This window comes from Carboxylicivirga sediminis (genome assembly GCF_018156225.1).
Classification (GTDB): Bacteria; Bacteroidota; Bacteroidia; order Bacteroidales; family Marinilabiliaceae; genus Carboxylicivirga; species Carboxylicivirga sediminis.
Genome location: NZ_JAGTAR010000008.1, coordinates 115,343 through 159,683 on the forward strand (window position 1 = coordinate 115,343; position 44,341 = coordinate 159,683).

The 44,341-nt window shown below is 41.0% G+C and carries 36 protein-coding genes and 1 riboswitch (1 of these 37 only partly in view); of the genes, 20 read left to right on the top strand and 16 right to left on the bottom strand.

All coding sequences use genetic code 11. The annotated features are described in order from the left end of the window. The 6 genes from KDU71_RS07140 to KDU71_RS07165 form a co-directional block, all read left to right on the top strand. Nucleotides 1-1,467, top strand: partial view of a SusC/RagA family TonB-linked outer membrane protein gene (locus tag KDU71_RS07140; RefSeq protein WP_212189234.1) — the end only. Its footprint begins 1,734 nt before the window's first position; the window shows 1,467 of its 3,201 coding nt (coding positions 1,735-3,201); its start codon lies off the left edge, out of view; it ends in the stop codon at nt 1,465-1,467. A gap of 12 nt (nt 1,468-1,479) precedes the next feature. Then, on the top strand, nt 1,480-2,997 hold the full coding sequence (locus KDU71_RS07145; RefSeq protein ID WP_212189235.1) for a SusD/RagB family nutrient-binding outer membrane lipoprotein: 1,518 nt from the start codon (nt 1,480-1,482) through the stop codon (nt 2,995-2,997). Between the two features lie 23 nt (nt 2,998-3,020). After that, complete coding sequence (locus tag KDU71_RS07150; RefSeq protein WP_212189236.1) at nt 3,021-4,097, top strand: hypothetical protein; 1,077 nt, start codon at nt 3,021-3,023, stop codon at nt 4,095-4,097. A gap of 451 nt (nt 4,098-4,548) precedes the next feature. Next, nucleotides 4,549-7,719, top strand: a complete 3,171-nt coding sequence (locus tag KDU71_RS07155; protein ID WP_212189237.1) for a SusC/RagA family TonB-linked outer membrane protein — start codon at nt 4,549-4,551, stop codon at nt 7,717-7,719. An 11-nt stretch (nt 7,720-7,730) separates the two neighbouring features. Next, a complete protein-coding gene (locus tag KDU71_RS07160; RefSeq protein ID WP_212189238.1) occupies nt 7,731-9,314 on the top strand; it encodes a RagB/SusD family nutrient uptake outer membrane protein in 1,584 nt (527 codons plus the stop codon). A gap of 49 nt (nt 9,315-9,363) precedes the next feature. Then, on the top strand, nt 9,364-10,146 hold the full coding sequence (locus KDU71_RS07165) for a hypothetical protein (RefSeq protein ID WP_212189239.1): 783 nt from the start codon (nt 9,364-9,366) through the stop codon (nt 10,144-10,146). 643 nt (nt 10,147-10,789) lie between these two features. Here the strand turns inward: KDU71_RS07165 and cobU are convergent. The 4 genes from cobU to cobT all read right to left on the bottom strand — a co-directional run bounded on the left by cobU (nt 10,790) and on the right by cobT (nt 13,890). After that, nucleotides 10,790-11,299, bottom strand: a complete 510-nt coding sequence (gene cobU, locus KDU71_RS07170) for a bifunctional adenosylcobinamide kinase/adenosylcobinamide-phosphate guanylyltransferase (protein ID WP_212189240.1) — start codon at nt 11,297-11,299, stop codon at nt 10,790-10,792. Between the two features lie 107 nt (nt 11,300-11,406). Then, nucleotides 11,407-11,979, bottom strand: coding sequence for an alpha-ribazole phosphatase (cobC, locus tag KDU71_RS07175; protein ID WP_212189241.1), 573 nt, complete (start codon nt 11,977-11,979; stop codon nt 11,407-11,409). A 6-nt stretch (nt 11,980-11,985) separates the two neighbouring features. Further along, a complete protein-coding gene (locus KDU71_RS07180) occupies nt 11,986-12,777 on the bottom strand; it encodes an adenosylcobinamide-GDP ribazoletransferase (protein WP_212189242.1) in 792 nt (263 codons plus the stop codon). A 75-nt stretch (nt 12,778-12,852) separates the two neighbouring features. After that, nucleotides 12,853-13,890 (bottom strand): nicotinate-nucleotide--dimethylbenzimidazole phosphoribosyltransferase, encoded by a 1,038-nt coding sequence (gene cobT, locus KDU71_RS07185; protein WP_212189243.1) that lies wholly within the window; start codon nt 13,888-13,890, stop codon nt 12,853-12,855. 84 nt (nt 13,891-13,974) lie between these two features. Beyond that, nucleotides 13,975-14,174: riboswitch (cobalamin riboswitch) on the bottom strand. Nucleotides 14,175-14,473: 299 nt separating this feature from the next. Between cobT and KDU71_RS07190 the strand changes: the two genes are divergently transcribed. Then, the gene (locus KDU71_RS07190; RefSeq protein ID WP_212189244.1) at nt 14,474-15,271 is read left to right on the top strand and encodes a class I SAM-dependent methyltransferase; all 798 of its coding nucleotides are present in this window, start codon (nt 14,474-14,476) and stop codon (nt 15,269-15,271) included. Between the two features lie 54 nt (nt 15,272-15,325). Next, a complete protein-coding gene (locus KDU71_RS07195) occupies nt 15,326-16,504 on the top strand; it encodes an outer membrane protein assembly factor BamB family protein (protein WP_212189245.1) in 1,179 nt (392 codons plus the stop codon). A gap of 125 nt (nt 16,505-16,629) precedes the next feature. On the opposite strand, the gene KDU71_RS07200 is transcribed toward KDU71_RS07195, so the two are convergent. The 5 genes from KDU71_RS07200 to KDU71_RS07220 form a co-directional block, all read right to left on the bottom strand. After that, the gene (locus tag KDU71_RS07200) at nt 16,630-17,382 is read right to left on the bottom strand and encodes a hypothetical protein (RefSeq protein ID WP_212189246.1); all 753 of its coding nucleotides are present in this window, start codon (nt 17,380-17,382) and stop codon (nt 16,630-16,632) included. A 23-nt stretch (nt 17,383-17,405) separates the two neighbouring features. Then, a complete protein-coding gene (locus KDU71_RS07205; RefSeq protein ID WP_212189247.1) occupies nt 17,406-18,107 on the bottom strand; it encodes a YkgJ family cysteine cluster protein in 702 nt (233 codons plus the stop codon). Nucleotides 18,108-18,198: 91 nt separating this feature from the next. Then, nucleotides 18,199-18,747, bottom strand: a complete 549-nt coding sequence (locus KDU71_RS07210; protein WP_212189248.1) for a DUF4136 domain-containing protein — start codon at nt 18,745-18,747, stop codon at nt 18,199-18,201. Nucleotides 18,748-18,892: 145 nt separating this feature from the next. Beyond that, nucleotides 18,893-20,197, bottom strand: coding sequence for a M18 family aminopeptidase (locus tag KDU71_RS07215; RefSeq protein ID WP_212189249.1), 1,305 nt, complete (start codon nt 20,195-20,197; stop codon nt 18,893-18,895). 155 nt (nt 20,198-20,352) lie between these two features. Further along, nucleotides 20,353-20,544 carry a cold-shock protein gene (locus KDU71_RS07220; RefSeq protein ID WP_212189250.1) on the bottom strand — a complete coding sequence of 64 codons (192 nt, stop codon included), beginning with the start codon at nt 20,542-20,544 and terminating at the stop codon, nt 20,353-20,355. A 292-nt stretch (nt 20,545-20,836) separates the two neighbouring features. Between KDU71_RS07220 and KDU71_RS07225 the strand changes: the two genes are divergently transcribed. The 7 genes from KDU71_RS07225 to KDU71_RS07255 all read left to right on the top strand — a co-directional run bounded on the left by KDU71_RS07225 (nt 20,837) and on the right by KDU71_RS07255 (nt 33,244). Further along, entirely contained in the window at nt 20,837-23,188 is a 2,352-nt protein-coding gene (locus KDU71_RS07225) for a type IA DNA topoisomerase (RefSeq protein ID WP_212189251.1), read from the top strand. A 109-nt stretch (nt 23,189-23,297) separates the two neighbouring features. Beyond that, nucleotides 23,298-24,773: an arylsulfatase gene (locus KDU71_RS07230; RefSeq protein ID WP_212189252.1), complete on the top strand. Its 1,476-nt coding sequence runs from the start codon at nt 23,298-23,300 to the stop codon at nt 24,771-24,773. A gap of 153 nt (nt 24,774-24,926) precedes the next feature. Continuing rightward, entirely contained in the window at nt 24,927-27,293 is a 2,367-nt protein-coding gene (locus KDU71_RS07235) for a LysM peptidoglycan-binding domain-containing protein (RefSeq protein ID WP_212189253.1), read from the top strand. Between the two features lie 91 nt (nt 27,294-27,384). Next, nucleotides 27,385-29,334 carry an ABC-F family ATP-binding cassette domain-containing protein gene (locus KDU71_RS07240; RefSeq protein ID WP_212189254.1) on the top strand — a complete coding sequence of 650 codons (1,950 nt, stop codon included), beginning with the start codon at nt 27,385-27,387 and terminating at the stop codon, nt 29,332-29,334. 1 nt (nt 29,335) lies between these two features. Continuing rightward, nucleotides 29,336-30,082 carry a 23S rRNA (guanosine(2251)-2'-O)-methyltransferase RlmB gene (gene rlmB / locus KDU71_RS07245; RefSeq protein WP_212189255.1) on the top strand — a complete coding sequence of 249 codons (747 nt, stop codon included), beginning with the start codon at nt 29,336-29,338 and terminating at the stop codon, nt 30,080-30,082. A 328-nt stretch (nt 30,083-30,410) separates the two neighbouring features. Beyond that, on the top strand, nt 30,411-31,472 hold the full coding sequence (locus tag KDU71_RS07250; RefSeq protein ID WP_212189256.1) for a uroporphyrinogen decarboxylase family protein: 1,062 nt from the start codon (nt 30,411-30,413) through the stop codon (nt 31,470-31,472). A gap of 236 nt (nt 31,473-31,708) precedes the next feature. Continuing rightward, a complete protein-coding gene (locus KDU71_RS07255) occupies nt 31,709-33,244 on the top strand; it encodes a SulP family inorganic anion transporter (protein WP_212189257.1) in 1,536 nt (511 codons plus the stop codon). Nucleotides 33,245-33,436: 192 nt separating this feature from the next. Here the strand turns inward: KDU71_RS07255 and KDU71_RS07260 are convergent, their stop codons facing one another. The 6 genes from KDU71_RS07260 to KDU71_RS07285 form a co-directional block, all read right to left on the bottom strand. Continuing rightward, nucleotides 33,437-34,231, bottom strand: a complete 795-nt coding sequence (locus tag KDU71_RS07260) for a TPM domain-containing protein (RefSeq protein WP_212189258.1) — start codon at nt 34,229-34,231, stop codon at nt 33,437-33,439. Nucleotides 34,232-34,245: 14 nt separating this feature from the next. Next, nucleotides 34,246-34,680 (bottom strand): TPM domain-containing protein, encoded by a 435-nt coding sequence (locus KDU71_RS07265; protein ID WP_212189259.1) that lies wholly within the window; start codon nt 34,678-34,680, stop codon nt 34,246-34,248. Between the two features lie 11 nt (nt 34,681-34,691). Next, nucleotides 34,692-35,270: a LemA family protein gene (locus KDU71_RS07270; protein WP_212189260.1), complete on the bottom strand. Its 579-nt coding sequence runs from the start codon at nt 35,268-35,270 to the stop codon at nt 34,692-34,694. 61 nt (nt 35,271-35,331) lie between these two features. Beyond that, the gene (locus tag KDU71_RS07275; RefSeq protein ID WP_212189261.1) at nt 35,332-35,943 is read right to left on the bottom strand and encodes a fumarylacetoacetate hydrolase family protein; all 612 of its coding nucleotides are present in this window, start codon (nt 35,941-35,943) and stop codon (nt 35,332-35,334) included. Nucleotides 35,944-35,949: 6 nt separating this feature from the next. Next, entirely contained in the window at nt 35,950-36,717 is a 768-nt protein-coding gene (locus KDU71_RS07280) for a 3'-5' exonuclease (protein ID WP_212189262.1), read from the bottom strand. Nucleotides 36,718-36,778: 61 nt separating this feature from the next. Further along, nucleotides 36,779-38,332, bottom strand: a complete 1,554-nt coding sequence (locus KDU71_RS07285; protein ID WP_212189263.1) for a PD40 domain-containing protein — start codon at nt 38,330-38,332, stop codon at nt 36,779-36,781. 158 nt (nt 38,333-38,490) lie between these two features. On the opposite strand from KDU71_RS07285, the gene KDU71_RS07290 reads away from it, so the two are divergent. From KDU71_RS07290 to KDU71_RS23190, 4 genes are all read left to right on the top strand, one after another. Further along, nucleotides 38,491-39,225, top strand: a complete 735-nt coding sequence (locus KDU71_RS07290; protein ID WP_212189264.1) for a superoxide dismutase — start codon at nt 38,491-38,493, stop codon at nt 39,223-39,225. 78 nt (nt 39,226-39,303) lie between these two features. Next, nucleotides 39,304-39,900 carry a glutathione-regulated potassium-efflux system oxidoreductase KefF gene (kefF, locus tag KDU71_RS07295; RefSeq protein ID WP_212189265.1) on the top strand — a complete coding sequence of 199 codons (597 nt, stop codon included), beginning with the start codon at nt 39,304-39,306 and terminating at the stop codon, nt 39,898-39,900. A 24-nt stretch (nt 39,901-39,924) separates the two neighbouring features. Beyond that, nucleotides 39,925-41,814, top strand: coding sequence for a monovalent cation:proton antiporter-2 (CPA2) family protein (locus tag KDU71_RS07300; RefSeq protein WP_212189266.1), 1,890 nt, complete (start codon nt 39,925-39,927; stop codon nt 41,812-41,814). Between the two features lie 55 nt (nt 41,815-41,869). After that, nucleotides 41,870-41,995 (top strand): hypothetical protein, encoded by a 126-nt coding sequence (locus KDU71_RS23190; RefSeq protein WP_262898258.1) that lies wholly within the window; start codon nt 41,870-41,872, stop codon nt 41,993-41,995. Nucleotides 41,996-42,063: 68 nt separating this feature from the next. On the opposite strand, the gene KDU71_RS07305 is transcribed toward KDU71_RS23190, so the two are convergent. Further along, nucleotides 42,064-43,233, bottom strand: a complete 1,170-nt coding sequence (locus tag KDU71_RS07305) for a DUF418 domain-containing protein (RefSeq protein ID WP_212189267.1) — start codon at nt 43,231-43,233, stop codon at nt 42,064-42,066. Nucleotides 43,234-43,435: 202 nt separating this feature from the next. Between KDU71_RS07305 and KDU71_RS07310 the strand changes: the two genes are divergently transcribed. After that, nucleotides 43,436-44,224 carry a DUF4382 domain-containing protein gene (locus KDU71_RS07310; protein WP_212189268.1) on the top strand — a complete coding sequence of 263 codons (789 nt, stop codon included), beginning with the start codon at nt 43,436-43,438 and terminating at the stop codon, nt 44,222-44,224. The last annotated feature ends 117 nt before the right edge of the window (nt 44,225-44,341 follow it).

The following is a 44,341-nucleotide window of genomic DNA, read 5'->3' on the forward strand; positions in this document are numbered from 1 at the left end:
CAATCATTGATTGGTGAAACTGATGGTGGTCTTGTTATTCCTGGTCTTTATGATCTAAATAACTCAGTAAATACACCTGCTGTACGTGACTATTTGGAAAAGAAAATGGTTAACAGTTGGTTTGCATTTGCAAGTTTTGGTTGGAAGGATATGGTATACTTGGATGCTTCTATCCGTCAGGATTTTGATACATCACTACCAACAAATGATAATATTTATACTTATCCATCTGTTTCTTTGAGTTATATTTTATCTGAAAGCTTGAATTTACCTTGGTTAAACATGGCCAAAATTCGTGCTAATTACGCAGGTGTAGGTAACGGAACTGATCCATACAGAGTTAAGACGCTATTTGAGACAGGTCAGCCGTTTAATGGTTCTCCTATTTTTACTCTTCCTGCAACATTGAATAATCCTGAGCTGAAGGCCGAGAGTACTTCGGAGTATGAAATTGGTTTTGAAGCTTCTGCTTTTAATAACCGTATTTTCGTCGACTTTAGTTATTATAACCGTGCTACCAAAGACCAGATTGTTGCTTTAGAGTTAAGTACAACAACCGGTTATGGAAGTAAGTACATTAATGCTGGTAAAATTGAAAACTCAGGTGTTGAATTAGTACTTTCAGGAACTCCTTATATTACAAGTGATTTCCGTTGGGATATTGATTTTACTTTCGCTAAGAATGATAGTAAGGTACTTGAATTACCTGAAGGCATTGATAAAATACAGTTAGCGAGAGCCCCGTTTGGAGGTGCTTATGTTAATGCTTCGCAAGGAGATCCATATCAAATGCTATGGGGATATGACTTCGTATATGACGATGCCGGAAATAAGGTTATTGACGAAGGAACAGGTTTCTATGCTACATCAGGAGCTCTAACTCCTATTGGTTCTGCTTTGCCAGACTATAATATGGGTATTAGAAACAGCTTCCGTTTCAAAGATTTCGATCTAGCAGCTTTAATTGACATCCAAAAAGGTGGTAATTATTACTCATTGACTAATATGTGGGCGATGTACTCAGGTATGGATGAGAAAACTGCGGTTGCTACTGCAAATGGAAATACTATTCGTGAGGATGGTTTAGTATTAGATGGAGTAATTGCTACTTATGATGATGATGGTAATATTGTATCAACTCGTCCTAATGATGTGCATATTTCGGCACAGGATTATGGCGCGTATCATTATCATGGATTTGGAATGCCAAGTGCTACTAGCTTCTATGATGCAACTTACATTAAATTAAGAGAGGTAACATTAGGTTATACTTTACCGCAATTTACAGACGTAATTAAAAATGCCCGCGTTTCTCTTTATGGACGTAACCTGTTTGTATGGGGCCTTGACAATGACGGAATTGATCCTGAATCAACTGTAAATGGTTCTGGTAATATTCAGGGTTTAGAAGGAGGTATTATTCCTGCAACCAGAACCTTTGGATTTAACGTGCAATTAACATTCTAATTTGATTATATCATGAGAATATTTAAATATTATATACTTGTTGTAGTTATTGCTGCGTTGACTGCCTGTGAAGTCGAATATTACGACAGTCCAAATGCTGCAGCAGTAGTACCAACTCCGGGTATTATTAACCGGGTACAAAAACAGTTAATGACTGACACTCGTGATGAGTGGTTTTCAGGACGTCAGGCATTGTTGTGGGCTCAATATTGGGGACAGGTTAACTATACAGAGGAAGACCGTTTTCAATACCGTGAAACCGTTAACGAAGGTGGATGGGATGATCTTTATATGCATGCTGAGGATTTAAAAGCTATTATTGACTTAAATACAGATGAGGCTACAAAAGCTGATATGGCAGCATATGGACCAAATGTAAATCAGATTGCAGCAGCACGTATTATGTTGGCTTATGTTTTCCATCAGGCTGTTGAGGTTTGGGGTGATATTCCTTATTACTCATATGGAAGCGATGACCCAGAATTCCAAGCATTGGATTTAGTAGTTGGAGATCAAAAATACCCTGCATATGCCAGCCAGGCTAAAATTTACGCTGACCTTCTGAAAGAATTAGATGAAGCTGAAGCTCAAATTACGGGTGACTATGTTATTGATGGTGATAATTTCTTTAATGGCGATGCAGCTAAATGGAAGAAATTTGCTAACTCTTTAAGATTAAGAATAGCCAACCGCATTAAGGGAGCGAACGCTACTTTAGCTAATCAGCATATTGCTGACGCTTCTGGTAATGTAATGACAAGCAATGCTGACAATGCAGGCGTGACTTATACTGCCGACAATGATGCTAATACAGCACCTATGTATGCTGCTTTTTACATTAGTAACCGTTTAGACTTTGCACCAGCGCATACTTTTGTTGAGCTGCTGAAAGGCGAAAGAGGTCCATTTGGTTGGGACCCTCGAATTGATGCAATGGTAGCTGATAATGACGAAGGTTTTAAAATTGGTATACCTGTTGGAGCTAGCCGTGATGTAGTTGGTGATTTTGAATGGGAATCATTACCTGGTGATGGTATCCTTGACCCTAAATACACTGAACTATTTATGGAGTATTCAGAAGTATGCTTCTTGTTAAGTGAAAACAATGGTTGGGATCAAACCTGGTACGAAAAGGGTGTTGCTGCTTCAATGGAAAAATGGGGTGTTGACGCTGCTACAATTGCAAGTTATGTAGCTGGTTTACCTGCTGCTTCTGAAGAAACTGTACTAACTCAGAAGTACATAGCTTTATACATGCAACCATATGAAGCTTGGGCAGAATACCGTCGTACTGGTTATCCTAAAACTTTGGTAATGCCAGGTCAATCTTACGATGTTGTTGTTCCTCGCGCAGATGGTTCGACTACCACATTTAGTTATGAGTTTGATCCTTTAGTAGATTTAACTGATTTGCCTAACCGTATCAACTATCCATTAGTGGAGCAAAACCTAAACGGAGAGAATAATGCTGCTGCAGCCGAAGCCATTGGTGGAGATGCAATGGATACAAAATTATGGTGGCAAAAATAATTGAACCCTAATAATTAATGAATATGAAAAATATATTATTATACAGTGTATTAATCGTTTTTATTAGCGTATTTGTTGCTTGTGATGACGATGATGATACCAATTTTCTGCCTTCTACAACCGTAGGGGTAGATGTGGACGAGGTAACAATCTTCGATAGTCCGTTTACAGTTAATTTTACTACTTCAAATACAAATGTAAGTGAGCTGGTAATTAATGGTGGAGAAGTTGCTGATATGAAAGTAGCTATTTCGGATATGAAGGGAAGTAGTACTTTCGATATGACTGACTTTGGCTCAAGCTGGGCAATTGGTAAAGGCGAAAGTTTTAGTACTACAGTTGATTTTGGTTCCAGTCAGAGTGTAAGTTATTTCTCTGTGGCTGTAGTTGAAGCTTTAGCAGCAGAATTGTCAGCAGCTACTATTGCGGAATATGATTCTGCTATGAGTGAAGTTACCTTAAGCGGTGCTACTATGTTTAACGCTCTAGGAAATGTTGTGGTTGAGCGTAAGATCATAACAGAAGCAGAACCAAATCCTGCATTTGTTGAAATGGATAGTGATACTCCTGGTAATGAGTATGAATATACTGAGGAGTACTATGGAGTTGATTATAACCTGAATGACACTATTGTATACAAGATTACTGCTACTTCAGGTGCGCATGTTGAAACGACAATGATTGAATTGCCTGTTGTCTCTAAAATGTTGCCAGATGTTAGTGCTGAAGCTTTGGATGCTACTAATAGTCCTTTTGCATTTATGCCTGTTAAAGATGGTGATGATGTTGGCGTTTTAACTTTTGTTAGCCCTCGTAGTATTTCTTCTGCAGATGTTATGTTTGTTGAGATTGAAGAAGGTAATCAGGTGGAGTTATTCGCAGAATTAAACACTTTCTCAACTTTAGTAGAGATTGTTGATGCTGCTGCACTTAGTGCTACAATAACTGATGCTGCTATCGGAGAAGTTTATGCATTTATGTATGATTTCGAAGATGTGAGTTATTATGGTTATATGACTATTACCGAAATCCACTCGACCGATATAGGTGATGCAATGGATGGAATTGAATTTACATATACGCAAGATGTAAGACAGTAATGAAAAATCATAAACTTTTAAGCTGTGATGGAACGTAGATTAAAGGTTTAGTTGTGTGAGGAAGGGGTGTCAGGCGGCACCCCTTCTGATTTTTATTAGAATTACACTAGGTTTTAAAAATTTAACGAATAAATTAAAAATAGTTAAATGTTGTTATTTCATATTAAATGATTAAATTAGTATTTCGAATGTTACTGTTGAATGTTCGAAATGACGATTTTTATTTAGTCTTTTTGTTTAAATAACAATTCATACGAACAGATAAAATCGTATTAACTTAAACCAAAATCTAGTCCCAATAGATTTTAATTATTCCTTTTCTTCGAGGATATAATAAACCAAGCGTTTATAGATCATCGCTATGCTAAAGGTTTAATAGTTGTGTGAATTATAAAATATTAATTAAGCCCTAGTGGCACTAATCACAATTATTAATTAAAACCTTTAGTCTATGCAAAAATTAGCATGTCTACTGTCCGCAATTCTACTAGTCGGACTCAACGTTATGTTTGCTCAAACAACGACCATTTCAGGTAAGATAACTGATAAAGAAGATGGTCAGCCAATACCGGGTGTATCGGTTGTGGTGAAGGGCACATCCATTGGTACCGTTACTGGCTATGACGGTAATTACTCTCTAGCTGTACCCGATGATGCAGTTACGCTCATATTTTCATTTGTTGGTATGAATACGCAGGAAATACCAATTGATGGCAATACTACTATTAATGTAGAAATGGAAAGTGATGAAGTGCAGGTAGGTGAGGTGATGGTGGTGGCATATGGAACCGCCAAAAAGGAATCTTTTACCGGCTCGGCAGAAGTTGTTGGAGTTGAAAAACTGGAGAAGCGTGTGGCTTCTAATATTACGAAGGCCCTGGAGGGGCAGGTCGCAGGTGTGCAAACTACTTCCGGTTCAGGACAGCCTGGAGAAGGAGCGACTATTCGTATCAGGGGCTTTGGTTCCATTAACTCCAGTAATGCTCCTTTATATGTAGTGGATGGCGTTCCGTATGATGGAAATATGAATGCCATTAGTAACAGCGATATTGAGTCTGTTACTGTGTTGAAGGATGCCTCGGCAGGTGCTTTGTATGGTTCACGTGGTGCCAATGGTGTTGTACTAATTACCACCAAAAAAGGTAAAAGTGGCAAAACATCTGTTGAGCTTAAAGTATCCCGTGGTATTTCAAACAGGGCTATAAGGCCTTACGAAACGCTGAACGCAACTGAATACATCGAGACAGCATTTCAGGGTTACAAAAATCAGTTGATCTATCAGAAGAACATTGCACCCAATCTGGCAGGAGAACTGGCACTTACTGAAATGGTTAGTAACAATGGTATTTTTGGTTCTGACGAGCAATACAATTTCTATGATATGCCGGTGGCCAGCCTTATCGATCCTATAACAGGTAAGGTGAATCCTAATGCTAATCTGCTTTTTGAAAGTGACTGGCAGGATGAGATAACCAATGATAATGCTGTTCGTCAGGAGTACCAGATCATGATCAATGGCGGTACTGAGAATACGCAGGTGTTTTCTTCATTCGCATACCTGGAAGAAGAAGGATTATTGAAGAATACTAACTTCGAGAGATTCTCGGGCCGGGTTGGTGCTGAGTTTGAAACGAAACCCTGGTTTAATTATGGTGGTAATGTGAATTTTGCCAAAACCAAAACCGATTATCTTTCATCTACAGGTACAGCCTCTTCCAACGTGTGGTATTCGGCACAGTTTATGCCTTCGCTTTATCCGGTGTATCAGCGGGAGCGAAATGGTGATTTGATATTATCAGAAACAGGTGAGAAACAATTCGATTATGGAATGAACCGTCCGAGTGGGGCCAGTGCCAACTTTAACTCTGTGGCAACGCTTTATGAAGATGAGAGTGTTCGTGAGTTTGATAACCTGTCAGGCCGTTTTCATGTGGATCTGATTGGTGACGGTATTGGCGGTTTTGTTAAAGGTCTGAGCTTAGTCACCAACCTGGGATTCGACTATGTTAATGAAAACCGCTATTGGTATAACAATCCTGATTTTGGCGATTATGCATCTGCAAAAGGCTACTTGTTTAAGTATAATATCAGAACCTTCGCCTATACCTGGAACCAGTTGCTACGCTACACAAAAGACGTTGGCGAACATAGCTTTAATGTGCTGCTGGGACATGAGAACTATGCTTATCGATACAATTATATGCGTGGTGAAAAGTCTGGTTTCCCGTTTGCGGGTATTACTGAACTGGCGCCTGGTACCACTACTAAAGATTTGACTTCCTACGAAGACAATTATGCCATTGAATCGTACTTCATGAATATCTCCTACGATTTTAAAGATCGCTATTATTTAAGTGCCAGCTTCCGTGCTGATGCATCGTCCAGATTCCATAAGGATAACCGCTGGGGTAATTTCTGGTCACTGGGAGCATCGTGGCGTATTTCAGAAGAAGGCTTTATGGATGGCGTGGAGATGATTGATAACCTTAAGCTGAAGGCTAGTTACGGGCTTCAGGGTAATGATAATATCAATACCGTGGATGAAGATAACTACTATGCCTGGCAAACGTTATATGACTTGACCTGGCCCAATGCTACGCTGGGAGGAGCACGTTTAGCTGACCTGGGTAATGAGAATATCAAGTGGGAGGAAAACCTGAACTTTAATATTGGTGTTGAAGCTCGTATTTTTAACCGGGCCAACTTTACATTGGAATACTATAATCGTAAAACGATTGATATGCTGATGCAACGACCAATGCCGTTGTCAAGCGGGTTCCGCAACTACTGGGATAACGTAGGTGAAATGTCCAATAAAGGTATCGAATTTAGCACGGCCGTGGAAGTCATCAAGTCAAGCAACTTTGAATGGATTGCTTCAGGTAACGTTTCAACCGTGAAGAATGAGATTCTGAAACTGGATGGTGAAAAGGAACAAATTATCAGTGGTATCCGAATTAACCGCGTTGGCGAGGAGATTAACTCATTCTGGGTGGCAAAGAGTGCAGGTGTTGATCCTACCAATGGCGCTCAACTATATCATGTGTTTGAGGAAGATGAGGATGGTAATCGTATTTACTCTATTTCAGATAAGAAAAGTGACGCGGTTAATTCAAGTGTAATCAGCGGCAGTCGTATACCTGACTTTTATGGTTCCTTTGGCAGTGAATTCAGGTTCCTGCGTAATTTCGATGCGTCGTTCTTAACTACCTTCTCAGTGGGTGGTAAGGTTTACGATTACCTATACCAGGATTTATTGAACCCAATTTATGTAGGTGCCAATTACCATAAAAACATTAAAAGAGCATGGAAAGAGCCGGGTGATATTACAGATATACCACGTGTGGAAAATGGAACCGGGTTTGCACGCGCTCAAAATGATGCCGGCCTGATAGATGCATCTTATTTCGCTATTAAGAATGTGACGCTGGGCTATACATTACCACAAAATCTGGTGTCTTCTGTAGGTATTGAAAAAGTACGTTTGTATGTAACATTGGATAATATTGCCCTGTTCTCTCACCTCGATGGTTTAGATCCGCAATATAACTTTACTGGTACCACCGATTATGACTATACGCCGGTAAGTACGACCCTGTTTGGTATCGATGTTAAATTTTAAAAACTGAAAGAATGAAGAAACTTAAATATATTATACTAGTTTGTTTAGCCATCGCTATTTCTGCTTGTGAAGATAATCTGGATACATTCCCAACAGACCAGGCAGGTGGTGCAGAGTTGTTTTCTGATGTCGATAAAGCGATGAGTACCATCAATGGACTTTATCGCGCGATGTATGTTACTGAGTGGGGTACCGGATGGGAGCATGAGCAGTTCGGACATATTTCCATTGTGCACTCGGGTAACCTGATGGCGGAAGATATGGTACAGGCTGAAATGGGTAGTGGTTGGTTCTACTATGATTATATGTACCAGGTGAAATCGGATTTTACCAATACACAAGGGCGTCCGTATTCGAGCTGGAACTTCTACTATACTTTAATTACCAATGTTAATTCTATCCTGGCATCAAAGGATGAGTTGCAGGGGGCTCCAAGTAAAATTAACTCGTTAATGGGGCAGGCTTTTGCCTTAAGAGCCTTTTCATACTTTTACCTGGCCCGCTTTTATCAGCAGTCAATTGCTGTTGGAGGTGGCGATTTGCCGGGTGTGCCTATTTACACTGAGCCCACAACCATTGAGACTAAAGGTGTTGGCAGAGGTACATTAAACGATGTGTATCAGCTTATCAATGCAGACATTGACAGTGCATTGGTTCGTTTGGATCCTGAAAAAGCGCAGGAGCGTGTGCATATCTCTAACTTAGACTACTATTCGGCTAATGGCTTAAAGGCACGCATTATGCTTGAGCAGGAAAGATGGCAGGAAGCATATGATGCAGCTACTGAGGCATTAAAAGGTGGTTCATCGATGCTGGCAGCTGGCGATATCTCTGGCGGTTATGCCTTTAATGATGCCAGTAAAAATTGTGTTTTATGGGGATTTGAAGTATTAGACGACCAGGTAGCCGGTGCCGGTAGAGCCATGCTGTTTGGTCATATGGATTCCCGTTCGTCAGATTATTATGCCAGTCGTGCGCGCGTTTGCGTCAGTAACTGGCTCTATGATCAGGTGGATGTAACAGATGTTCGTAAAAGCTGGTGGTACGGACCATTGGCAGAAGAAGATGAACAAGCTACAGGTACTGAGAAGAGCTATAACCAGTTTAAATTTCAGTTTGCTAATGTTGCCACAGGTGCTGGTGACTATATTTTTATGCGTCATGAGGAAATGATGCTAATGCAGGCGGAAGCCAAATGTATGCTGGAGCAGTATGCCGAAGCCCGCACAATTCTGGAGGACCTGATGAAAGAACGCCAGGAGGGCTACGATATCAGTGGCCTAACCGATTCTAAAGCGCTTACAACCAATAGCGATAATGGCCCAACTACACCAGCATCGGGTAGCATCACTTTAATGGATGAGATTATGCTGCAACGCCGCATAGAACTATGGGGTGAGGTATCACGCATTTATGACATTAAGCGACTGGGCACTGGATTTACCCGCAATTTTGCAGGAAGCAATCATAGTGAATTAATACCTTACATTAATCCTTTAGATCCGCTTTGTCCTGATTGGGTGATGTCTATTCCGCAGGCCGAATTTGATGGCAACGATGCCTTGGATCCTAACGCAGATCAAAACCCATGGTAGGTTCATCAGATTCAATGTTTCACACAATTAAAAAACAAAATATAGACAGATGAAAAATATATTATTGATTTTAATGATTGCTGTCGTTGCATTAACGGCCTGTGACCAGGATAATGTGATGACCAAACTAGATACCGGAGGTGTTGATTATGTGGCTGTGGCGCATACGGCCATAGACGCACCTTACATGCTGAATGCTGATAATAATTATAGTATCTCATTCCCAATTCACCGTACCTATAAGAATGTAAGCGGCACGGTGGCTAACCTTGAGATGGCCAGTAATGATGACACCGGACTGTTTGTATTGGAAAGCACAACCCTGAGCTTTGCTGATGGCGAGGCAGTGGCGTATGCGGTTGTATCAGCCACTAATCCGTCGGCCATTGACCCGGCTAAAATATACACTTTCGAACTAAGTGTAACGGGCGACAACGCTTCACCACTGTATCATACGGCTGAATTTAACGGGCAGCTGGAGTTGAAGTTTACGTCGATGGGAACAGCCAGCTTTGAGAGTACATTTTTTGGAGAAGCCTGGACAGTGGAAATTTTCAAAGCAGAAGGATTGAGCATTTATAAAGCTGAAGCCTTATATGAGGATGGATATGATATTCTGATTATTGAGGATGAGGGCGCAGGCACTGTTTCTGTACCTGAGCAGAAGGCTTGGTTCCAGACTGATGTTGAACTGCCTGCTCGTATTGCGGGTAGTGGAACAGTTTCAACCAATGGCGATGGGAAAAAGGTATTTGCCATGGAGATAGAGCATTATTTACCAGAGTATGATCATACATGGGGAGTCTATGATGAGGTATTAACTATGCCATAAATGGCGATTGATACGATTGAGAAAGGGTACCTGCTTGTGCAGGTGCCTTTTTTTATAACTTTTTGTTGATGGTATGGCAGTGTCAGATGTTCCTGAAGCCTTCCTGCTGTAGGAGACCTTACCCGCTTAATCAGGCTGTCTTTCCCATGACAGGAAACACTATCGGGTGAACAAGTCAAGCTTTCCCATGGTAGGATTTAATGGTCGGCAGAAAAGTTATGCTTTCCCATGGTGGGAAAAGCTCCCGGGTGGAGCAGACAAGTCTTCCTATGGTGGGAAACGGTGTGTGGCAGAAATGTAAGACAATCCCATGGTGGGATCAGGAGCCTGACGGAAATTGCAAGCGATCCCATGGCAGTAACAGGAAAGGTTTTCATTGAGCTTTTCAAAGGGTATTCTCTATGAAGAGAGACAATTTTAATACTAACAATCTATAACTTCATCACCTCATCCCGGCCTTTCCGCTATGGCGGAATAAATCCTCCTCAAGGAGAAGGTGACTTCACAAATAAAGCAACAGTCACTAATATAGAATAATCTTGCTAAGTCAGGGCATCCTCTCCTTCAAGGAGAAGATTGAGGAGAGGTGTTTCTTACGAATTATAAGTTTGTTATGATCTTTTTTTGATTTTCAGGCACCCTCTTACTTCACCTTCACCGCAATGCCCGACACCATCAGTACTACCTCATTGGCACTTTGGGCAATGTGCTGATTCATCCAGCCTTGCAGGTCGGTAAATTTGCGTTGAATTGGGTTTTCGGGCATGCCGCCAAGGCCTATCTCATTAGTAACAAATATAAAGGTGGCATCCTGCTGAATCAGTTGGGTAAATTCACTTTTTGCTTCTTCCAGCGATTGGTCGATATGGCTGTCATTATCAAAAAAGAAGTTGGTTAACCAGAGGGTGACACAGTCTATCAAAACCACACGGCCGCTAAAATCATGCTTCGACAGGGCTTTTTCTTCCTCAATGTTGGTCCATTCAGGGCCGCGATCGTTTTGATGCCTGATGATGCGTTGCCGGTGCTCTTCGTCCCATATGCGTGACGTGGCCAGGTAAACCGGGTTGGGAGATAGCTGCAAAGCCAGCTGCTGTGCGTGGTTGCTTTTGCCCGAACGTTGGCCGCCGGTGATAAGTGTGATTTTAGCCATCTTGTTTATACCTTTTTTAAAATTAACATTTGGTATAATGCCGATATATTAATGAATAGCGTTAAGAAGTATGCGCACTTAATGCTAAGTTCATTAAATAATCGGTATTACCCTTTTATAAATTTTACTTGTTGATAATCCGGTGTGTGAATAATGATTTTCACCATGGCCCCGTAGCTCAGTTCGAGGCTAAACACCTTGCTGGCCGGTATGGACAGGAAACGCGACAGCAAGGCCCTGATGACACCGGAGTGTGTTACCACTGCTACTTTCGTGTGTTGATTGAGCAATAATTCATCCATAAAGCTATTGACGCGCATTAATAGCTGGTTGAAGTGCTCGCCATCGGGTGGTGCTTGTGTCAGAAAATTATCACCCCATTGCTTAAGCAGGTCAGCGTCTATTGATTCCCATGCCATACCTTCCCACTGGCCAAAGTTGAGCTCCATTATCCGGTGCTCAGTCAAATCTTCCTGCGAGGCAAAAAGTAGTTTGGTAAGTCTTGTGCATCTGCTTAAAGGGCTGGTGTATACAGCATCAAACAGTCCACCTGGTAACTGCTTTCTGATGGCTTCAGCTTCATCAATAAAACGGTCTGTTAAGGGCACATCCAGCTGACCGTAGCAGGTGCCTTTATCAACCCTGGGTGTTGTGTGTCTGATTAACCAAATCTCCATCATGCCTCTTTATTTAAACAGATGAAAAGTAGCCTCATTGGCCTGGAAGGTGAATATAGCCAGCAGTCCGAGGTAGATGACTATTTCGCTCACCTGCTGGATGGTGCCCAGGCAATCGCCTGTATAGCCACCAATCCATTTTTTGAAGTAATGTTCCAGCCACACCTTAGCTATAAAAGCCGGGATGAGTACCAAAAAGACCATCCAATCGGCAAATAACACCAGTGAAAGCAGGGCGATACACATGGCAATCACCAGGTCGGGGCTTTGCAGCGACTTAGTAATGGGTTTTGATTTACTCTTTTCATCGTCGCGCACATAGGCCAGCGAGTGCATGGTCCATACCGCCATCATGCGGCTGAGCATATGACCAGCTATCAGCACCTTAACCAATGCAGCAGCCGGCATTTCATTCAGCGTTGTAAATTTCAGAAGTAACAACAGCAAGATGCCAATTGCGCCATAGGCGCCCACCCGTGAATCCTTCATAATATCGAGGATTTTCTCTTTTGTCCAGCCGCCACCAAAGGCATCACACACATCAGCAACCCCATCCTCATGAAAAGCGCCGGTGAGCAGTACCGAGGTAATCATCGACAGCATCACAGCTACTGCATGCGGCAATAGCAATGATGACAGGTAGAAAACCAATCCGCTTATGCCGCCAACTACCAGACCCACAAAAGGCAGGTATCGGTTACATTTATTCAGGTTCTCCTGCGAAAATGCAACATTAAAAGGCACGGGTATGCGGGTAAAAAAGCCAAAGGCGGTCAGCAATAGGTTGAGTTGTTGTATCATGTGCTTTGGTTAATGATTAAATGTCTGGTATAGAAATAAGCTATTAGCTAATAGCCATCAGCTAATAGCTTTATTTTACTCTTTATTACTCACGCCAGCATCTTCAAAGCTGCTCATCTCATTCATAAAGCACACGGCCGATTGAACAAGCGGATAGGCTACAGCCGAGCCGGTACCTTCTCCCAATCGCAATCCCAGGTGCAGGATGGGTTCGGCCTTCAGGTGTTTAAGCATCAGTTTATGTCCCTGCTCGTTCGACTCGTGGGCAAACAGGCAATAATCCGTTACATTCGGATTGATGGCGTGCGCTGCTATTAACGCTGAGGTGGCAATAAAACCGTCAGAAAGGATGACCATGTTTAGCTCGGCAGCCTTAAGAATGGCACCGCAAATGGTGGCAATTTCATAACCGCCAAAGGTGGCCAGTATATCAAGCGGATGGCTTATTTCAGCATGAAGCTGTAGTGCCTTATCAATTACACTGGCTTTGTGTAGTATGCCCTCGGCATCAAGCCCTGTACCGGCTCCGCTGGCCTCATTCGCCGATATGCCCGTGTATTTACACAGCAAGGCAGTAGCGGCCGTGGTGTTGCCAATGCCCATCTCCCCAAAGCCAACAATATTGGTGCCTTCCAGGTGCAATTGTTCTATCACTTTAGCACCATTCGTCATGGCTGTTTGGCACTCTTCGCGAGTCATGGCTGGCTCAACTGCAAAGTTACGGGTGCCTTTTCTTACTTTAAGATCCAACAATTGCTCATTGGCTTCAAAATCAAAGTTAACGCCCGTATCGGCCACCAGCAGTTGAATATTGTTCTGGCGGCAAAACACATTGATGGCCGCTCCGCCACCTAAAAAGTTCATGACCATCTGAAAAGTCACCTCCTGTGGAAAGGGGCTCACCTTTTCCTGTGTGATGCCATGATCACCGGCACATACCAGTATGGCGGGTTTCGATAATTGTGGAGTGGTTGTTTGTTGAATCTGGCATACTTTAAAAGCAATTTTTTCAAGCATTCCCAGTGCCCCAAGTGGTTTGGTTTTGAGGTCGATTTTTTGCTGTATCGCCTTGTTTAGTTCGGTCGAAACAGCATTGATTTGTAGCTCCTGCATTGTTTAAATAATTAATTGTTCAACAAGCTTCAGGAGGATCGATGAAAGGTATCTGCATGCAGCAGATAGTTTTCACTTTACCCCGAAGTATTTCATGTTAAGGCAGGTCTTCTGGCTTACCTCGGTATGGCTGCCTTCCCATCCCAAACAGGGATAGTGGCATTTAGCAATACCTGCTTTATTCAAGCAAGAGGCTTACAGCTACGGGGATAGCTCCGGAATTTATATGGCTATAGCACCGGATTCCCATTTTAAGCATGAGCACCTTAACGACTGCAAAAGTATAAATAATCAGTTGAGAAAGTTGGAGGAAACGATGAAATCTTTAATTTTGCATCTGAATTACCAAAATAGTTGCCGGAAATCCGCCCCATACGTTATCGCACGGCTTGGGAATGACTAATCTTTTTACATATCAATCTATTCAACATGTTTTACATGTTCAGTTCACCTTATTATTTAAATTAATGGGGCAGATTGTTGTAATCAGATTATCCAAATTTTCTTTCGGATTTTACCTTTTCATACAGATTTTTATAGCCTGATTTAATGGTTTGCTCCGTGTACATTAAACGTTCACGAAATGCTAATAAATAAACTTAACCGGGAAGCGCTCAGCGACTTATTCCAGGTTATTAAATTACAATCACGTAATGCATATATATCTAAAGATAACGAAGTAAAGATAGAGCAGATTATTGCTTATCTGGAAGTGATACATGCCGAGTTGCGCCGTTTATCAAAGAAGCGGCCCGTTGTTATAATAGACAGTGGTGCCGGCAATTGCTACCTCAGCTACCTGGTCTATTATTTTTACCAACACATCGAACAACGTCCTGTTATTATTCATTGCATCGATAATAACGAGCGGTTGATGCGTCAAAACGAGGAACTGGCCAGGCGTCTAAATTTCACGAACATGCAGTTTCATGCCTGCGACATTGAAGCCTTTGAGGTAAAAGGGAGTGTTGATATGGTGTATTCGTTACATGCCTGCGACACTGCAACGGATAAAAGCATTCATCTGGGAGTGAGGAGCCAGGCTGGTATCATTCTGTCGGTATCGTGTTGTCAGCATTCGCTGTCATTGAAGTCTGATAGCCTAAAAGCCGTGTTACGCCACAAAGCTTTCAGAGATAAAACACTGATGATGGTAGCTGACTCCATGCGTGCATTGTTACTTGAGCAGCTGGGCTACAAAGTGGGTATATTCGATTTTGTATCGTCCCGCTATACCGAAAAGAATACCATGGTAAGAGCCCGGCGAACCGAGTTTCGTCAGCAGCTGAATATCGGGGAAGAATATGAAAAGTTGCAAAATGAATTCGGTATGCGCCCTTATCTTGAGACATTAGTTGAAACCGGAGAGTTGGTTGAGTAAGGGTAAAGAGGCAGTGTAACTGTCTCTTTAGTATAATCAAATTGAATATGAATTATGAAAATTATTATTGCTTTGTTCTTATCATTTATTTCACTTTATATCAGTGCACAGGATACTCTGCTGTGGCAATTTAAAGCAGAGTCGGGCATTTATTCATCCCCTGAAGTTAATGGGGATTGTATTTATTTTGGGGATAATGGCTCCAACTTTTATGCCCTTAGCAAGCAAACAGGAAAGTCTATCTGGACAGCACGCGTAAAAGGGGCAATAAAATCCAAACCATGTGTTTATAACGGACTTGTAATTATCAACGATGCCAGTGGTTCCATTCAGGCGTTTGATCGGATGAGCGGTAGCGAGGTGTGGTCATTCGCCATGGATGGTGAAAAAGCCGTGGATATGTGGGATTATTATTTGTCGTCACCGGTTATTCATAAAGGGATAGTGTACATCGGAAGTGGCGATCAGCACATTTACACGCTCAATGCAGAAAACGGTGAGTTGGTCTGGAAATACCGGACTGGTGGGGTTGTGCATGCCTCAGCGGTCATTCACGATGAAAAAGTATTGATTGGTAGTTTTGATGGCTGTTTCTATGCTATAGATGGTCATTCAGGAGAAGTAGTCTGGACCTTCAAGACCGTTGGTGACAGGTATTTTCCCAATGGAGCCATTCAAAAAGCGGCTTGTATCTATAGGGATAAAGTTATTTTCGGTAGTCGCGATTATAATGTTTACGCCCTGGATGTGATCAGTGGACGAGGCCATTGGAATTACAAAGAGCGTGGGAGCTGGGTGATTGCCACTCCCTTGCTTGTAGGTGATAATTTGTACTTCGGTACTTCGGATACGCATCGTTTCTATTGTTTCAATGCCGATAATGGTGCTGTTCAGTGGCAAAAAGATTTGAATATGCGCGTGTATGCAACTGCTGCGGCTAACAATGGTATCGTGTATTTCGGATGTTTCAATGGAAAGCTTTATGGCGTATCTGCTCAATCTGGTGAAATTGTTTTTGAGTTTCAGACCGCCGCAAGCCACCAGCACTATGCACAACTATTTAAGTCGGAAACAGAATTCGCTGATGGTGTTGAGTTGTATGGAGCCAATAGCAAAGAAGTGGAGCAGCAGATCCTTGGGTTAGGTGCTTTTCTGTCAAGTCCTTTCATTGAAAAGGATATTCTCTACATAGGAGATGCTAATGGCAACTTCTATGCGATTTCAGTAAAATAAAATTTAGGGATAGTGCAGATATGACCATTTGTTTGCAAATATTAGCACCCTATTGGTAAAAAGTTTTTGGGGCCCTTATTGAAGGTATTGTTTTGGAAACACTTCTCGAAGGGCCTTAAACAGTATTACCAGTTCTTGTCAAGTATGAATTCCTTTTTGGGATTATCTTTCTCTACTACCGATATGTGGATGTGTTTGTCAGTTAATTGCTTCTTCAGCTGTTGGTGTAGCATTTTTGAAGGCATGGCATCGGTGGAGAAGTCATTCAGATAATGATAGACTGCATGCAGGTAAACCGTATCGTTGCTGGTTTTAAAAATGTAATAATCAATCAGTGATCCCATGTTGAACTTGATATTGTCAATGGCGTCAGTCATTATTTCTGTCATCCTTTTTGAAGTAGTGCCAGATAAATGGATAGCGTTGTCTTCGGCTGTCTGGATTACTATCGACGCTTTATCTTCATAGTCCGTAATGGTGTTAATGTGCTCGTTATACCTTATCAGAAAGCCATCTTTGCAGTCGTAGGTGAAACGTTTTGAATCGTCGCGGTAAACTTTATCAACCATATGCTTGGGTGGATAGGGTTTTAGCACACGTACCGCTATTGAGTCTCCCAGCTGCAATTCCTGGCCTATCACGTAGTCAACCTTATCAAAGTAGGTGCTGTTGATGTGCTGGTAATAGTATTTAAGCGTGTATACCTCATACCTGCCACCTTTTACAGTGCTTTCGCCATACACTTTGCCGTGCTCAATGGCATTAAAAACCAATGCGAAATAATAGAGATATGTGCCGGTTACGGCTGCTATTAGTATTGTTGAAATAAGAATTGTTCGGGTAATAAATGCTTTTCGTTCTTTTTGTGGGTTATTCATCAGGGGGAGGTTTGGTTGGTAAATTAGTGCTTCTTAAAAAGTGAATGATTACTGAGATTATTTTCGTCGATTGGGTCACCATTGTTGTGCGCAATTAACAGGCCTTCTTCCATGAGGTATTCATTATTAACCATTCCGGTTGGCTTAAGGCCTTCAGTAAAGCCTTCGTTCATCATTTGTCCGGCTCTTAAAGGAAATTCGAGCAGGGCCGGGTAGTTGTTTTCATCTTCCGGGCTGTCGTGGAATCTTTTACAGCTCTCTTCAGACATAGACAGGTATATTCTACAGGCCATCGGACGGGCAGGGTAGGCACTGCAGGCGCCATCCTTAAGCAAGGGGCATGGTAACTTACTTTTGTTTAACTCATCCTGTGAAAGACGGCCTCTCTTCTGGTAATTGTCAAATGCTCTTTGCAATACGTCCTGTTGTTCGTTTTCGCTCATGTTGAGTTCTATAAACTTCCAGAGGTAATGAAACTCATGTGAAACACCAAAGATAGGCTGGTGACAGCACCAGCTGCAGCCTTTTCGGCAGTCGATGGTGATATTTTGGCGTGCTGCCTCAGTGCCAAGTGCTTCAATGAGTCCTTCGATAGCATCCTGTTCTTGCCTGGTAGCCTGCCAAAGCTTGCTGGCTGCGGGCTGATTATTTGTTGCTGCTTCAGCCAGGCGTAATCCATCCTGAAAAAATGCTTTATCTGTCTCCGAAAGTTCGTGTTTGTCCATGTCTATCTAAAATGTACAAGTGAGTATCGATGAAAGAAAAGGGTGAAAGGCCCTGTGCTGACCTGTTCACCCTTTTAGTAAGATTGTAATATTATTGCTTTGGTGCTAACGGATAAGTGACAAAAATTTTCTCAATAAGCTTCTTAACAGCTTCTTCGGTTAGTTTTTTGTCGTTTTTTGCAGCACCGGATGCACTGGCCTGCCAAATCAGTTCTTTCCTTTCGCGGTCAATAACATCAATGATTATTGTGCCTTCAGTATGTGTGTTGTACTCAACTCTGTCAACACCAGTATTAAGTCCCCAGCCATATGGATAATAGGTGCTGCCCCAGTAAAACTTATCATTCCGTTGCAACGAAGTGGTTTCTTTCGTTTTAGATTTAATCATAATTTTCACCAGTAAATCAGGGCTTTTATTCTCTGAATAACCTCGTTTTTGCATCTGCTCTTTTATAGCATCGTGCAGCCATAATTTAGTGTTCTCCTTAATGGGCATTGAACGCATGTGTTCAAGTACCATGAAGTTACTATAGCTGTCGAACTTAGCACTCGGATCGTGATCGGAATATACTTGTGCAGATTTACATGCTGACAGGAGTGTAATTGTTAAAAGTAAAATTGCTAATTGAATTAATCTCATAAGATTGAGTTTGTGGTAGTAAATAAGTCTACATTTTTAAATAATAATATTCTTTCTCTCCAAACGGAATGGTAAATGTACACTTTTTGACAAAAAAAGCAGCACCTGGAAAGTGCTGCTGTTATCTAATTAAGTTGTTGCTTAATTAGTCAAGGTTATAGAAGGTAGTGAATGCTTTGGCTACGTAGGTGTGATCTAAAGTACCACCAAGCTCTCTAACCGAGTGCATGCCTAGCATTGGGTTACCAATATCAACTGTTCGAATGTCTATTTTACCGGTAGATACATTGCCCAGTGTTGAGCCTCCAACCATATCTGAGCGGTTAACAAATTTCTGCACCGGCACATCGGCTTGTTTGCAGATTGTTTCGAATATAGCTCCACTCTCACCATCGGTGGTGTACTTTTGATTGGCATGAATTTTAATGACTGGCCCTTCATTCATCAATGGATTCAAAACAGGATCATGTTTTTCGGGATGGTTAGGATGAACAGAGTGCGCCATATCAGCCGAAATCATAAACGATTGATAAATGCACCTTTGGTATTCTTCCTGCGATTTGCCCAATTTCTCCATGATGCGTTCGATGATGTTACGTAATACAGGCGAGCCGGCTCCCTGCTTGGTCACGCTTCCCACTTCTTCATTGTCGAAAACACAAAGTATATTAGTGGCAGACGTGTTAGTTTGAGTAGTAATAGCTTTAAGTCCGGCATGCACCATAGCTAAATCATCCAACTTAGGTGAAGAGATGAATTCCTGATTTGGACCAACCAGGCAGCCCTTTTCAAACTCATAAACGAACAGGTCGAAGTCAAGTATTTCAGTCGTGTCCACCTTTAGTTCGTCAGCAATGATCTTCAACAGGTAATTGTCCTTTTCAAGGGTGTCATTAACAATACTCATCAACGGCAGCATATCAACCTGTTTGTTAAGCTCTACACCATCATTAACACTTCTGTTAAGGTGAATGGCCACACTTGGAATAACCAATAATGGTTTTCTGAAATCAATTAATTTCGATTGTGGTGCCAAAGTGTGTTGTCCTTTAAGTAAAACGCGTCCTGCCAGTGAAAGAGGTCTGTCAAGCCATGTCATCAAAATAGGACCACCATATACTTCGGTATTCAGTTTGAGGTATCTGTCATTGACCAGCATTTCGGGCTGTGGCTTAATCTTAAAGCCTGGTGAGTCGCTATGAGCACTAATCAGCCTTAATCCGCTCTCTTCAGGGGCATCGTTACCAATCTGAAAAGCAAATAGGGCCGATTCGGCTTTAGTCGTGTAGTACTTTCCACCCTTTTCAATGTTCCACTCTGAACGAATGTCGAGGTATTCAAAGCCGTTAGCCTCAAGTTCTTTAGCTGTGTTGGCAACTACATGAAAAGCAGTAGGGCTTTCATGTATGAAATCAATCAGTTCTTGAGCAAATTGAATCTCCTGTGTCATTGTATATTGTTTTATGATTTTCAAAAAAAGGCAAGATAGACAAATTGTTAATAGGAGATAATGAGAAAGGTCACTTTAGCTGGGGGTAATAAACGAAAAAAAGCTGCTTCGTATCGAAACAGCTTTTAATAATCTCATTTAAATATAAATCTAATCTATGCTAGTTTTACATTTACCGCGTTTAAACCCTTACGGCCTTCTTGAAGCTCGTAAGTTACTTCGTCATTTTCTTTGATCTCGTCGATAAGACCTGTAACGTGCACAAAATACTCTTTGTTGCTTTCTTCATCCTTAATGAATCCGTAACCTTTTGAATCATTAAAGAACTTAACTGTACCTTTATTCATTTAAAAAAAATTGTGAGGCATTGTTTGTAATAAGGAGCCTCTTGTAAATAATTGTTCAGGAACAAATGTAGGAACATTTTTCACATAAGCTCAACTTTTTTTGAGTATTTACCGAAAAAAAGGAATAAAATTCACAATAAGTTCATTTTGGAGATGTAAGTCGGTAATCTCATAGCATAAAGTATTTAGATTATCAACTAATTAAGCTAATTTGTTAATAACTCCTGCTTCTATTTTTAAAGCTATTTTTTTAGGAAATTGTATATTCGCTATCAATTTTTACCGATACCTCATGATTGTTTGTATTGCCGAGAAACCGAGTGTAGCTTTTGAGATTGCCCAAATTGTTGGTGCGAATTCAAAGCGTGATGGCTATTATGAAGGCAATAATTATCAGGTTACCTGGACATTTGGTCACTTGTGTACATTAAAAGAGCCCCATGAATATTTGTCTGAATGGAAACGATGGAGCCTTGGGTGGTTGCCGATGATTCCTTCCAGGTTTGGCATCAAGCTGATTAATGACTCCGGTATTAAGAAGCAATTTAATACTATCCGAAAACTGGTACAGAGTGCCGATGAGGTGGTTAACTGCGGTGATGCAGGCCAGGAAGGAGAACTCATTCAGCGATGGGTGTTGCACAAGGCCGGCACAAAATGCCCGATTAAGCGCTTATGGATTTCGTCCTTAACCGAAGAGGCTATCAAGGAAGGTTTTGAAAAGCTACGTTCATCAGAAGACTTCAAAAACCTGTATGCGGCTGGTAGTTCGCGTGCCATTGGCGATTGGCTGTTGGGGATCAATGCTACACGATTGTACACCCTGAAATACGGTCAACAGGGTCAGGTGCTTTCTATTGGGCGCGTGCAAACGCCTACGCTGGCATTGATTGTTGAGAGGCAGAAGGCCATCGATAATTTCAAGCCCGAACCGTTTTGGGAATTGAAAACCAAATACAAAGAGGTTGTTTTTTCGGCTACCAAAGGGCGTTTTAGTCAGAAAGAGGAAGGGAACGCTTATCTGGAAACCATCAAGACAAGTGATTTCGAAGTAAAAGATTTTTCTAAAAAGAAAGGTAAAGAGGCGCCACCTCGTTTGTTTGATCTGACGTCGTTACAGGTGGAGTGTAACAAAAAGTTTGGTTTCTCTGCCGAAGAGACTCTGAAAACCATTCAATCACTCTATGAAAAGAAGCTGACGACATATCCGCGTGTAGATACCACTTTTTTGAGTAACGATATTTATCCGAAAGTGCCCAATATATTAAAGGGTATGAAAGATCATCAGCATTTGACGGAGCCATTACTAAAGGCTAAGTTGAAGAAATCAAAAAAGGTGTTTGATGATAAAAAAGTCACCGATCACCATGCCATCATCCCAACGGGCGTGTATGCCAATAATATGAGCCGCGATGAAAAAGTTGTGTATGAGCTGGTAGCAAGGCGTTTTATCGCTGCTTTTTATCCCGATGCAACCATCTCCAATACGCAGGTAATGGGCGATGTCAATGGTGTTGAGTTTAAAGCAACCGGTAAACAATTATTAGATCCAGGCTGGCGTATTGTTTTTATGGATGGTAAGGAAGAGAAGAAGCCGGATGATATTATGCCTGAATTTCAAGTTGGTGAAAAGGGACCACACGAGCCGCTTTTGATCGAAAAAGAAACGCAAGCACCTAAACCATACACTGAGGCAACGCTTTTACGGGCCATGGAAACGGCAGGTAAGCAGGTGGATGATGAAGAGCTGCGTGATGCTATGAAGGAAAATGGTATTGGCCGGCCGTCCACGCGTGCCGCCATTATCGAAACCATTTTCCGACGTAAGTATATTACTAAAGTGCGTAAGAATTTGCATCCTACCATTACGGGTATGCAATTGATTGATACCATTAAGAATGAATTGTTGAAATCGGCCGAGTTAACCGGAATTTGGGAAAAAAAGCTGCGTGAAATTGAGAAGGGACAGTATGATGCTGGTGAGTTTATGAACGAACTGAAGCAAATGGTGTCTGACATTGTATTTCATGTGAAGCACGATCGCTCTGAGAAAAAAATTGAAGTAGTTGAAGAATCTACCGATAAAAAATCCGAAAAGTCGCCCAAGAAAGAAGAGGATAAAACATTGCTTTGTCCACAATGTAAGCAGGGAAATATGTTAAAAGGCAACTCAGCCTGGGGATGTTCCCGTTTTAAAGAAGGTTGCAAAACGCTTATCCCTTTCGAGTTTATGGGTAAAAAACTGACCGATAAACAAGTGCAGCAATTAATACAAAAAGGAAAGACGTCTATAATTAAAGGCTTTACTGAGGGTGATACCAAAGTTGACGGAGTGGTATTGTTGGATGATGCATTTACTTTACAACTTGAAAAAGCCGAGCTGGATGTGTGGACATGTCCTTTATGCAAGGCAGGAACAGTGGTGAAAGGCAAAGCTGCTTATGGTTGTAATAATTTCCGGAACGGTTGCCGATTGCGAATTCCTTTCGAATTTATGGGTAAAAAACTTACTTCTAAGCAGGTGGAAGCATTGGTGCTCAAACAAAAAACCGGCGTTATAAAAGGTTTTGTTCATCCACAATCAAACGAGGAGCTTGATGGCCGCCTTGTACTTGGTCCAGATGGCCAATTGACGATTGACTAAGTAGTCTGTAAATTCCTTCATTGTTCAATTCTCCTCAATTTTGAACATACAATTGCTTTATACATCTGCATTATATTCCATTTTTGTTTGGTAACAAAAACCATAAGATATGAAGTACATTATTTGCCTGTTGTTGTTTATTGCCATATGGCCCGTCAGAGCGCAGGAACAACCACATATTTTCCTGATACTGACCGACCAGCAAAGAGGTGATTGCCTGGGGAAAGAAAATCCACTTATTAAAACTCCACATCTTGATGCGTTGGCTAATGATGGAGCCTGGTTTTCAAATGGGTATAGTTCAGTGCCCAGTTGTACACCTGCCAGAGCCGGAATGCTGACTGGTATGTCGCCATGGCAGCATGGTATGCTAGGGTACTATAAAGTTGCTGAAAAGTATGACTATGAGATGCCTCAGATGCTCAGGGATAATGGCTACTATACCATTGGAATAGGTAAAATGCACTGGCACCCTCAACGTAACCTGCATGGTTTTCACAAAACATTGTTAGATGAAAGTGGTAGGGTGGAGTCTGAAGGTTTTGTTAGTGATTATCGTCAGTGGTTTGCAAAGAAAGCTCCCAATGTTGATCCTGACGCAACAGGTATTGGGTGGAATGAGCACAGAGCTGGAACTTATTTGTTAGCCGAAGATTTACACCCTACATACTGGACTGCTCAAGCAGCCATTGATTTTGTAGACGAATATAATAAGGATGAGCCATTGTTTATGAAGGTAAGCTTTGCCCGTCCGCACAGTCCATATGATCCACCTAAGCGTTACCTCGATATGTATGAGGGAGTCGATATACCTGAACCATATATGGGCGAATGGGCAGAGCGTTTTGCAAATTACCCTGAAAATAAAGATGCTGCTTTCGGCGATTATGGGGTTGAACATGCCATTAATTCACGACGCCACTATTATGCAGCCATTACATTTATTGATGACCAGATAGGTCGCTTTATTAATGAGCTGAAAGAGAAAGGCATGTATGATAATGCCCTGATAATATTTGTGTCTGACCATGGTGATATGATGGGTGACCATAACCACTGGCGCAAAACCTACGCTTATGAGGGCTCAACAAGAGTACCGTTTATTATAAAATGGCCTAATAATGTCAACGGTATTGTGCAAAAGGGAAGTGAGCTATTGCAATGCGTTGAGCTGAGAGATATTCTGCCAACTATGCTTGATGTGGCAGGCGCTCAGCAACCCGAAAGAATGGATGGTCTGTCGATGATGGACCTGATAAAAGATGAAGCTGCCGAGTGGCGCCAGTATATTGATCTGGAGCATGCAACCACCTACGATGAGCATAATTACTGGTGTGCACTAACTGATGGTGAAACTAAATATGTTTGGTTTTTCAGAACAGGTGAGGAACAATTATTTAATCTCATTGCTGATAAAGGTGAAGAACGAAATCTAGTTGAGAACAAGCAATATCAAAAGATGCTTAAAGCATGGCGTAAGAAAATGGTTGAGCATCTTAAAGAGCGTGGAGAGCCCTATGTGAAGAAAGGAAAGCTTCAGTCCTTTGACAAAAACATACTCATCAGTCCAAATTATCCACAATAACATAAGCCGATAGCTTGATTCGTTAAGCTGTGAAGAATTATTAAAGCGGTGAATCCTTTATTAGGTTTCACCGCTTTTTTTTACTTTTGAGCTTTCTTCGCTATTGACATATAATCATCATGTGTCAGCTTGCGATTTTAGTATGTGTAAAATATGAAGAAGATTATCATCTTATTAAACCTGTTTATTGCTCTTTTTACGATTTCAGAATTTGGTATGCTGGCGCAGGAAGGTATTCCGCAAGGCACCGAAAAGATAATCATTGACGGGCAAGAGTATTACCTGCATAAAGTCCGTAAGAGCGAAGGCTTGTATCGCATTAGCGTATCTTATGGTGTCTCGCAGAAAGAGATATTGGAGGTCAATCCATCGGCTGCCTTAGGGCTAAAAGAAGGGCAATTGATAAAAGTGCCGGTGATAAAGGGACGTAACAGTACCGAGGAGCAATTAAATACCGGACAGTATATTTATCATACAGTGGAAAAAGGGCAGACTGCCTATTATATCTCAAAACGCTACAAGGTGGATTTGCAGGACATCTATGAAAACAATCCTGGCAGTAATCAGCAGCTGCTGGTAGGTGCCATGATTAAGATTCCCAAGAAGGATGTAGTGAAGCATGACCAGTCAGCCATTGAAGAAGGGTATCATCTGCATAAAGTAGCACCCAAAGAAACACTCTATGCCATAGCCCGCAAATATGATGTTGATATTCGCGACATCATTAAGCACAACAAAGGGCTTGAGTCTGGTATATTAACTGTCGGCTCTTATGTAAGAGTGCCAGTCAAAAAAGCTGATGAAGAAACAGTGGTGGAGCCGCAGCTGGTCGATGGTTCAGAGGATGCAATTTATATCTACCATAAAATTAAAAGCGGTGAAACCTTATATAGCATTTCGGAGAAATATAATGCCCGATCGCAGGATGTGATTGTGGCCAATTCTTCCATCAATGCCGATGATTTACCTTTGGGCTACCTGGTTCGCATACCTAAAGCGAGCATTCGTCAGGCCAAAAAACAAGATCCGTTTAAGGATGCTGTTCTGATTGACCATAAAATACGGAAACGCGAGAGCTTATACGATGTTGAAAAGACGTATGGCGTGCCCGCCGAACTGATTGAAAAAGTGAATACTTCATCAGGTATTGATTTGAATGACTGGCGAAAAGGAATGATTATTAAGGTGCCAAGTAAAAAATGGGTGGAAGATTATTATGAATCAATTCGTATTGTAGAGACTGATGAGGCGGAGAGCGGTACTGAAGATGCTTTCGCCTTTGAGAAGCAAGCTTGTGATACTTATGATTATAACATATCAAAGCCTTCTATTGCTGTGGCTGTTTTGCTGCCATTTAACGTTGAAGCAACCAAAGCAATTAATTATACTTTAGAAGAGGTTGATGGCGATACCATACAGGTTGAGAATGAGAAACGCAAACTATCCAATCGTTCCAAAGTGTTTGTCGAGTTTTATCAGGGGACATTACTCGCCTTGGATGCTCTGAAGAAAGAGGGGGTTAATGTGGACTTGTTTGTGTATGATACCGCTCCTGATAGCAATAAGGTGAAACAGATACTCAATAAACCAGAATTGCGACATGCTGACCTTATTATTGGCCCGGCATATTCATCCAACCTTAAATTAGTTTCCGATTTCTCAAGGGTGAATAACATACCGATGGTTTATCCTTTATCAACCAGTAATAGTGAGCTGGAGAATAATCCACTGTTGTTTCAGGCCAATGCACCAGATACCCTGATGATTGATATAATGGCTCAAAAGATGATTCAACAGTCGATGGGTAAGCGCCTGGTGATGATTCGTACGGAAAGTAAAGACAATGCTTTTGAACAGAAACTTAGTCAGCTAATTCGTGACAAAGTTTATTGGGAGAGCTTTAAAAACGGCCAGGTGCCTGACTTTGTTGAGTATAACTTTAAGCAGGATGACCTGGTAAGCATGGAGCGTATGTTTGCGAACGATAAGGAGAACGCCGTAATTATTCCTTCGATGGAAGAGGCGCAGGTCAATCGTATTATTACAACTGTAAAGGGTGCAGCGGATAAAACGAAAACACCAGTTACGCTATGGGGCTTGCCAGAGTGGATGAAGTACAATACCATTAATCCAGAGGATATACATAAGCTCAATGGCCATATATTCAGTTACTATGCGGTAGATTATACTGATACGATTAACAATGAACGCATCAATACCTACCGAAGTTGGTTCGGGACAGAGCCAATGGCAATATCTCCGTTTTTCCAGACAGCATCTGTGAATTCTAACTTAAGCCGTTATAGTTTATGGGGACATGATGTAACCTATTATTTCGTAACTGCACTGCGAAACTATGGTGCCAATTTTACACACTGTATCCAGCATCATCAGCCGCATACTATTCAATCAAAATTGGATTTTGTCCGTATGGCTAATTGGGGTGGATTCTTTAACAGGGGCTTGTATGTTGTGAAGTTTAACCCTGATTACGAAGTTACTATAGAGGAAGTTGAGTAGTTGGGTAATTAATTATAACTGAAAAATCTCACAAAGCTGACAGCTGATAACTGTCGGCTTTTTTATGCTATCTTTGCACAAATTTTAATGAATGGTTTCAATTAATCAGTTAACAGTTGATTTTGGTGGTTTCAAACTTTTCGAAGAGGTTTCATTTCTGATAAACAATAAAGACAGGATTGGCTTAATCGGTAAAAATGGAGCCGGAAAATCAACCTTACTTAAAATTATAGCGGGTCATCAGGAGCCAACTACTGGTATGGTTACCATGCCAAAAGGCATGAAGCTTGGTTATCTGCCTCAGCACATGAAGTACAACGATACGCGTAGTGTGGTCGAAGAGGTGGAACTGGCATTTTCCGAATTAAAAGCACTGGAACAGCAGATTGCTGAGATTACCACTGAAATAGGTGAGCGTACCGATTATGAGTCAGAATCTTACCTGGCTCTGTTGGATAAGCTAAATGAAAAGACTGAGCGTTTTAACCTGATGGGCGGTAGTAATCACGAAGCATTGATCGAAACCACATTGAAAGGATTAGGTTTTGAGCGAAGTGATTTTAATCGTAATACCGGTGAGTTTAGTGGTGGCTGGCGTATGCGTATTGAATTAGCTAAGATATTGCTTGAACGACCCGATGTTTTTCTGCTGGATGAGCCAACTAACCACCTGGATATTGATTCCATTCAATGGCTCGAAGATTTTCTGAAAACCTATGGCGGGGCAGTGGTACTCATTTCCCACGATAAAGCATTTCTGGATGCAATTACCAACCGTAGTATTGAAATATCATTGGGTAAGATTTATGATTATAAAGCCAGTTACTCAAAGTTTATTGAACTGCGTAAGGAGCGTCGTGAGCAGCAGCTCAATGCCTATGTCAATCAGCAGAAAAAGATTGAAGACACAGAGAAATTCATAGAAAGATTTCGCTACAAGTCAACCAAAGCTGTTCAGGTGCAGTCGCGTATTAAGCAACTCGAAAAACTGGATCGTATTGAAGTTGATGAATTTGATAATTCAGCTTTAAATATCAAATTTCCGCCTGCTCCTCGCTCAGGTACCGTGGTGGTGAAAGGTGAGGAAGTTTCCAAGGCGTATGGTGATTTGCTGGTGCTGAATGAGGTGGATTTGACCATTGAAAGAGGTGAGAAGGTTGCTTTTGTGGGGCGTAACGGAGAAGGAAAAACCACCATGGCTCGTATCATCATGAGTGAACTGGCGCATCAGGGTAAACTCACCATGGGGCACAATGTTAAAATCGGGTACTTTGCACAGGATCAGGCCGAACGTCTGGATGAAACTCATACAGTGCTTGAAACAATTGACTTAGTAGCCGTGGGTGAGATTCGTACTAAAATCAGGGATTTGCTTGGTGCCTTTATGTTTTCGGGTGAGGATGTAGACAAGAAAGTGGCCGTGCTATCTGGAGGTGAGCGCACAAGGTTAGCTATGGTACGATTGCTGCTGGAACCCGTAAATTTGCTGATTCTGGATGAGCCAACCAACCACCTGGATATGCGTTCAAAAGAAATTCTGAAGCAGGCATTGAGGGATTTTGACGGAACCGTTATTCTGGTTTCACACGACCGGGAATTTTTGGATGGCTTGGTTGATAAGGTCTATGAATTCAGGCATCAGAAGATAAAAGAGCACATTGGAGGTATTTACGATTTTCTTGAAAAGAAAAAGCTGGAGAGCCTGAATGAACTCAACGCATCCATAGCTTCAAAGAAAAATGAGTCTGTTAAAAAAGAAGGTTCGCAGGCAAAACTATCATTTGAAGAGCGTAAAGAGCTCAATAAGAAAATAAAAAAGACAGAGCGGCAGGTGGAGGATTGTGAAGCAAAAATTGCAGAGTTGGAGGTGAAACTTGAACAGTTAACTGAAAAAATTAGCATACCTGAGAATGCTTCCGATACCAGCCTATTTGCTGAATATAAAGAGGTAGAAACAGCATTGAATACAGCCATGACGGCCTGGGAACGGGCACATGAGACATTAGAAGAACTACAATTGCAAAAATCGGAATTAGAATAATATGGCAAAGCAAGAGAAAGAACAACAGATGGTGTTCGGCATACGTGCCGTTCAGGAGGCAATCAGTGCCGGTAAAGAAATAGAAAAGGTGATGATTAAGAAGGGCTTGCAGGGTGCTCTTTTTCAAAGTTTCTTAGACGAAGTAAGGGCACACCAGGTACCATTTCAGTTTGTACCAATGGAAAAGCTTAACCGCCTGACTCGCCAGAACCACCAGGGAGTGATTGCCATGATTTCACCAGTGACTTATCAGGATATTGAGCAACTTGTGCCCATGTTGTTTGATGAAGGAAAAGAACCGTTTGTGCTGGTGCTCGATCATATTACCGATGTGCGTAATTTTGGTGCCATTGCACGCACTGCTGAATGTGCAGGCGTTGATGCTATAGTTATTCCCGAAACTGGTGCTGCTGCTGTTACTTCAGATGCAATTAAAACATCTGCTGGGGCATTGCATAAAATTCCTGTATGCCGGGTGCGCAGCCTTATATCTACCGTCGAATTTCTTCAAAACAGTGGGTTAAAAGTGGTGGCCGCTACCGAAAAAGGGGCGGTTGATTATAACCAGGCTAACTATCGAGGCCCAATTGCCTTGGTGATGGGAGCTGAAGATAGAGGTGTTAATCCTAAAATACTGGCAGCTGCAGAAATAAAAAGTAAGATTCCGCTATTGGGCGAGATTGAGTCGCTAAATGTATCTGTTGCAGCCGGCATACTGATGTATGAGATTGTAAAAGTACGTCAGTAAGCCCAAATGCAAAGTGTTACTCTTGGATGGTATTTTACTTGATCGGGTTAGCCTTTCGGTTTATTAGTTAATGCTATGTTTTGACATATAATCGCTTGTGAAAGTCAGGTTTTTGTTATTATTGATAAACAAACAAAAGTTTTAACATTTCTATCGCTCTAGTATTAAAACACCTGTAAACATTGGGGAAATGACAAGTTATTGCGGGTATTTTCATCAGGTGAAATGATGCTTTGGTCCTAAAAAATTTGATTTTTGTCATATCTTTTCTAAATTCGACAAGTTTTGCGATGAGAAAAATCTTATTTTTTAATCAAAAGCAACGCTTATGATTCACAAGGAAAGAGTCCTGAAGGCACTAGACCGCGAACCAGTGGATAGAGTGCCGTTTTTTTATTGGGACGTCCCCGAATTTGGTGTGAAGTTGATGGAACACCTGGGGTTTCAGAATCGTGATCAGCTATTGGAGTATCTGGATGTTGACTTTCGTTGGGTTGAACCAGATTATGTAGGTAAGAAACTTGTTGAGGGTGATGGTCTGTCAAAGACCGATATATGGGGGGTTGGTTATTCAAAAGTAAAATACGGTGACTTTGAGTTTTGGGAAGCCACGGATTTTCCTTTAGAAGGACAAACAGACCCGCTTGCGTTGGAGGATGTTAACTGGCCTACCACCGGTTTGTTTGATTTTGATTCGTTACCTGAGAAGATAAAAAAGTACAAAGACTACGCCATTATGACTGCGCCCGGGTATTCATCACCCGGATTATTTCGCATCATACAACGATTACTTGGTAGAGATAGCTTTTTGGATGTTATCATGTATCATCCTAAGTTTTTTGCCGCATTGGTCGAAAAAGTCAATAGCTTCTACCTTGATTTTATTAAAGAGTTTTTTGAGAAAGCTGGTGGAGGTATCGACTTCATCAGGATTGCCGATGATTTTGGTTCACAGGCTGGATTATCTATTAGTCAGGATATCTGGGAGCAATATTGTAAGCCAGCTATCGAAGCCTTTGTAAAGGTACCCAAGGAGCATGGTGCCAGATTTTATATGCACTCATGTGGTGGTGTGCGAAAGCTACTGCCTGAGTTTATAAGCATTGGTGCCGATGTACTGGATCCTATTCAAACAAGGGCAAATGGTATGCAACCGGATGGTCTAAAAGCCGACTTTGGCAATTATATTACTTTTTGTGGTGCACTGGATGAAGAGTTGTTGCTGAGGCAAGGGACCCCGGAGCAAGTAAAAGAAGGGGTGAAGCAGTTGCTTGATACCATGGCACCTGGTGGTGGTTTCATTCTTGGACCATCGCATAAATTAAAGGTGGAAACACCTGTTGAAAATGTGCTTGCTATGTATGAAGCCGCTAAAGAGTGGAAATATTAAAGTAAAATTATCGCAATTCTATAAGCCTTGATTCTTGAGTGGAAGAGTCAAGGCTTTTTTTATTGCTTTCCGGTTTTTTCATGTTGTGAATAGAATGCCTATCTTTGCGGCCGCTAATTCAATATCCTTTTATGTTTGCTTTTTAGCAGTTAATCCCCTTGAAGATAAATAAGGTATTTATGCGCTATTTAGAATAGTGCAGTAATGGTTTTGTGTAAATTTTAAAATAACTATACATGGTTTTTATTGAAAAACTACGACAAGGTTCTAACCTGAAAAATGAAATTTTGTCTGGATTGACAGTTGCTTTGGCACTAGTGCCTGAGGCTGTTGCCTTTTCATTAATGGCGAAGGTAAGTCCGCTTATAGGACTTTATTCGGCTTTTATTATTGGTTTAATTACCGCTGTGTTTGGTGGAAGACCCGGTATGATATCCGGTGCAACGGGTGCCATAGCTGTAGTCATTGTTAGTTTGGTTGTGAGGCATGGAGTTGAATACCTGTTTGCCGCAGTTGTACTCATGGGTATCATCCAGATCCTGGTGGGAGTTTTAAAGCTTGGTAAATTTATTCGTTTGGTACCTCATCCGGTTATGTTTGGATTTGTGAATGGATTGGCTATTGTAATTTTCATGGCCCAGCTAGACCAGTTTAAGGTGCCCAACCTGGCTGGTGATCTGGAGTGGATGAGTGGCTCAGCTTTATGGATGATGTTAGGTTTTGTGGGACTTACCATGCTAATTATTCATTTTTTGCCAAAAATTACAAAAGCAGTACCTGCTGCTTTAACTGCTATTGTCGTTGTTTCAGCCTTGATTCTGACATTAGGAGTTGAAACAAAAACGGTGGGCGATATTGCTTCAATCTCGGGAGGATTGCCAAAGTTTCATTTACCAATGATTCCTTTTACACTGGATAATATCCTTATTATTTTACCATACTCACTTGTAATGGCAGCCGTGGGGCTCATTGAAAGTCTGTTGACCTTATCGGTTATTGATGAGATGACCGAAACAAGGGGCAGGGGTAATAAAGAGTGTATTGCTCAGGGTTCAGCTAACCTGGTATGTGGCTTTTTCAGTGGTATGGGTGGTTGTGCCATGATTGGACAGAGCATTATCAATGTGAGTTCGGGTGGCCGTAAACGACTATCAGGTATTGTAGCTGCAGTTGGTTTGTTACTTATCGTTCTGTTTGGGTCGTCATTGATTGAAAAGGTGCCGATGGCTGCGCTTGTAGGCTTAATGTTTATGGTAGCAATTGGGACGTTTGAATGGGCTAGTTTAAAGATTTTTAAGAAGGTGCCGGCTATTGATGTTATTGTAATGATTGTGGTGGCCGGTGTTACCGTATTCTTTCATAATTTGGCAGTGGCTGTTTTTATTGGGGTGATTATTTCTGCTCTGTCTTATGCCTGGGAAAACGCCAAACGTATCAGGGCGCGCAAATATGTTGATGATGAAGGTATCAAACACTACGAGATATATGGACCACTTTTCTTTGGTTCAGTGACTGCCTTTCAGGAAAAATTTGATGTAATGAATGACCCTGATGAAGTGATTATTGATTTTGCAGAGTCGCGAGTAGCCGACCATTCGGCTATTGAAGCCTTAAATAAAGTAACTGAGCGCTATGCCAAGCAAGGTAAAAAGGTGCATTTACGCCATCTAAGTGCCGATTGTCGACGTCTGCTCGATAATGCTTCAGCTATCATTGATATTAACTTCTACGAAGATCCAAAATACAAAGTAGCGGTTAACGAACTGGGTTAATAAGCTGCATGGTATAAAAAAAATAGCCGGTGAAGTGTTATTTCACCGGCTATTTTTTATCTATTATATTCAGATATTATGCTTTGTTTTTTTAGTGCAGTACCCTTAATTGTTGGAGATAGTCAATTCACTTATCTGAGATTGACAGACCTTATATTAGAGCTTTTTGATGAACTTGCAATGAAGGTATGCTTACCAACTGCCACCGGCACCTCCGCCCCCAAAGCTTCCACCTCCGAAGCCGCCAAAACCACCTCCGCCAAAGCTGCCACCTCCGCTTGAGAAGTTGCCAAAACTACCACTGTGTGAACGGTTGCTGCTGCTCCCCATCATTGACATAAGAAGCCAGAAGGGCAGACTTGAGCCACCAAGTGAATTACGTCTTCTGCCTCCGGCCGCTTTCATAATGAATGAAACGATGATAAAGAAGAAGATGATGCCAACAAAGCCAATGCCACCGCCATTGCCTGTCTGATCCAGGTAATCATCAGCGGTGTATTCGCCCCTTGTAAGTGCCATCAGGCGGTTGGTTGCAGCTGCAATGCCCGAGTAGTAATCGTTCTGCTTAAAGTAAGGAATCATCTCGTGATCGATAATACGATTGGCTACAGCATCAGGTACGGCTCCTTCCAGTCCATAACCTGTGGCAATAAAAGCTTCTCCTCGTGAGTTGCCAATACGAGGCTTAATAACAACCACTATACCGTTGTTCTTTCCTTTTTGGCCAATTCCCCACTTTTCACCTACTTTAAAGGCAAAATCCTCACGCGAAGTACCGCCAAAATCGTTAACCAGTAATATGGCAATCTGGGTGCTTGTTTCGCGTGCGAAATTGGCCAGGTGATTTTCGAGTTGCTGGGTTTGCTGAGCAGATAACAAACCAGCATAGTCATTTAGCAATCGTGGAGGATTAGGGCGTTCAGGTATATCCTGCGCATTCGCCATTATCGACCATAGTGCTATAAGAATTAAAATATATTTATTCATCGTCTTTTGTTTAATTAACTGCCAAATGAAATGTCGTCAGATAACTCATTGACATCATCCGATTGATAGGGGAAGTGGGCTTTTAGTTGTTTTCCACTTTCAATAATGCCATTGGCCAGGCCTTTAGCATATTCACCTTCTTTGAAATCGGCAATCATCTGGTCTTTAATTGAGTTCCAGAAATCATCTGGTACTTTTTGGTTGATGCCTACATCGCCCAGTACGGCAAGCTTATGGTCCTCATGTGCCAGGTAAAACAATACCCCATTACGTTGTTCTGTTTTGTGCATCTGCAGTTTTTCGAACCAATAAGCAGCACGGTCAAGCACATCTTCGGGGCATGTTTTATCCAGATGAACCCGGATTTCACCCGATGTATTAAGTTCTGCAGCTTTGATAGCATCAACAATCTGCTGACGCTCACCTTCACTAAAAAAATCCTTAGCCATACTTTGGTTGATTAAAATTCTACTTTAGGTGCTTTTTCAGAACCGGCTTCGGCTTGGAAGTATGGTTTCTTTTCAAAATCAAACCAGCTGGCATAAATGACGCGAGGAAACTTTTTAATGTAAGCATTATAATCCCTTGTGGCATCATTGAATTTTTTGCGTTCTACAGCAATGCGATTTTCGGTGCCTTCCAGTTGGGCCTGTAAATCCATGAAGTTTTGATTGGCCTTTAAGTCCGGATAGCGTTCCATCACCACCATTAATTTAGAAAGAGCTGAAGTAAGACCGTCCTGGGCTTGCTGGAATTGAGCCAGAGTCGCCTCATTCAGGTTATCAGCATTAATATTAACACTGGTGGCTTTTGAACGGGCCTCAATCACACCTGTTAGTGTTTCCTGCTCATGTGCGGCATAGCCTTTTACAGTGTTTACGAGGTTAGGGATTAGATCAGCCCGACGCTGGTATACGTTTTCGACCTGTGCCCAGCTGGCATCAACCATTTCGCTTTTTTCAACCATGGTGTTATAACCGCAACTGGTAAAGAATGGAATTGCAAAGGCAATCAGTAGTAGGTGTTTTAGAGTTTTCATATGTACTAGTTGAATGTTTATTTGTTTAACAGTTGATAAGTTGAAGAGTTTATGTGCTGAGCTATTTCACTAAAAAGTCAAACATCAGTTCATCTTCTATGTAGCCCTTCAATCTGTCGTTAATGGCTACAGGACCAACGCCCGCGGGGGTGCCAGTGTAAATTAAGTCGCCAATTTTCAGAGTGAAAAACTGTGATACATGAGAAATTATCTGGTCGATAGGGAATATCATATGCCCTGTATTGCCCTGTTGAACCTTCTCGTTGTTTTTTTCCAGATGGAAGTTGATGTTTTGAATATCATCAAATCTTTCTTTGCTGATGAAGGAAGATAATACAGCCGAGCCATCAAAAGCTTTAGCTTTTTCCCATGGCAAGCCTTTACTTTTTAGTTCAGCCTGCAAATCACGAGCTGTAAAATCAATTCCCAGGGCTACTTCATCGTAATAGCGATGTGCAAACTGGGGCGCAATGTTTTTTCCTATGCGATTGATTTTTACCACCAGTTCTACCTCGTGGTGGAAATCACTGGCAAAATCAGGAATGAAAAATGGCTTGTTTTTCAAAAGTAAAGCAGAATCGGGTTTAGCAAAAATAACTGGTTCCGACGGTACCTGGTTATTCAGTTCCTCAATGTGCTTTACGTAATTGCGGCCAATGCATAAAATCTTCATAGCTGTTTATTTATTAAAACTGCGAAGTTTAATGTTTGTCAATACTTTTTTTGTGAACAATGGAAAATCGCCATTCATCATCCAGCCATAATAGGATGGATCTTTCTTAAGGACTTCTTCAACACTTTTTCCCTTGTATTTTCCGAAGTTAAATACTTCAACGCCCTTGTCGTTAAAAATAATTCGGCCAATAAAATCGGCATTGCGATTAAAAGAAGAAAAGTCATTCAGGAATTCAATATTGTTCTCCAACTCTTCGTAGCGATCCAATTGAGCTTTTAATACTTCGTAAGTCGCTTTAGTGTCAGCTTCGGCTGAGTGGGCGTTGTTTAAATCTTTATCGCAATAAAATTTGTAAGCTGCGGATAATGTGCGCTTCTCCATTTTGTGGAAAATAGTTTGCACATCCACAAACTTGCGTTTCTTCATGTCAAAATCCACATCAGCTCGGATGAATTCTTCGGCCAGTAATGGTACATCAAATTTATTGGAGTTGAAGCCTGCAATATCACAGCCTTCCATAATTTTTGCCAACGTTTTACCCAATTCCTTAAAGGTGGGTGCGTCTTTTACATCTTCATCATAAATGCCATGGATTTCTGAAGTAACCTGGGGGATTGGTATTTCGGGATTGACTTTATAGCAGTAGGATTCTTCTGAACCGTCTACATTCACTTTCAGAATAGCTATTTCTACAATTCGATCATTAGCAATGTTTATGCCCGTTGTTTCAAGGTCAAAAAATACAATAGGATTTTTAAGATGAAGCTTCATGCTTTATTTTGTTTTTATGTGTGTTCATTAGCAAAAATAGGCAAAACGTCTGTTTTAATGCTTATTTGACAGCAATATCTGCCGGTTTCGGTACTACGATCAATTGAAGGCGGTCTGCCACTGATACATAGCGATTATCTGGTATAATGAGTAAATATTCCAGTGGAGTAATTTGTTCGTGTGTCACATGTATTTTGTAGGTGCCGGCTGTCAATGCTAATATAAAGTCAGCTGAATCTTTTGTTGGTTTATAGGTGCCAATCAAATTATCTAACGTATCCGTTACACTAATGTGAGGGCTGAAATCAGGTATCTGCACTTTTCTGTCTTTTCGAATACGAATATTGGCTTTTATAACAGCTGTATATGGTAAGGTTTGGTTAAATACCACCTTGTATATATCATATTTGCCTGCGCCTTCTGGTCTGATGGCAGATACATAAGCGAACCTTTCATCTTCGACCCACGAAATATTGTAGTTGTGATAGGTGTCGTTAATAGGATAGCCCATATTGATTGGAGTTTCCCACTCACGTTTATTAGGGTCCCAGTCAGAATAAAACAAATCATAACCACCCATCGAACGCAGGTTGTCGGATGAGAAGTAAAGGCGTTGCCCGTTATGTGCCAAAACCGGAAAGTTCTCATTGTGTGTTGACGAATTTACCTGTCCTGGCAGTTCACGCGCTTCACCCCATTCACCAGTTGGTAATTTTATGGCATAATAAATATCTGTATTGCCTTGCTGATTTTCTGATGCAAAGAGGATGGTATCTTTGCCCGCAGTCATCCACATACCATATTCCGATCCTTTTGCATCCAGCGGTGGACCAAAATTTGCTAATGGCTCAAAGCGGTGATTGCCCAAGTAGCTTGAATAGCCCATGGTTTCGTCGCCGTCGCGGTTATGGAAAGCAAATAATTGAGACCCATCTGGTGAAATGCCTGCGACCATTTCGTCAAAAATTGAGTTAAGTTGTGACCCTATGGTTTTGCCTTTTTCAAAGTTTAATGCTTGCTTTTCAGCAACACATATGTTGTAATAATAGATGCCGGCATAGCTGTTGTAGCGCTTGTCTGAAGAGTAAAAAAGTGACTGTTCATCGGCGCTGATAAAAGGGCTGACTTCATTTCTGGGAGTGTTGATTTCATTACCCAGGTTGATAAATTCAACATCCAGAGGTTGAGCAATCAAGAGTTTAGCATTATTGATATAACTTTTTAGAGTGGTAATTTGCTTCAATAGGTCGATAGTATTGCTGGCAAGGGGTTCTATTTCTTGCAAGATTGAATAGGCCTCATCAAACTTATGAGAGTGAAAAAGCACGAGTGTCTTGTTGTATTTAGCTTCCAGGTTATTGGGCTTCAGTTCAAGCAACCTTTCAATATATGGTAGCGCTTCATCTTTTAGGGTATTATCTTTGATGTAGCAGGTAATAATCTTTTCGAGTAGCTCTATGTTATCCTTGTCCTTACGCCATAATCTGCCGTAATCTTTAAGTGCCTTTTCGTAGTTATAATATTTGTAGTAATCATCTGCCCTTTTTTTATAGTTCTGAGCTTGGCATAAGCCGGTTAATGAAGCAATTAATAAAGCTATTACGGTAGTTTTCATTGGTGGATTTAGTTAATGATTTTAAAGAAAGCAATTTTTAGCAGAATGCTCATGAATTTTTTGATGAATGGTTCAATGTTACTCTCTAACTTTTATTCAGGTTGCATGAACAATCGTATATGGTACTTGTTAATTTGTTAAAATGAATGCCTATCATTATGAAAAGAAGACAATTCATCAGTTTAATTGGTATGGGCACAGCAGCTGCCTGTACGCCCGGTGCTAAAAGCGGTACAAATTCAAATAACAAAATTAAAAGTGCACCTATATCAGGGCATTTCTTTCCTGCCTTGCCTTATAGTTACGATGCACTGGAGCCGCATATAGATGCTACAACTATGGAGCTTCACTATGATAAGCACCACAGAGGATATTTTAAAAAGTTCATAGCTGCTATTGATGGTACAGCCCTTGAAACAACAGCGATGCCAACCATTTTTGCCGATGTGTCAAAACATGGTGAGGCAATGCGCAATAATGGTGGAGGTTACTACAATCATATGTTATTCTGGGAAAACTTAAGTCCAGAAGGTGGTGAGCCATCAGCTAAATTATTAAGTCATATTGTAAAGGATTTCAAATCGTTTGATACTTTTAAAGATGTTTTCTTTAAGGCAGCCAAAACACAATTTGGTAGTGGCTGGGCATGGTTAATCTTAGATGAAGAAAGAAATCTCAAAGTTGTGGCAACGCCCAATCAGGATAATCCTTTAATGGATGTTTCCGATGTAAAAGGTATTCCGTTGTTGACGATAGATGTATGGGAACATGCCTATTATCTAAATTACCAAAATAAACGCGGTGATTATATTAATGCATTTTGGAATGTGGTTAACTGGAAAGTGGTCAGTAAACGACTAGAAAAGGCTCTTAAAGGAGAGTGGATTGGATAAGTTGTTTTTCGATATTTTTTAATAAGCCCTTTTTCTTTGAAAAGGGCTTTTGTTATTTTTAGGGTTCAATTTTTACAAATGAAGAAGATACTGATCATATACGCACATCCAATAGAACATAAATCGCGCATTAATCGGCAGCTGATTAATGCAGTAGAAGGGATAGAGCATGTTACTGTCAATAATTTATATGAGAAATATCCTGATTTTTTCATTGATGTAAAGTATGAACAGGAGTTATTGTTAGAACACGATATAATTATTTGGCACCATCCGTTTTATTGGTACAGTGCACCAGCCTTATTAAAAGAATGGTTTGATTTGGTACTGGAACATGGCTTTGCTTATGGCCGTGAAGGAAAAGCTTTAAAAGGTAAGTGGACAATGAACTGCATTACCACAGGAGGGCAGCAGGAAACCTATCAATCAGATGGTTTGAACAGGCATGATATCAAACAGTTTTTATTGCCTTATGAACAATCTGCGTATTTGTGCCGGATGAAGTACCTTTCTCCTTTTGTAGTTTTTGGTTCACACTTGCTAAATGAATCCGAAATAGACAAGAAGGTGCTTACTTACACTAAGCTAATAATAGGCTTGCGAGATGATGAATTTACTATAAGTACTCTTCAATCGCGGAAGATTGTTAATGAGCTCTTGCAAGAACAGAAATAATTTAATCACCACTAAATATAGCGCATGCACTTGGACGAAATATTTTTTAGAATTATGATTTACCTGCTGGCAGCTGTTGTGTCAGTGCCTATTGCCAAAAAAGTCGGCTTGGGCTCTGTACTTGGCTATTTAATTGCAGGTATCGTCATTGGTCCCTTTGCTTTAGGCTTAGTGGGGAGTGATGGCGAAGATGTGATGCATATAGCTGAATTTGGAGTGGTTATTATGCTCTTTATTGTTGGTTTGGAATTACATCCGGGCATGTTATGGCGTATGAAACGGCTGATTTTCGGATTAGGGGGGATGCAAATTGGTTTCACAGCTTTAGTATTTGCTTTAATTACGGCCTTATTTTGGCTAGATACAGCACAGGCTATCACCACGGGGCTTATCTTGGCTCTATCATCTACGGCTATTGTTCTGCAGACACTGACGGAAAAAGGTATGTTGCAAACCAGAGGTGGGCGACATAGTTTTTCGGTATTATTGATGCAGGATATTTCTGTAGTTCCCATTTTTGCCATTATTGCTTTACTGGCCAATCAGGTGGTTACCGACTCAACGACTGTTGAAACAGCCGATACTGTTAGTGGATGGTATCAGCTGTTGATTATTTTGGCAGCAGTAGCAACCATCATCATCGGTGGGCGATATTTGGCAAATTATATCTTTAAGTTCATTGCTGAAACAGGTTTGCGTGAGCTATTTACTGCTACAGCGCTTTTACTAGTTATTGGTATAGCTGTGTTTATGGATGCAGTTGGGCTGTCGCCTGCCTTAGGTACATTTTTGGCCGGTGTTGTTCTGGCTAATAGTGAGTATCGTTACGAACTGGAGAATAACCTTGAACCATTTAAGGGATTATTATTGGGGGTGTTTTTTATTTCAGTAGGGGCCAGCATCAACTTTGATTTACTACTCAATCACTGGATGCTGATATTAGTGATTTTGACTATACTAGTTGGCGTCAAGCTGATTATTTTATGGGCACTTGGCAGGCTCTTCAAGCTGGAGCAATCGCACAATATGTTGTTTACCTTTAGTTTGGCTCAGGCCGGGGAGTTTGGCTTTGTATTAATCACGTTTGCCACCCAAAGTGGTGTATACGATGAATTTACTTCGGGTATATTACTAATTGTTGTGGCTTTATCGATGCTGATTACGCCAGTGTTGTTTATAGTTAATGAGCAAGTTATACAACCCAGGTTGATCAAATCATCTATACAGGATGAAGATGAGGTGGAGGATAATGGTCATCCGGTAATAATCGCAGGATTTGGGCGCTTTGGTCAGGTACTTGGTCGCTTCCTTAATGCCAATGGTATAAAACTCACCATTATCGATAACAATCCCCATAATGTGCAATACTTAAAAAAGTTTGGGTATAAGGTTTATTTTGGCGATATAACCCGAAGAGATATGCTCGAAGCAGCAGGTGCCGGCCATGCCAAGGTACTTGCCATAACAATGAGCGAACGGGATCAGATAGATAAACTGGTAGCTCTTGCACAAAAGCATTACCCAAACCTTAAACTAATTGTTAGAGCTGTTGATGTAGCCCATGAGTTGGCGTTGCAAAACATTGGTGTGGATGGTCATCGACAGGCTATTTTTGACTCGGCCATTGAATTAGGTACAAGTGCATTGGTTGCTATGGGGAATAGTAATCATCAAAGCTACCGTTCAGCATTAACCTTTAAGCATCTCGATAAGCGCTTTATGAAGAATCTTCAGCAGCGTTATTCAATTGATGATCCTCACTTTTTAATGGAGACAAAGAAATTTGCCGAGCATCTTGAGAATATACTTCTCATGCAGCAGAAGCATCCTTATCAGGAGATGGATTGTGCCTGGGATACGGATTCACTAATTGAAGAGGCACGCGAATATAATGAACAAATAGAAGGTAGATAGTTGCAGAAACTTATTTTGGTATGATAATTGCTTTCATTTCGTAAAATGAGGGCATATGAGAAGTAAGGAGAGTTATCAAATTATCAAAGATGTAGCTGTAGAAATGATCCTTGTTTTATTGATTTCATTTATAGCTGCTTTAGTTTTTTATATTACTATAATAAAAAACGTACCATTTTAATATTCTGAATTACCTATATTACATTCATGTAAAACTAAGCAGGGGCTGTTTGAAAGCCCCTGCTTTTTTTATTTCCTGGTACCAATCCAGGTTAATTTGTGCCAGATGCCTTCAAGAGGTCCATGCTTATAATGTTTCGCCCACCAGTGACAGAAAATGCCTGTAAAAGCGGTGAGTAGAATAGCAATTAAGAAACTGTAGGTAGCACCTGTGTATTGGTATAGAGCCAATCCATACCCATAATAAATACTTGACCCTAATACTGATTGCATCATGTAATTACTTAAGCTCATTTTGCCCAATGGTGCAAAAAGCATCAGGAAACCTTGCCATCTGCCTTTTTGAAAGAGAAGCGTAATGACCGAAACCCATACCAGCATTAAGGCAATATCGGTCCATGGTGTAAACATGGTCATCACTGAACGCTCAATAGCCGCGCTTTCAATCCAACCAGGTAAAACCATTCGTATTGGATATAAAATAATAAAGGCCATAGTAGCTGCTATCAGAACTTTCTTCCAGAATTTATTTGTGGTCTCAGTGTTGACAAATAGCTGTTTTCGGCCCGCAACTAATCCAAATAAAAACATGGCGAAAATAATAAAGAAGCGACCATTTTCCCAGTTCCAGAGCAATACAGCCTTTTTCCCATTTGTAATATTACCTGCCCAGGTGTTAATGATTGAGCTTTCCGGTATATAATCCTGCATCTTTCCAAAATAGGTCCATGAAACAGGATTGCTGATCTCCATTGCCGGGTTTTGAAGAGCCTCTATTAAACCCATCCACTCCAAAGGTTGCAGCAGCATAACGATGGCTATACCAACCAAAGCCTTATTAGGAAGGTTGGCTAAGGGAATTAGCAGGAAACCAATGACCGCATATATAGTTAAGATATCGCCTTGGAAGAATAGAGAGTTTAGCATGCCAAAGGCAAATAAAAGCACCAACCGCCAGGCAAAGCGTCCCCTGAAATCTTTTCCTTTCTGCTGTTGATTATTGGACTGTATGAAAAATGTTAGCCCAAATAGTAAGGCAAATATGGAGTATGATTTACTTGCGAACAGAAAGAATAAAGTATCCCAGACTGTTTGATCGAGTTTCACCATCCATTCAGGCAAATCGGGTGGTAAAAAATAAAAATCGAAATGTTCGAGGTTGTGTAGTAGCATGATAGCTACAATAGCAAAGCCTCTGAGCGCATCAATTACATGCAGGCGTTGAATTTGAGGTTTCATATTAATTTGTTTGTGTAAGGTTTTAGAATGTAAACGTAATAAAACGAAGTCAATTAGCAAGGCATCAAAAAGTTAATTTGTTATGAGTAAGTGAGTGTAATGTATACAGAAACGTTATTGCGCGTTTTTGTATATTTACCGATGGAAAACAATTTATTCTTGCTGGAAAATTAGGGTGGCAAGAATAGTAAACTTTGGACGAATGAAAAATTTATTAAGTGTGGCTTTATTAAGCCTGACAATGGTTCTTTTCTCTTGTTCTGATGATAACAAGCAGGCAAGATTATCTATCCGTTTAACCGATGCACCAGGTGATTATCAAGAGGTGTTAATTGATGTGCAGGATGTGCAAATTAACGTGTCAGCAGATGAAAACAGTGGCTGGCAATCACTACAAACGACGCAAAAAGGAGTGTACAACTTACTTGATTTTACCAATGGTATGGATACGTTATTAGTTGACGAATTTCTGCCAGCAGGCAAAATCTCACAAATGCGACTGGTTTTAGGAGATAAAAACCAAGTGATGATTGATGATGTGTATTATGATTTAGACACACCGTCGGCCCAGCAATCTGGATTAAAATTTAATATCCATGCCGACTTAAATGATGGTATAACCTATAAATTATGGATTGATTTTGATGCAGGACGTTCGATTGTTGCTAAGGGTAATGGTAGCTATTCGCTTAAGCCAGTCATCAGAACTTTTACCGAAGCCACCAGTGGCGCCATTAAAGGAAGCGTAACACCAGTGGAGGCCACGCCTTATATTATGGCTGTTAGTGCTGATGAAGAAGATACTGTTGGAACTTATGCTGATACTGAGACTGGTTTCTTTATGTTGAGAGGGGTGGAGCCCGGTAGCTATACAATCACAGTGCAACCGGCAGAAGGTTATCTGGAAACAACACTTGAAGATGTGAAGGTTGAATTCGGGCAAGTTACTGAACTTGAAACAATCACTATTGAAGAAGTTGTAGCTGAATAAGGAAAATTTATTATCAAAAAATAAAAGAGGGTGTCCAAAAAACGGATGCCCTCTTTTGTATTCATAATCAATAGATTATTGCCTTGATTATTTGGTTAGATGCTTGATGTTTAGTAT

Bases quoted from the DNA above. Each gene is read 5' to 3' on its own strand.
- KDU71_RS07145 (WP_212189235.1), top strand. From the start codon at position 1,480: ATGAGAATATTTAAATATTATATACTTGTTGTAGTTATTGCTGCGTTG.
- KDU71_RS07150 (WP_212189236.1), top strand. From the start codon at position 3,021: ATGAAAAATATATTATTATACAGTGTATTAATCGTTTTTATTAGCGTA.
- KDU71_RS07155 (WP_212189237.1), top strand. From the start codon at position 4,549: ATGCAAAAATTAGCATGTCTACTGTCCGCAATTCTACTAGTCGGACTC.
- KDU71_RS07160 (WP_212189238.1), top strand. From the start codon at position 7,731: ATGAAGAAACTTAAATATATTATACTAGTTTGTTTAGCCATCGCTATT.
- KDU71_RS07165 (WP_212189239.1), top strand. From the start codon at position 9,364: ATGAAAAATATATTATTGATTTTAATGATTGCTGTCGTTGCATTAACG.
- cobU (WP_212189240.1), bottom strand. From the start codon at position 11,299: ATGGCTAAAATCACACTTATCACCGGCGGCCAACGTTCGGGCAAAAGC.
- cobC (WP_212189241.1), bottom strand. From the start codon at position 11,979: ATGATGGAGATTTGGTTAATCAGACACACAACACCCAGGGTTGATAAA.
- KDU71_RS07180 (WP_212189242.1), bottom strand. From the start codon at position 12,777: ATGATACAACAACTCAACCTATTGCTGACCGCCTTTGGCTTTTTTACC.
- cobT (WP_212189243.1), bottom strand. From the start codon at position 13,890: ATGCAGGAGCTACAAATCAATGCTGTTTCGACCGAACTAAACAAGGCG.
- KDU71_RS07190 (WP_212189244.1), top strand. From the start codon at position 14,474: ATGCTAATAAATAAACTTAACCGGGAAGCGCTCAGCGACTTATTCCAG.
- KDU71_RS07195 (WP_212189245.1), top strand. From the start codon at position 15,326: ATGAAAATTATTATTGCTTTGTTCTTATCATTTATTTCACTTTATATC.
- KDU71_RS07200 (WP_212189246.1), bottom strand. From the start codon at position 17,382: ATGAATAACCCACAAAAAGAACGAAAAGCATTTATTACCCGAACAATT.
- KDU71_RS07205 (WP_212189247.1), bottom strand. From the start codon at position 18,107: ATGGACAAACACGAACTTTCGGAGACAGATAAAGCATTTTTTCAGGAT.
- KDU71_RS07210 (WP_212189248.1), bottom strand. From the start codon at position 18,747: ATGAGATTAATTCAATTAGCAATTTTACTTTTAACAATTACACTCCTG.
- KDU71_RS07215 (WP_212189249.1), bottom strand. From the start codon at position 20,197: ATGACACAGGAGATTCAATTTGCTCAAGAACTGATTGATTTCATACAT.
- KDU71_RS07220 (WP_212189250.1), bottom strand. From the start codon at position 20,544: ATGAATAAAGGTACAGTTAAGTTCTTTAATGATTCAAAAGGTTACGGA.
- KDU71_RS07225 (WP_212189251.1), top strand. From the start codon at position 20,837: ATGATTGTTTGTATTGCCGAGAAACCGAGTGTAGCTTTTGAGATTGCC.
- KDU71_RS07230 (WP_212189252.1), top strand. From the start codon at position 23,298: ATGAAGTACATTATTTGCCTGTTGTTGTTTATTGCCATATGGCCCGTC.
- KDU71_RS07235 (WP_212189253.1), top strand. From the start codon at position 24,927: ATGAAGAAGATTATCATCTTATTAAACCTGTTTATTGCTCTTTTTACG.
- KDU71_RS07240 (WP_212189254.1), top strand. From the start codon at position 27,385: ATGGTTTCAATTAATCAGTTAACAGTTGATTTTGGTGGTTTCAAACTT.
- rlmB (WP_212189255.1), top strand. From the start codon at position 29,336: ATGGCAAAGCAAGAGAAAGAACAACAGATGGTGTTCGGCATACGTGCC.
- KDU71_RS07250 (WP_212189256.1), top strand. From the start codon at position 30,411: ATGATTCACAAGGAAAGAGTCCTGAAGGCACTAGACCGCGAACCAGTG.
- KDU71_RS07255 (WP_212189257.1), top strand. From the start codon at position 31,709: ATGGTTTTTATTGAAAAACTACGACAAGGTTCTAACCTGAAAAATGAA.
- KDU71_RS07260 (WP_212189258.1), bottom strand. From the start codon at position 34,231: ATGAATAAATATATTTTAATTCTTATAGCACTATGGTCGATAATGGCG.
- KDU71_RS07265 (WP_212189259.1), bottom strand. From the start codon at position 34,680: ATGGCTAAGGATTTTTTTAGTGAAGGTGAGCGTCAGCAGATTGTTGAT.
- KDU71_RS07270 (WP_212189260.1), bottom strand. From the start codon at position 35,270: ATGAAAACTCTAAAACACCTACTACTGATTGCCTTTGCAATTCCATTC.
- KDU71_RS07275 (WP_212189261.1), bottom strand. From the start codon at position 35,943: ATGAAGATTTTATGCATTGGCCGCAATTACGTAAAGCACATTGAGGAA.
- KDU71_RS07280 (WP_212189262.1), bottom strand. From the start codon at position 36,717: ATGAAGCTTCATCTTAAAAATCCTATTGTATTTTTTGACCTTGAAACA.
- KDU71_RS07285 (WP_212189263.1), bottom strand. From the start codon at position 38,332: ATGAAAACTACCGTAATAGCTTTATTAATTGCTTCATTAACCGGCTTA.
- KDU71_RS07290 (WP_212189264.1), top strand. From the start codon at position 38,491: ATGAAAAGAAGACAATTCATCAGTTTAATTGGTATGGGCACAGCAGCT.
- kefF (WP_212189265.1), top strand. From the start codon at position 39,304: ATGAAGAAGATACTGATCATATACGCACATCCAATAGAACATAAATCG.
- KDU71_RS07300 (WP_212189266.1), top strand. From the start codon at position 39,925: ATGCACTTGGACGAAATATTTTTTAGAATTATGATTTACCTGCTGGCA.
- KDU71_RS23190 (WP_262898258.1), top strand. From the start codon at position 41,870: ATGAGAAGTAAGGAGAGTTATCAAATTATCAAAGATGTAGCTGTAGAA.
- KDU71_RS07305 (WP_212189267.1), bottom strand. From the start codon at position 43,233: ATGAAACCTCAAATTCAACGCCTGCATGTAATTGATGCGCTCAGAGGC.
- KDU71_RS07310 (WP_212189268.1), top strand. From the start codon at position 43,436: ATGAAAAATTTATTAAGTGTGGCTTTATTAAGCCTGACAATGGTTCTT.